At 37.7% G+C, this 56315-nt stretch carries 61 protein-coding genes; 30 read left to right on the top strand and 31 right to left on the bottom strand.

Features of this window, described 5'->3' with window-relative positions:
- Positions 1-95 precede the first annotated feature (95 nt).
- Positions 96-971 (bottom strand): permease, encoded by an 876-nt coding sequence (locus tag GGG_RS0109895; protein ID WP_010114518.1) that lies wholly within the window; start codon positions 969-971, stop codon positions 96-98.
- 375 nt (positions 972-1346) lie between these two features.
- Between GGG_RS0109895 and GGG_RS0109890 the strand changes: the two genes are divergently transcribed.
- The 5 genes from GGG_RS0109890 to GGG_RS0109870 all read left to right on the top strand — a co-directional run bounded on the left by GGG_RS0109890 (position 1347) and on the right by GGG_RS0109870 (position 6593).
- Positions 1347-2492 (top strand): agmatine/peptidylarginine deiminase, encoded by a 1146-nt coding sequence (locus tag GGG_RS0109890; RefSeq protein ID WP_010114516.1) that lies wholly within the window; start codon positions 1347-1349, stop codon positions 2490-2492.
- Positions 2493-2587: 95 nt separating this feature from the next.
- Positions 2588-2812: a Sec-independent protein translocase subunit TatA gene (tatA, locus tag GGG_RS0109885; RefSeq protein ID WP_010114514.1), complete on the top strand. Its 225-nt coding sequence runs from the start codon at positions 2588-2590 to the stop codon at positions 2810-2812.
- Positions 2813-2829: 17 nt separating this feature from the next.
- Positions 2830-3303: a Sec-independent protein translocase protein TatB gene (tatB, locus tag GGG_RS0109880; protein ID WP_010114512.1), complete on the top strand. Its 474-nt coding sequence runs from the start codon at positions 2830-2832 to the stop codon at positions 3301-3303.
- A gap of 74 nt (positions 3304-3377) precedes the next feature.
- Positions 3378-4094 (top strand): twin-arginine translocase subunit TatC, encoded by a 717-nt coding sequence (gene tatC / locus GGG_RS0109875; protein ID WP_171057682.1) that lies wholly within the window; start codon positions 3378-3380, stop codon positions 4092-4094.
- A 330-nt stretch (positions 4095-4424) separates the two neighbouring features.
- A complete protein-coding gene (locus tag GGG_RS0109870; RefSeq protein ID WP_010114508.1) occupies positions 4425-6593 on the top strand; it encodes a PhoX family phosphatase in 2169 nt (722 codons plus the stop codon).
- 75 nt (positions 6594-6668) lie between these two features.
- Here the strand turns inward: GGG_RS0109870 and GGG_RS0109865 are convergent, their stop codons facing one another.
- A complete protein-coding gene (locus GGG_RS0109865) occupies positions 6669-7451 on the bottom strand; it encodes an NRDE family protein (RefSeq protein WP_010114506.1) in 783 nt (260 codons plus the stop codon).
- 93 nt (positions 7452-7544) lie between these two features.
- Here GGG_RS0109865 and lgt point away from each other — a divergent pair, with 93 nt between their 5' ends.
- The 3 genes from lgt to GGG_RS0109850 all read left to right on the top strand — a co-directional run bounded on the left by lgt (position 7545) and on the right by GGG_RS0109850 (position 9596).
- Positions 7545-8369, top strand: coding sequence for a prolipoprotein diacylglyceryl transferase (gene lgt / locus GGG_RS0109860; RefSeq protein WP_010114504.1), 825 nt, complete (start codon positions 7545-7547; stop codon positions 8367-8369).
- Between the two features lie 83 nt (positions 8370-8452).
- Complete coding sequence (locus GGG_RS0109855; protein WP_010114502.1) at positions 8453-8827, top strand: AzlD domain-containing protein; 375 nt, start codon at positions 8453-8455, stop codon at positions 8825-8827.
- A 397-nt stretch (positions 8828-9224) separates the two neighbouring features.
- A complete protein-coding gene (locus tag GGG_RS0109850) occupies positions 9225-9596 on the top strand; it encodes a hypothetical protein (RefSeq protein ID WP_010114500.1) in 372 nt (123 codons plus the stop codon).
- A 118-nt stretch (positions 9597-9714) separates the two neighbouring features.
- Here the strand turns inward: GGG_RS0109850 and GGG_RS0109845 are convergent, their stop codons facing one another.
- Positions 9715-10242, bottom strand: coding sequence for a CHAP domain-containing protein (locus GGG_RS0109845; protein WP_010114498.1), 528 nt, complete (start codon positions 10240-10242; stop codon positions 9715-9717).
- Between the two features lie 710 nt (positions 10243-10952).
- On the opposite strand from GGG_RS0109845, the gene thyA reads away from it, so the two are divergent.
- From thyA to msrA, 5 genes are all read left to right on the top strand, one after another.
- The gene (gene thyA, locus GGG_RS0109840; RefSeq protein ID WP_010114497.1) at positions 10953-11795 is read left to right on the top strand and encodes a thymidylate synthase; all 843 of its coding nucleotides are present in this window, start codon (positions 10953-10955) and stop codon (positions 11793-11795) included.
- Between the two features lie 267 nt (positions 11796-12062).
- Positions 12063-12575 carry a dihydrofolate reductase gene (locus GGG_RS0109835; RefSeq protein ID WP_010114495.1) on the top strand — a complete coding sequence of 171 codons (513 nt, stop codon included), beginning with the start codon at positions 12063-12065 and terminating at the stop codon, positions 12573-12575.
- A 37-nt stretch (positions 12576-12612) separates the two neighbouring features.
- Positions 12613-13674, top strand: coding sequence for a DUF4105 domain-containing protein (locus GGG_RS0109830; protein ID WP_010114493.1), 1062 nt, complete (start codon positions 12613-12615; stop codon positions 13672-13674).
- A 100-nt stretch (positions 13675-13774) separates the two neighbouring features.
- Entirely contained in the window at positions 13775-14218 is a 444-nt protein-coding gene (locus tag GGG_RS0109825) for an META domain-containing protein (RefSeq protein WP_010114491.1), read from the top strand.
- Positions 14219-14363: 145 nt separating this feature from the next.
- The gene (gene msrA, locus GGG_RS0109820) at positions 14364-14882 is read left to right on the top strand and encodes a peptide-methionine (S)-S-oxide reductase MsrA (RefSeq protein ID WP_010114489.1); all 519 of its coding nucleotides are present in this window, start codon (positions 14364-14366) and stop codon (positions 14880-14882) included.
- 104 nt (positions 14883-14986) lie between these two features.
- Here msrA and GGG_RS0109815 read toward each other — a convergent pair whose 3' ends face one another.
- From GGG_RS0109815 to GGG_RS0109795, 5 genes are all read right to left on the bottom strand, one after another.
- Positions 14987-15391 carry a biopolymer transporter ExbD gene (locus GGG_RS0109815; protein ID WP_010114488.1) on the bottom strand — a complete coding sequence of 135 codons (405 nt, stop codon included), beginning with the start codon at positions 15389-15391 and terminating at the stop codon, positions 14987-14989.
- Entirely contained in the window at positions 15391-16014 is a 624-nt protein-coding gene (locus GGG_RS0109810; RefSeq protein WP_010114487.1) for a MotA/TolQ/ExbB proton channel family protein, read from the bottom strand. Before GGG_RS0109810 ends, GGG_RS0109815 begins: the two co-directional genes overlap by 1 nt.
- A gap of 12 nt (positions 16015-16026) precedes the next feature.
- Positions 16027-16776, bottom strand: a complete 750-nt coding sequence (locus GGG_RS0109805; protein WP_010114486.1) for an energy transducer TonB — start codon at positions 16774-16776, stop codon at positions 16027-16029.
- 232 nt (positions 16777-17008) lie between these two features.
- Positions 17009-17875 carry a formyltetrahydrofolate deformylase gene (purU, locus tag GGG_RS0109800; RefSeq protein ID WP_010114485.1) on the bottom strand — a complete coding sequence of 289 codons (867 nt, stop codon included), beginning with the start codon at positions 17873-17875 and terminating at the stop codon, positions 17009-17011.
- Between the two features lie 85 nt (positions 17876-17960).
- Positions 17961-18653, bottom strand: coding sequence for a TetR/AcrR family transcriptional regulator (locus GGG_RS0109795; protein WP_010114484.1), 693 nt, complete (start codon positions 18651-18653; stop codon positions 17961-17963).
- 112 nt (positions 18654-18765) lie between these two features.
- Here GGG_RS0109795 and GGG_RS0109790 point away from each other — a divergent pair, with 112 nt between their 5' ends.
- The 4 genes from GGG_RS0109790 (at position 18766) to GGG_RS0109775 (ending at position 22652) form a co-directional block, all read left to right on the top strand.
- Positions 18766-20214 carry a coniferyl aldehyde dehydrogenase gene (locus GGG_RS0109790; protein WP_010114482.1) on the top strand — a complete coding sequence of 483 codons (1449 nt, stop codon included), beginning with the start codon at positions 18766-18768 and terminating at the stop codon, positions 20212-20214.
- A gap of 165 nt (positions 20215-20379) precedes the next feature.
- On the top strand, positions 20380-20616 hold the full coding sequence (gene rpmB / locus GGG_RS0109785; RefSeq protein WP_000048256.1) for a 50S ribosomal protein L28: 237 nt from the start codon (positions 20380-20382) through the stop codon (positions 20614-20616).
- A 12-nt stretch (positions 20617-20628) separates the two neighbouring features.
- Entirely contained in the window at positions 20629-20784 is a 156-nt protein-coding gene (rpmG, locus tag GGG_RS0109780; protein ID WP_003654787.1) for a 50S ribosomal protein L33, read from the top strand.
- Positions 20785-20933: 149 nt separating this feature from the next.
- Positions 20934-22652, top strand: a complete 1719-nt coding sequence (locus tag GGG_RS0109775) for a cation:proton antiporter (RefSeq protein ID WP_010114410.1) — start codon at positions 20934-20936, stop codon at positions 22650-22652.
- Positions 22653-22720: 68 nt separating this feature from the next.
- Here GGG_RS0109775 and GGG_RS0109770 read toward each other — a convergent pair whose 3' ends face one another.
- From GGG_RS0109770 to GGG_RS0109750, 5 genes are all read right to left on the bottom strand, one after another.
- A complete protein-coding gene (locus GGG_RS0109770) occupies positions 22721-22999 on the bottom strand; it encodes a hypothetical protein (RefSeq protein WP_010114409.1) in 279 nt (92 codons plus the stop codon).
- A gap of 108 nt (positions 23000-23107) precedes the next feature.
- The gene (locus tag GGG_RS0109765) at positions 23108-23611 is read right to left on the bottom strand and encodes a DUF6586 family protein (RefSeq protein WP_010114408.1); all 504 of its coding nucleotides are present in this window, start codon (positions 23609-23611) and stop codon (positions 23108-23110) included.
- A 73-nt stretch (positions 23612-23684) separates the two neighbouring features.
- Positions 23685-24047: an ASCH domain-containing protein gene (locus GGG_RS0109760; protein ID WP_010114407.1), complete on the bottom strand. Its 363-nt coding sequence runs from the start codon at positions 24045-24047 to the stop codon at positions 23685-23687.
- Positions 24048-24108: 61 nt separating this feature from the next.
- Positions 24109-24360: an RNA-binding protein gene (locus tag GGG_RS0109755; RefSeq protein ID WP_010114406.1), complete on the bottom strand. Its 252-nt coding sequence runs from the start codon at positions 24358-24360 to the stop codon at positions 24109-24111.
- Between the two features lie 88 nt (positions 24361-24448).
- Complete coding sequence (locus tag GGG_RS0109750; protein ID WP_010114404.1) at positions 24449-26440, bottom strand: ATP-dependent helicase; 1992 nt, start codon at positions 26438-26440, stop codon at positions 24449-24451.
- A gap of 311 nt (positions 26441-26751) precedes the next feature.
- On the opposite strand from GGG_RS0109750, the gene GGG_RS0109745 reads away from it, so the two are divergent.
- Positions 26752-27864 (top strand): S41 family peptidase, encoded by a 1113-nt coding sequence (locus tag GGG_RS0109745; RefSeq protein ID WP_010114402.1) that lies wholly within the window; start codon positions 26752-26754, stop codon positions 27862-27864.
- A gap of 82 nt (positions 27865-27946) precedes the next feature.
- Here the strand turns inward: GGG_RS0109745 and GGG_RS0109740 are convergent, their stop codons facing one another.
- Genes GGG_RS0109740 through GGG_RS21015 form a run of 3 tightly spaced genes read right to left on the bottom strand, consistent with a single transcriptional unit; the run spans position 27947 to position 29685 of the window.
- Positions 27947-28276, bottom strand: a complete 330-nt coding sequence (locus tag GGG_RS0109740) for a hypothetical protein (RefSeq protein ID WP_010114400.1) — start codon at positions 28274-28276, stop codon at positions 27947-27949.
- Between the two features lie 17 nt (positions 28277-28293).
- Positions 28294-29424: a glycerate kinase gene (locus GGG_RS0109735; protein ID WP_010114398.1), complete on the bottom strand. Its 1131-nt coding sequence runs from the start codon at positions 29422-29424 to the stop codon at positions 28294-28296.
- 45 nt (positions 29425-29469) lie between these two features.
- Positions 29470-29685 (bottom strand): hypothetical protein, encoded by a 216-nt coding sequence (locus GGG_RS21015; RefSeq protein WP_010114396.1) that lies wholly within the window; start codon positions 29683-29685, stop codon positions 29470-29472.
- 92 nt (positions 29686-29777) lie between these two features.
- On the opposite strand from GGG_RS21015, the gene GGG_RS0109725 reads away from it, so the two are divergent.
- Positions 29778-30227 (top strand): carboxymuconolactone decarboxylase family protein, encoded by a 450-nt coding sequence (locus GGG_RS0109725; protein ID WP_010114394.1) that lies wholly within the window; start codon positions 29778-29780, stop codon positions 30225-30227.
- A gap of 128 nt (positions 30228-30355) precedes the next feature.
- On the opposite strand, the gene GGG_RS0109720 is transcribed toward GGG_RS0109725, so the two are convergent.
- The 7 genes from GGG_RS0109720 to GGG_RS0109690 form a co-directional block, all read right to left on the bottom strand.
- Positions 30356-30922, bottom strand: a complete 567-nt coding sequence (locus GGG_RS0109720; protein WP_010114393.1) for an HdeD family acid-resistance protein — start codon at positions 30920-30922, stop codon at positions 30356-30358.
- Positions 30923-31052: 130 nt separating this feature from the next.
- The gene (locus tag GGG_RS0109715) at positions 31053-31811 is read right to left on the bottom strand and encodes a hypothetical protein (RefSeq protein WP_029574528.1); all 759 of its coding nucleotides are present in this window, start codon (positions 31809-31811) and stop codon (positions 31053-31055) included.
- A 55-nt stretch (positions 31812-31866) separates the two neighbouring features.
- Complete coding sequence (locus GGG_RS0109710) at positions 31867-32310, bottom strand: NUDIX pyrophosphatase (protein WP_010114391.1); 444 nt, start codon at positions 32308-32310, stop codon at positions 31867-31869.
- Between the two features lie 89 nt (positions 32311-32399).
- A complete protein-coding gene (gene topA, locus GGG_RS0109705; RefSeq protein WP_010114390.1) occupies positions 32400-35045 on the bottom strand; it encodes a type I DNA topoisomerase in 2646 nt (881 codons plus the stop codon).
- A gap of 29 nt (positions 35046-35074) precedes the next feature.
- Positions 35075-35524: an ammonium transporter gene (locus GGG_RS0109700; RefSeq protein WP_010114389.1), complete on the bottom strand. Its 450-nt coding sequence runs from the start codon at positions 35522-35524 to the stop codon at positions 35075-35077.
- 325 nt (positions 35525-35849) lie between these two features.
- Positions 35850-36887, bottom strand: a complete 1038-nt coding sequence (locus GGG_RS0109695) for a hypothetical protein (RefSeq protein ID WP_010114388.1) — start codon at positions 36885-36887, stop codon at positions 35850-35852.
- A gap of 168 nt (positions 36888-37055) precedes the next feature.
- Positions 37056-37301 carry a SlyX family protein gene (locus tag GGG_RS0109690; protein ID WP_010114386.1) on the bottom strand — a complete coding sequence of 82 codons (246 nt, stop codon included), beginning with the start codon at positions 37299-37301 and terminating at the stop codon, positions 37056-37058.
- 34 nt (positions 37302-37335) lie between these two features.
- Here GGG_RS0109690 and GGG_RS0109685 point away from each other — a divergent pair, with 34 nt between their 5' ends.
- A complete protein-coding gene (locus GGG_RS0109685) occupies positions 37336-39246 on the top strand; it encodes an ATP-binding cassette domain-containing protein (RefSeq protein WP_010114384.1) in 1911 nt (636 codons plus the stop codon).
- 338 nt (positions 39247-39584) lie between these two features.
- A complete protein-coding gene (locus tag GGG_RS0109680; protein WP_010114382.1) occupies positions 39585-39806 on the top strand; it encodes a hypothetical protein in 222 nt (73 codons plus the stop codon).
- A gap of 109 nt (positions 39807-39915) precedes the next feature.
- Here GGG_RS0109680 and GGG_RS0109675 read toward each other — a convergent pair whose 3' ends face one another.
- From GGG_RS0109675 to GGG_RS0109665, 3 genes are read right to left on the bottom strand one after another with little or no spacing between them, the layout of a single operon-like run.
- On the bottom strand, positions 39916-40389 hold the full coding sequence (locus GGG_RS0109675) for a GNAT family N-acetyltransferase (protein ID WP_010114380.1): 474 nt from the start codon (positions 40387-40389) through the stop codon (positions 39916-39918).
- A 53-nt stretch (positions 40390-40442) separates the two neighbouring features.
- Entirely contained in the window at positions 40443-41420 is a 978-nt protein-coding gene (locus GGG_RS0109670) for an acyltransferase family protein (protein ID WP_010114378.1), read from the bottom strand.
- 30 nt (positions 41421-41450) lie between these two features.
- The gene (locus tag GGG_RS0109665; protein ID WP_010114376.1) at positions 41451-42002 is read right to left on the bottom strand and encodes an O-acetyl-ADP-ribose deacetylase; all 552 of its coding nucleotides are present in this window, start codon (positions 42000-42002) and stop codon (positions 41451-41453) included.
- 182 nt (positions 42003-42184) lie between these two features.
- On the opposite strand from GGG_RS0109665, the gene GGG_RS0109660 reads away from it, so the two are divergent.
- The gene (locus GGG_RS0109660; protein WP_010114374.1) at positions 42185-43120 is read left to right on the top strand and encodes a lauroyl acyltransferase; all 936 of its coding nucleotides are present in this window, start codon (positions 42185-42187) and stop codon (positions 43118-43120) included.
- A gap of 429 nt (positions 43121-43549) precedes the next feature.
- Here the strand turns inward: GGG_RS0109660 and GGG_RS0109650 are convergent, their stop codons facing one another.
- Positions 43550-44665, bottom strand: coding sequence for an endonuclease/exonuclease/phosphatase family protein (locus GGG_RS0109650; protein WP_010114372.1), 1116 nt, complete (start codon positions 44663-44665; stop codon positions 43550-43552).
- 184 nt (positions 44666-44849) lie between these two features.
- On the opposite strand from GGG_RS0109650, the gene asd reads away from it, so the two are divergent.
- From asd to truA, 5 genes are all read left to right on the top strand, one after another.
- Positions 44850-45968 carry an aspartate-semialdehyde dehydrogenase gene (gene asd / locus GGG_RS0109645; RefSeq protein ID WP_010114370.1) on the top strand — a complete coding sequence of 373 codons (1119 nt, stop codon included), beginning with the start codon at positions 44850-44852 and terminating at the stop codon, positions 45966-45968.
- Between the two features lie 162 nt (positions 45969-46130).
- Positions 46131-47684 (top strand): hypothetical protein, encoded by a 1554-nt coding sequence (locus GGG_RS0109640; RefSeq protein ID WP_010114369.1) that lies wholly within the window; start codon positions 46131-46133, stop codon positions 47682-47684.
- A gap of 48 nt (positions 47685-47732) precedes the next feature.
- Positions 47733-49034 carry a hypothetical protein gene (locus GGG_RS0109635; protein WP_010114368.1) on the top strand — a complete coding sequence of 434 codons (1302 nt, stop codon included), beginning with the start codon at positions 47733-47735 and terminating at the stop codon, positions 49032-49034.
- 48 nt (positions 49035-49082) lie between these two features.
- Positions 49083-50057 (top strand): asparaginase domain-containing protein, encoded by a 975-nt coding sequence (locus GGG_RS0109630; RefSeq protein WP_010114367.1) that lies wholly within the window; start codon positions 49083-49085, stop codon positions 50055-50057.
- Positions 50058-50065: 8 nt separating this feature from the next.
- Complete coding sequence (gene truA / locus GGG_RS0109625) at positions 50066-50863, top strand: tRNA pseudouridine(38-40) synthase TruA (protein ID WP_010114366.1); 798 nt, start codon at positions 50066-50068, stop codon at positions 50861-50863.
- Between the two features lie 83 nt (positions 50864-50946).
- Here truA and GGG_RS0109620 read toward each other — a convergent pair whose 3' ends face one another.
- Positions 50947-51957, bottom strand: a complete 1011-nt coding sequence (locus tag GGG_RS0109620; protein WP_010114365.1) for an AraC family transcriptional regulator — start codon at positions 51955-51957, stop codon at positions 50947-50949.
- A 228-nt stretch (positions 51958-52185) separates the two neighbouring features.
- Here GGG_RS0109620 and infA point away from each other — a divergent pair, with 228 nt between their 5' ends.
- The 3 genes from infA (at position 52186) to GGG_RS0109605 (ending at position 53761) form a co-directional block, all read left to right on the top strand.
- Entirely contained in the window at positions 52186-52407 is a 222-nt protein-coding gene (gene infA / locus GGG_RS0109615; protein ID WP_001284370.1) for a translation initiation factor IF-1, read from the top strand.
- A gap of 462 nt (positions 52408-52869) precedes the next feature.
- On the top strand, positions 52870-53277 hold the full coding sequence (locus GGG_RS0109610) for a hypothetical protein (RefSeq protein ID WP_010114228.1): 408 nt from the start codon (positions 52870-52872) through the stop codon (positions 53275-53277).
- Positions 53278-53356: 79 nt separating this feature from the next.
- Positions 53357-53761, top strand: coding sequence for a hypothetical protein (locus GGG_RS0109605; protein ID WP_010114227.1), 405 nt, complete (start codon positions 53357-53359; stop codon positions 53759-53761).
- A gap of 59 nt (positions 53762-53820) precedes the next feature.
- On the opposite strand, the gene leuB is transcribed toward GGG_RS0109605, so the two are convergent.
- The 3 genes from leuB to leuD all read right to left on the bottom strand — a co-directional run bounded on the left by leuB (position 53821) and on the right by leuD (position 56268).
- Positions 53821-54900, bottom strand: a complete 1080-nt coding sequence (leuB, locus tag GGG_RS0109600) for a 3-isopropylmalate dehydrogenase (RefSeq protein WP_010114225.1) — start codon at positions 54898-54900, stop codon at positions 53821-53823.
- Between the two features lie 43 nt (positions 54901-54943).
- Positions 54944-55513 (bottom strand): hypothetical protein, encoded by a 570-nt coding sequence (locus tag GGG_RS0109595; RefSeq protein ID WP_010114223.1) that lies wholly within the window; start codon positions 55511-55513, stop codon positions 54944-54946.
- 104 nt (positions 55514-55617) lie between these two features.
- Positions 55618-56268, bottom strand: a complete 651-nt coding sequence (gene leuD / locus GGG_RS0109590) for a 3-isopropylmalate dehydratase small subunit (RefSeq protein WP_010114222.1) — start codon at positions 56266-56268, stop codon at positions 55618-55620.
- Positions 56269-56315 lie beyond the last annotated feature (47 nt).

The following is a 56315-nucleotide window of genomic DNA, read 5'->3' as shown; positions in this document are numbered from 1 at the left end:
CCTTGTAGGAGAGGGTTAGGGTGAGGTCTATACTATATCCTCCCTCAATCCCTCCCAAAGGGAAGAAGGCTTTTCCTTATTGTTATTATAATTCTCTACAACACATGCACCGCCAGCCCATAAATCACACAGACTACACAACTCACAATGGTTCCTGAAGCAATGTATTTTGCTGAAACACCTGTGCCATGATAATGCGTTTCCAGTGCCACAATATTGGCTGCTGGAGGTAGACAAAACATCAGGAACATCACCCCGATATAATCATCAATATGCGGGATCGCTAAGAAATAATAAGTCAGAGCACAAAGCACCGCACCACAAAACAATTTTAACAAGGCAACACGAGCACTCCACCATAAATCTTCAAGATGAACTTTGGTTTTACGCAACCACATTCCCAAGACACACATCCCTGCAAAGCTCATACACCATTTTGCAAGGGTATAAATCCAGTCGATGGCGATATAGTTTTGAAATTGTTGTACATCAAAACAACGAATTACACCCGCCATGATCAATGCGACAACAGGTGGCGATTGCAACATTTTTTTGAAAATTGTAAGAATGGATTGAGGTTCTGAACTGACCGAAGTCACTGCCCACGAATTACCGAAAATAGAAACACCAATATAAAGCGGAATCATGGCAATGCTATTTTCCGCCCCAAACAATGCCATTGCAATTGGAAAACCCAACCAAGCCATATTGGTATAACTAAAACACAATGAACTTAAGCGGTCTTTGGAGAATGCGAAGAAAATAAAGAATAAAATGATGCAAGCAAAGAAACTGAATAAAATTAAACCTATACTGCCTGCTTTATAAAAAACCATATTGTAAATAATCACAATCGGAATAAATAAGCGTGCCAACAAGGTGGATAATAACGATTTTAATTTTATATTGGAGGCGGTATTGGCCAGTAATAACCCACAAATAAAAGACAACAGTGGAAATAACAAAGCCACAGTATGCATCTCAAGAGATTAGAGTGTCGATAGTAACATATCGCATTGAACTACAAACCAAACTCGCGATTAAACGTTTTTATAAAAATAAAAATTATTAAATATATTATTATAAATTAAATATTTAATAATAGTTACCATTACAAAAAGCAACGCTTTTAAGTGAATATTTGAGTACATATTCAAGTATTATTTATTGACAATGTTTTCGTTTGAATTAGTATGGAAAATATCTGGTATTTGGAAAATCCAGTAATTACCCGCTGATACGAATAAAAATTCTACACGTTGGGCAACGATGAATAATCACTCAGAATTTAAATAAAAGAGTCATTATGATTGAGCACAAATTATAAAATGGTAAAGGATTCTATAATGATCAATGTAACACGTAGAAAATTTCTAGGTTTATCTGCTGCAGTAAGTGCTTTAATCCTTACAGGTTGTGGTGGTAGCGATGGTGATGACAACTCCTCTTCTGAAGGCTCTACAGGGGGAAATGGTACAGACACAAAAAATATCGGCACAATGCCCGATGAAGCTGAGCTACATACACGTACATGGATGGTCTTTGGTGCGTCTGACAAAATTCATGAGCCTAAAAATATCAATGGCTTACGTGATGACTTAGCGAGAATTGCGCTCAGCATTGCGGCTTTTGAGCCTGTTTCAATCTTGGTTCGTGCAGAGGAAATGGATATTGCACGAGCAAAAATGAATCATTCAAATATTACTTTAGTTACAGGGACTATGGATGACTTTTGGGCACGTGACACTGGCCCAGTCTTTGTAAAAAATGCTCAGAATAAATTAACAGGTATTGATTTTAATTTTAATGGTTGGGGCAAAAAACAAAGCCACAATAACGATAAAACCGTTGCAGCACAAATACTCAATAATGTGAATATTGATCGAGTTAGCTCTACATTAACACTTGAAGGTGGTGGTATAGAAGTCGATGGCCTAGGTACAGCTATTATTACCGAAAGCTGTGTATTGAATGACAATCGGAACCCTGGTGTTACAAAAGCTGCTTGCGAAGCTGAATTGAAACGTTGCCTTGGAATTAGCAAAGTGATTTGGCTGCCGGGGATTAAAGACAAAGATATCACGGATGGACATACCGACTTTTATGCGCGTTTTGTTAGCGAAGGTGTTGTTGTTGCCGCGTATGATAGCGATCCTCAATCTTATGATCACGCTGTCACCAAACAACATCTTGAAATCTTAAAAACAGCGACAGATGTGAAAGGCAATAAATTAAAAGTGATTGAATTACAAGCACCGACTACCCTTCGTGCAGAAAATCCTAGCGAAGACTTTGCTGCTGGTTATATCAATTATTATGTCTGCAACAAGGCAGTGATTATGCCTGAATTTGGTGATCCAGTTGCAGATGCTGAAGCTAAACAAAAGCTTCAAGCCTTATTCCCAAATAGAAACATCGTACAAATTAATATTGATTATATTGCTGCTGGTGGCGGTGGTATTCATTGTACGACGCAACAACAACCTGTGTAATTGAATCAACTTAATCATAGACGACATATTTTTGTCATTTTAGCTTGTTATAGTGAAAACAATTAATATTTTTAATTTAAAAAAGGAAATGAATCATGGCAGGATTATCAATTTGGCATGTACTGATTTTTGCTATTGTAGTGATCTTATTGTTCGGTACATCTAAGCTTAAAAATCTAGGTAAAGATGTTGGTGGTGCAGTAAAAGACTTTAAAAAGTCCATCAAAGATGAAGAAACCACTGCAAGCTCAACGGCTGAACCACGTACTTTAGAACATCAAAATACCAATACTGATGTGAACTCTACTGTAAAACATTAATCGTAGAGGCGTAGATCATGTTAGATGTCGGTTTTTCTGAATTACTCGTTTTCGGGATCATTGCACTGCTCGTGCTCGGTCCTGAAAAACTTCCTGAGGCTGCGCGTTTTGCTGCTAAATGGTATAGCAAATTTAAGCGAGCCATTACGAGTGTTCAAAATGATATTGACCGTGAATTACGTCTTTCCGAATTCCGTGAGCAAATGCAGCAAGAAATGAAACGAATCCAAGAGCTTGAACAAAAAATGCAAGCTCAAATGAATGAGTTACAACAACAATCCATACTTGCTGCAGAGCAACAAAAACAGGCAGCGCCCTCGGATAATAAAAATTTCTCCTATACTTTTACTGATTTCACTCAGTTAAGCACGACGGTTCCTCCAAGTTATATGGCTAAAGTTTGGCTCGACCAACAACACTGTACACAACATACCATTCAAACTATGAATGTCCAAACAATGAATACAGCAGAACTTAAGGTGGCTGTATGACAGACTCATTAATCCCACAAATTCAAACATCTGCAGAAAAACAGCAAGATTCTGAGCAACCACAACTTGAAGCTATGCCAATTACCCAACATCTTGTTGTGTTACGTAAGCATTTATTCAAAATCGTGGGCGCATTACTACTGATCTTTTTTTGTTTATTACCCTTTGCCAATAAAACTTATATTGCTTTATCTGAACCTCTGAGAAAACAGCTTCCTGCCAATTCCACCATGATTGCAACAGACGTTACTGCAACATTTATGGCACCATTTAAACTGAACTTTTTTATTGCACTGATGTTGGCAATGCCTTTTATTATTTATCAATTGTGGGCATTTATTCGTCCCGCTTTGTATGAAAAAGAAAAGAATCTGGCTTTCCCATTATTGTTTGGCAGTATTGTGCTTTTCTATTCAGGGATCGCTTTCGCCTACTTTATTGCTTTGCCATCAATCTTGCATTTCTTCATGAGTGTTTCTCCTGAAACGGTTGCACCGATGACAGATATCAATAGTTATCTTAACTTTTGTCTAAAATTATTCTTGGTCTTTGGTGTGACTTTTGAGATTCCCATTATCACATTGGTACTGATTTTAGTCGGTTTGGTTTCAACCAAAACCCTTGCCGAAAAACGTCGTTTTATCATTGTTGGCTGTTTCTTTATCTCGATGTTTATTACCCCGCCTGATGCAATTTCCATGATCATGCTGGCAATCCCAATGTGGATGCTGTTTGAGCTTGGGTTGTTATTTGGGAAATTGATCGAAAAGCGCCATCAAGCAGAGGCTTAAATTTGAATTTAATATTCTAAAGCTTTCTCAATATTCAGCGTTATCAATAAGCGACTTTAACGAGTCGCTTTTTATGCTTAATCATTTCATGTTTAACTTTTAAATATTTAGCTTTTTAATACCTTACTTTTTCTACATAAGTAATTGATCTTAAGAAGATAAAATACTATCTAAGACTTTTACTCTCAAAAAAATCACAAAATCTTAAATAAAACTTAAATTTAACCAATATTAAATATAAGAGTAAGAAAGCTTACACATTGCTCCAGTATGGTCTATGGCTTATTCAATATTTTATTTATCAATTACTTTAAGCCAAAGGGAAGCATCATGACAGACCTCACGCCATATCATGAAGAGCAAGAGTTAGACAATAACACTTCAAATAATATTCATTTTCGTGACATTTTAGAACAACGTATTTCACGCCGTAGTCTAGTTACAAAAACAGCAAGTGGCGCAGCAGCACTGGCTTTGGCATCAAGTTTAACAGGCTGTAATAATGATGACGATTCAACCTCAACGACACCACCAACAACCATAAAAAAACCTGAAAAATTAAGTTTTACACCTGTTGCTAAAAACCTAAATGACATCGTAACTGTCCCTGAAGGTTATGAAGCAAATGTACTCTATGCCATGGGGGATTCAATTAATCCTGCTTATGCAGAATGGGATGACAACAATGTTCCTACAGGTTTAAGTTTTCAATTCCGTTCAGGCGATTGCCATGATGGTATGAGTTATTTTGGTATGAATGGTTCAACACCAAAATATGATGCAAAAGCTTCAGATCGTGGTTTATTGGTGATGAATCATGAATACATCAATCCAACGTTCTTACATCCGAAAGGTGCAACCAAGGTCGATGGTCGTCGTCCTGAAGATGAAGTCATTCGTGAAGTGAATGCGCACGGCGTTTCAATTATCGAATTAAAAAAAGACAGTAAAACTCAGAAAGTTGAAATTGTTAAAAATTCTGTTTTGAATCGCCGTATTACCGCTGCAACGCCAATGGACTTTGGCGGTATTGTCGCAGGTAATGAATTGGTGACCACCAAATACTCTGCTGCTGGTAAACAAACCCGTGGTACACATAATAACTGTGGAAATGGTTATACGCCGTGGGGAACTTATTTAACCACTGAAGAAAACTATATTGGTTATTTTGTTCGCAATAAAGGTGATGATGCAAAACGTAGTCCTGCTGAAATTGTGGCACTGAATCGTTATGGCTTAAAAGATGGTGCAAGCTCTCGCTACAGTTGGGAAACTGTAATCGGTTCATTACAAGAACAAGATTTATATGACCGCTGGAATTCCTCTGTCACAGCAAACTCAGCGACTCAAGACTATCGTAATGGTGCCAATACCTTTGGCTGGATCGTTGAAATTGATCCATTTGACCGTAGTCAAAACCCAGTAAAACGTACCAGTTTAGGTCGTTTTGCACATGAGGATTGCCGTGCGAGTCGCTTGATTGAAGGTGAAAATCTTGCTTTCTATATGGGTGATGACTCTCGTGGTGAATACATCTACAAGTTTGTATCTGATGCAAAATGGGATGCAAAAGATGTAAACGGTGGCTACCGTGCTGGTGATAAATATATGAACTCAGGCAAACTTTATGTTGCTAAGTTTAATAATGATGGTACTGGACAGTGGATTGAGCTTGCTTATGGTAAAAATGGTTTGATCAATACCAACCCTGTTTATCCATTTAAATCACAAGCTGAAATCACCACTTTCGCTCGTTTAGCGGGTGATGCTGTAGGTGCAACCAAAATGGATCGTCCAGAATGGGTTGCCGTTAACCCTGAAAATGGTGAAGTCTATGTCACACTGACCAACAACTCTAACCGTGGTACTACACATGCCTTAGACGCTGCAAATCCACGTAATTATGTTGATCCTGAAGGCGGTAAAGGCAATGTGAATGGTCACATTATTCGTTTCCACGAAAAAGACAATAAGACCACAGCTGAAAGTTTTACTTGGGATATTTACTTATTCGGTGCTGAAGCAAAAATGGCGAGTAATATCAACCTGTCAGGTTTGAATGATCATAATGATTTATCTTCTCCAGATGGTATGTGGTTTGACCCTCGTGGTGTCTTATGGATTCAAACAGACGATGGTGCATATACCGATACCACAAACTGTATGATGCTGGCTGCCCTACCAGGTAAAGTGGGTGATGGCACGAAGGCAACAACTTCGGCTGGGCAAGAAACCATTGTTGGTGCAAAAGTCACAGATGAAAATCTACGTCGTTTCTTAACTGGGCCTAAAGACTGTGAAATCACAGGTGTGACAATGACTCCAGATTTCAAAGCTATTTTTATTAATGTGCAACATCCAGGTGAAGATTCAAAGTCTTATGACGCACCGACCAGTCATTGGCCTGCAACACAGAAAGATCCAAACAATAAAACCGCTCGCCCACGTTCTGCAACAGTGGTTATTACCCGTAAAGATGGTGGCTTAATTGCAGGTTAAGCCATTTAATTTGTCTTAAATCTTGTAACAGCAGCTTTCATTTTCAATACGTGTTGATTCAATATCAGCACGTATTTATTCCACAAGTGCCAATTCAATGCGTACTAGCTCACCTTGATGTTCACCCTGCTGTGTCTTTTCAATCCAATCAATACCCGACTTACCCATTCTTAAAAAATTAGAACAGCGTGTCCCATAAATGGGGCTTTGGATAAAGGTAGAAGACAATAATTCTTCCATATCCACATTGATTCCAGTATTGGGCAATAAGTCTGGAATAATTTTCCGTTCATCTTCCAAAATGTCCCACACCGCATATTTTAAATCAGCTTCTGGCGTTGTAGACAATTGCATCATTGGTAAAAATTCTTGAGTAAACCGTTTGCGTAAATGCTGTGTTTTTTCCCAATCATCAGACATTAAGCCATTGGAAACCACAAACACACCTTTGGATAAGACTTGTGGTGCTTCACCACGATTACTCATATAAGCAGCTTGGTGTTGATCACCTACAAATAAATTAAAACCTGCATAATCCATTTGTGATTGCTCTAATTGCTGTGCAAAACGAATCGGCGTTTGTTCAGATTCTAAAAAAGTTTGAATCAAATGACCACGAGAAGTCGGATAACCTCGTTGATCCAATCCATCACGATAATTGGTCACAATCGCCCAACGCCCTTGCTGAGTCACGCCCATCCATGTGCCACCCGATTGTAAGTCCTGTCCTGCAATAATATGACTTTTTGACCATTGATGTAGTTGTGCGCTTGGACGCTGATAGAACTCATCACGATTTGAAATGAGGCAAACAGGTAAATCATCCAAAACTTGCCAAGCCAGTGCCACAATACACATAAATACACTCCATGAACTTTACACATTGAATGTACAACATTTTTCACATCTTTCAGCTAAAATCTCTGCAAAATACATAATCAAGGAATAGGAATGCTCACCTACCCGAACATTGACCCCATTGCAATTGCTCTGGGACCTGTAAAAGTCCATTGGTATGGGCTGATGTACCTATTGGCATTTTTATGTGCTTGGGGACTTGCAACTTATCGTGCGAAACAACGTGATAGCTGGAACTCGGAAATGGTTTCAGACCTTGTGTTTTATGGTGCACTTGGTGTAGTACTCGGTGGCCGTATTGGCTACGTACTTTTCTACGAATTCGATAAGTTTCTTGCAGATCCAATCTGGCTGTTTAAAGTCTGGACTGGTGGCATGAGCTTCCACGGCGGTTTTCTTGGCGTGATGATCGCCATGTTATTGTGGTGTCATAAATATAAAAAGACTTGGTTTGAAACGCTTGATTTCATTGCCCCATGTGTACCTACAGGCTTAATGTTTGGTCGTATTGGTAACTTCATTGGTGGTGAATTATATGGTCGCCAAGTGGCTGATCCAAACTTTGCTTTAGGTATGATCTTCCCTACTGATCCATTACATTTGGTTCGACATCCTTCACAGATTTACCAAGCGCTTTGTGAAGGTTTATTACTATTTATTATCCTATGGTTCTATAGTGCAAAACCACGCCCTCGCTATGCAGTTTCTGCTGTATTTTTAATGGGTTATGGCTGTGCTCGATTCTTTATGGAATTCTTCCGTGAACCTGATGCAGATCAAGGTTATATTCTATTTGGATGGATGACCAAGGGACAAATGTTGTCTTTACCAATGATTCTGGTTGGTCTATGGCTGATTTGGTATGCTTATCAAAAGAAAATCTTTGATTGGGGTCCTCAAAAGACCACTTTGAACTAAATTGATGTGGAGGGAATAATGAGCAAGTGCCTCATTATTCCCGCTATGCTAAAGTACTGAGAATACTGACACGTTGATTGATTATGCTTGAATTTTGGTTTGATCCTAAAGTTTCGATTGGCAAGAAATTGTTATTTCTTATTTTTATTGCAGCTGCATCCATAGCACTGTATTGGTACCAACCTTTAACACTGGACAATATCTTGTTGTTTGCAGGCTCAGGGATCATCTTTTTAATCTGTCGTTATTGCAAAGTACATTTTGCAGCAAAAAATCCAACAGGATTGCTTTATCGTCTGCTCACTTGGATTCCAATTGCGATTCTTTTAGCGCTTATTTTTAAAAATATGAATAATGGCGAAATTCTATTGCCAGGTGCACAAGGTATTGCCTTTATGGCTTTAGCGGTCTGTATTTTCTCACCACTATCGTTAATGAATCGGAATACGTCAGAATAAGTTAAGACTTTCCAACCCATTTTAATACACTAACGTCAGTTCGGGATAAACTTTGATATAAGTTATTGAAAAGATAGATCAGGCAAAGCGGAGTATTACCGTTTAAAAGTCAAATGTAAGGATTAACCTTCGGTTCGACCTACTTTTCTTTCGGGAAAAGTAGGCAAAACCATTTGTCAGTCGCCAACTCGACAGATACTATCAAGTACCTAATATATCGCAAAAACAGTATATTACAGATGTAGTCCTGCCTCGAACAATGCGACTGACGTTTCCGCGTATCAGATAGTTGGAAACATATCTTATATCGAACTCAGGTTACACTAAAATTTTATTTTTATGCACTTATTCATAAATATAGAATAAGCTTTACTCAAGCTCATGATGACAACTCCATATGTTAGATTTTTGGTATTCAGAACGTTGCACACGACAAACTAAATTGATCGTTTCAATCATCACCTGTGCCATCATTTATTATTGTTCTAGCTTTGAGAAACTCAGTCCAATCTTTACCTTATTCAGCTTGATGATTGGAGTGAGCATTCATGTGCTTAGAAAAATAAGCATTAAACTTGCAACAACATCTTCTTCTTTAAGTCGATTTAAACTTTTATTTTTCGTATTTCCAATCTTCGCTTTCTTATGTTTAGTCTTCTTCTTACCAAACACACATAAGCTATTTACTGCGATTCAAGCTTTGGGATTTGTGGCTTTAGGTTTATTCGTGCTTTCTATTTACGAAAGCCGCCAAAAACGCTTTGAATAAAAAAGGAAGCGGTTTTCTTAAATCGCTTCCTTTTTTATCTATATCAATCTATTTCACAGATTCAATTACAGTAGAAATCCATTTGCGCTGTAAGCTGTGTAACGCTTAGATTAATAGATTAAGCATTTAAACGATAATATTCATAAGTCACATTTGGATCTTTATATACATCATAACTACGCTGTCTAAAGTCTGAAACCCATTGTGAACCCGTAAACCCAGCAATATGTCCATAACGATGACGGCTGGTTCGGTTGATAATATAAATATCGCCTTCTTGAGGATTATCAAAATCAGGACGGATTTTCTTATAACCGATTTCTGTCAATGTGCTCCCCCAATCAGAAGCAGCTACGGGATGATCAGAAAAACGTGCGCCTGCTGATTGCAATGCGATACGTACATATCTTGCACAACGATGTGCTGTGGTGCTACGTGACATACTGACAAGCTTTTGAGTGAATTTTTCAATATCGATCAAGCTTTCTTGTTTAAAATCTTCAGTTTTATTTTTAAAGTTTTCTAATGCTTTGTTTTTTAAGTATTGTTCTGGTTGGAATGTATTATTTTGATTTTCCGATCGTATTTGAATATGAACCGTGGGGCTCACGTATTCATTCATATTAACATTATGGTCGTAAATCATGCCTAATCCTCAAACTTCGCATCATGAATTGGTTAAAACACCCTTGTCTAAACCAATAACAACATTTCATAAGCAAAGCATACTAATAAGCGAAACTTAAAAAGTAGATTAAAAACATGTAAAAAAATATGTAAGTGTTAATAAATCTCATTTGTTATTTTTTAACTGACTGAAACCACTAGAATTGTCAGCATTCGCCATAAAGTTTAATTGGTTAAAAAATAACCACCCATCAAATGTAATCTAAGCCGTATCAGTCAAAAAATAAATCAATTGAATCAATAGCTTTTAATGTCAATTCAGTCACATTTTTAATTTTTAAAACAGGAAATTAATTCACTAACTCTGTCATTTTAAAATAAAAAAAACTTATCTCTACTACTTAAAATTTTCACTATTGAATGAAACTCAAGATCAGCAATCATCTCCGTTATAAAACTCTTTAGAAAAATCACACTTTCTTAAAATGTATGAAGTTGATTTCAATTCATGCTCATAACAGAAATTTCCAATATTTGAATACAATGTATTGATACAACATGATGACAATAAAAATAGGATGAAATGAGCCAGACTAAAATCAATCAGGCTTAATAAATTTGTCAGATTAGTATAAACTCGGATGTCATTTAGAAGCAGTGTGCATCCTTGTTAGAGAGATCAAATCTATCTCTCTTATTGCAACGACTCACCCTCAGATTGGAAAATTTATGAAAGCGTATTTAGACCTCTTACAACATATCCTAGACAATGGCGGTGACAAAGGTGATCGTACAGGTACGGGTACACGTTCTGTATTTGGTCATCAGATGCGTTTCGACCTTTCTAAAGGCTTTCCATTATTAACCACAAAAAAAGTGCATTTCCGTTCAATCGTGATCGAGCTACTGTGGTTTTTAAAAGGCGACACCAACGTTCAATATTTAAAAGACAACAAAGTTTCTATTTGGGATGAATGGTCGACTGCTGAACAAACTGCTCGTTTTGGACGTCCTGAAGGTGAATTAGGACCAGTCTATGGTCATCAATGGCGTAACTTTGGCGCAACCAAATTAGACAATGGTTTGTATGAAAATGATGGCTTTGATCAGATTCAATGGTTAATTAATGAAATCAAAACCAATCCAAACTCACGTCGTTTAATCGTTTCAGGATGGAATCCGAATGAAGCAGGTAATGTCGCATTACCGCCATGTCATACACTATTCCAATTCTTTGTTCAGGATGGAAAACTCTCTTGCCAACTGTACCAACGTAGCGCTGATGTTTTCTTAGGTGTACCGTTTAACATTGCCAGTTATGCCCTACTCACACACATGATTGCTCAGGTTTGTGGCTTAGGTGTAGGTGACTTTGTTTGGACAGGCGGTGATACGCATTTATATGTCAATCATTTTGAGCAAGCTCAACTCCAATTGACTCGTGACCCATTGCCATTGTGTCAATTAAAATTAAATCCTGAAATTACAGATATTTTTGATTTCAAATTTGAAGATATTGAAATTGTAGGTTATGAATCACATCCTGCGATTAAAGCTCCTGTAGCGGTTTAATACTGATTAATTACTCATTTAAGAATCTCCCCTAACCCCTCTTTAAAAAGAGGGGGAACTATTGAGAATCTAAAATAATTTTAGATTATTGATACTCCCTCCTTTGAAAAAGGTGAGGAGCATACTCCGCAAGGGGGAGGATTTAAAAATGCTTAACTGATCAGCATTACCTGTAGTAGTGTGACTTTATACAGAATAATTTTATAAAAACACCTACACAGCTCCCTTGAGTAACGGGAGTTTATGTAGGATGAGAAAGAGTACGTTATGGCATTTAAAAATTTTGAAATTGTGCATGTGGTTGCCATGGATCAACAACACTGCATTGGCAAAGGCAATGACCTACCTTGGCATATTTCAGCTGACCTCAAGCACTTTAAAGAAATCACTCAAGGTGGTGTCGTGGTCATGGGTCGTAAAACGCTCGAATCTATGGGTCGTGCGCTACCAAAACGTGTGAATTGGGTCATTACTCGTGATACCAACTGGTCATGTGACGGTGTAAAAACAGCGCATAGTATTGAAGATGCTTTAGAACTCGCAATCCCAGATGTGCAAGCTTCGGAAAAACCTGACAGCATTTTTATTATTGGTGGTGGTGAAATTTTTAAACAAACCATGACAATTGCAGACCGTTTAGAGCTCACCCATGTCGAACTCGATGTACAAGGTGATGCACACTACCCTGAAATTCCAAAAGAATTTAAAAAAGTTGCCAGCGAATCACATATCGATGACAAAACAGGCATTGCATTTGAGTTCGCAACTTATCAAAAATAAGGGTAATCTTGTTCCATCTCAATAAAAATGACTCACTATGCAGAGCCTTGGCAAAAAACCTTTCTTTCCAACTTTAGGAATGTTTTTCGTACATTCCTTCTTTAGTCTTTTTGTCATTTTCAGCTCTGTTTGGTTCTGCTTTGCCATTTGGATTCAACAACCTTTGGGGCAAATTTTTAGCTCTATTTTGATCATCATTTGGATTGGCTTTGCACTGAGTGTTTTAGGGTTCTACTTCACACAAAAAATTCTTAATCGTAAAACTGACTGCTTAATTTATCTCTTGGCTTTTATTGTCAGTTTATTGTGGTATTTCAATATTCCAGCACAACAAAATCGACAATGGAGCCCTGATGTTTCTAGGATTTTCAGCCATCAACAGCAAGGCAATTTAGTCACCATTCACAATGTTCGAAACTTCAATTGGCATTCAGAAAATCAATATGATGAACACTGGGATACTCGTACTTATAATTTAGATCACATCACTGGGGTAAACATCATTACCTCGTATTGGATGGGGCCTGAAATCGCTCACACCTTAGTCAGTTTCAACTTCTCAGATCAAAAACCACTGGTATTTTCAATTGAAACTCGCAAAGAAAAAACTGAAAGTTTCTCTGCAATTGGTGGTTTTTTTAGAAAATATGAACTCAGTTTGATTGCTGCTGATGAAAAGGATATTGTCTATACACGCAGCAATATTCGTGGTGAACAGGTTTATTTTTTCCCAGTCAAAATGCCAAAATCTGAAATGAAAGCGCTTTTTGAAGAATACTTAATGAAATCAGACCAATTGGCGAAAACACCAAAATGGTATAACACTTTAACCAGTAACTGTACGACCTTGGTTTTTGACATGGTTCAGGCCATTTCACCTCAAAAGCTTCCAATAGACTACCGTTTATTTGCTTCAGGTTATTTGCCCAATTACCTTTACGATCTTGGTGCTTTAAACCAACAATGGACAATGAAGCAATGGTATGACAAAGCGCACATTAACCCACGAACCGCAGAGTTTGCTCATTTTAAATACCAAAACAGCACTAACTTTTCAAAAGTGGTTCGCTTTGGTTTGCCTCAAGAGCAAGCGCAATAAAATGATTTTGTAATTTAGTTTGTGTATAAATTAAGATTCGGATATTTTTTATTTATATAAAACCATACGTTTAAAACAATTGAAATTAAAGAGAATACTTATGTTGAAATCTGCAATTGCGACCGCTTTAATCACCTCAACCTTACTGGTAGCAGGATGTACATCTATGCCAAGTCAGGACCAGCAAGCGAAGAATATCAGTTTATTGCAGAATAAAAATTGGGTCCTTACTTATATTGGTGCGACTGAGTATAAGGCGAATGCAGCTTCACGTACTGTACCCAATATTCAATTCGGATCAGATTTACGTGTCAGTGGTACAGATGGTTGTAATCGTTTAATGGGACTTTATGCAATCAAAGGAGAGCATATAAGTTTAGGTCAATTCGCATCAAGCAAAATGCTGTGCAAAGACATGCAACTTAGCAACAACTATAACGAAGCCCTCAATAAAGTGACCGCTTACCAAGTGTATGACAAAACGCTTAAGTTACTCGATAAACATGGCAATCGCCTATTGCAATACACAACCACGACACCATAAAGAACATAACACTCCATAGAGATTTGATTGAACAGGATTTTGAAACTCAGAATCTTGTTACGCTTTATGATCAATTTTATATGAGTAATTCACATAAATTTTCTATATTCTCAATAGTCAGTATTTATAAATAAAGGATGGCACAATGCAACAAGCACTTTTGGGTGGTGGATGTTTTTGGTGTACTGAATCTGTTTTTCTACAATTAAAAGGCGTAGAAAAAGTAGTAAGTGGTTATGCAGGCGGTGTCACCCAAGATCCAAGTTATGAAGACATTTGTACAGGTAATACTGGACATGCTGAAGTGATTTTGGTTGATTTTGATGAGACCCAAATTACTTTCAAACAATTACTTGATGTGTTTTTTGCAATCCATGATCCAACCACATTAAACCGTCAGGGCAATGATATTGGCACACAGTACCGCTCTGTTATTTATTATTTTAATGAACAACAAAAAGCTGAAGCTGAGCAATATATTGAGCAATTAAAAGCAGATGGCTTGCCAATCGTGACTGAACTTAGCCCAAGTCCAACATTCTATGCAGCCGAAGAATATCATCAAAATTTCTTCGCTAAAAATCCATCTCAAGGCTATTGCAACTTCTCGATTCCACCAAAACTTTTAAAGTTGCGAACGAAATTTCAAGATTTACTGAAATAACTTAACTCAAAAAATAAAATCATTGAGTAAAAAAAAAAGCGATCTTTGATAGATCGCTTTTTAATATCAAAATTTCATTCTATCTAAATAGAATGATGATTGAATTAATTATCACTCATAAAAGCCAAATCATTTAAACCTGCATCACTTGCACGAGACATCACTTGTGCAACTGTATCATAACGAGATTCTTTATCCGCTCTCAGCTGTACAGCTGGTTTTACTGGCTTTTGACCCGCTTCATCAAAGCGTTTTGACAGCTCATCAAGCGTAATAATTTGATCATTCCAAGCCACTTCACCTTGTTGATTAATACTAATCGTAATCGCTTCAGGTGGCGGTGCAAGCACTTCAGCCGTGGTCTTCGGTAAGGTTAATGGTATCGATGGGTTAGCAACGGTTGCTGTCACCAAAAAGATGATCATCAATACCAACATAATGTCGATCAGCGGAATGAGGTTCATCTCATTCATGCCAGAATCGTTGTCTTCTCCCAATTGAAAGCCCATTAAGCTTGACCTCCAACTAAACCATTTTGCGTAGATGCCGATTCAATTTTTTGAGTTGAAGAATCTTGTTGTAGCATCGTGTCAATCAACAAACCATGTGCATGGTCTTGTAGGTCATTTGACAATGTACGGTTAAAACGCACACAGATGTTATAAGCCAATACCGCAGGAATCGCTACCGCAAGACCTAAACCCGTCATGATCAGTGCTTCACCCACTGGGGTAGCCACTTGTGCTAAACCAGCTTGACCACTCTTACCTACAGCAACCAATGCATGGAAAATCCCCCACACTGTACCGAATAACCCGACAAACGGCGCAAGTGAAGCAATTGTTCCTAAAACAGAAACACCTTTTTCAGCATTGGCTTTTTCTACAGAAATTTGACGTAATAAAGCTTGTTCTGCAACTGCTTTACGCTGTTCAAAACCTAATGGCGCAAGCTTAGCTTTTAACGCACTCATTGCCTGAGTCAATTGAGCCTGAGCAATTTGCTTGAGTTGGCGAGTACCTAAAATACGCAAAATGAACACAGTCCACGTTGCGATAGACATTGCCAATAACACGAAATACAGTGTTTTACTGACTGCATCAGCATGTTGCCAATAAACTGAAAAGTTCATATAGAACTCCTATTATCTTGTAATCGGTGTTAAATCAAATGGTTGCTCTGCACTAATTGGGTAAGCGATACCATTTTCTTTATAAGGTTTAAATTTTGCATTACGAACTGAAGTTGAAACTTTACTGGTCAATTCAGGACTACAGCTTGAATTCTTTACACTGGCACTGGTTACACTACCCTTTTCATTGGCTTTAATTGAAATAACAACACGACAGCTACTTGTTAATTCACTTGATTTAAAACTCAATTTTGGAGATCGGCTCCATTGCACGCCACTTCCACCAATAGAAACACTTTTTGGAGAAGATTGTACTGGCTCAGCTACAGGTTCAGGTTTTGGATCTTGTACAGGTTCAGGCTTTGGTTTTGCTGTGATCTTTGTTGTCACTGTCGTTGAAACCACAGGTGCAGGTTCAGCTTTTACAGTTTTCTCTACAACTTTTTTAGTTTCAGCTTTTTTAACTTCAACCACTTTTTCCACTTTCTTAGGTGGAGGTAATTCTTTTTCAACAATCTTAACTTGTTTAGGTTTTGGTGGTTCTTTCGGCTTAGGAAGCTCTTTAGGCGGTGGTGGTTCTTTAATCTTAACAAATTTAACTTTTAACGGTTCTTTTTTGATTTGAGGTAATTCTGGTGCTTTCATTTGACTAACAGCCCAGAGAACACCGACATGACCAACGATTACAGCTAAAATAGCCGCAATAACTTTTTTCTTCATCGGTGGAGGCGTATGAAGTGGTGCTGTGGAAGAGTGACTCATAAGAATCTAAATACCTAAAACTGACTCAAACTACAAAACAAAGTATTTTCTAGATCAAGCGCATCGAATAGAACAACTAAAGTGCGTCAATGATAAATGAGAAGTGTTTTCATTTGCAACTACTTTTTCGTTGCTAATGATCGATTTTCCTAATCAAAAAAACAAAAAGGATGCTTTTAGCATCCTTTTCTTCCAATATTTTATACAATAATTTTCACGTATTATTCACATATTATTGAAATACAACAGTCTTATTTCCATCGACAATAATACGGTCTTCAAGATGCCATTTTACCGCTCTTGCCAAAACATTTCGCTCTACGTCTTGACCTAGTTCACGTAATTGTTCAACTGTAAAATCATGATTTACACGTTCTACATCTTGCTCAATAATCGGGCCTTGGTCTAAATCGGCAGTCACATAATGCGCTGTTGCACCAATCAACTTCACACCCTTTTCATACGCTTGCTTATACGGATTTGCGCCGACAAATGCAGGTAAGAATGAATGATGAATATTGATGATCTTCATTTCCCATTTTTGAACAAATTCTTCATCCAAAATTTGCATATAACGTGCAAGAACCAATAAATCATTGCCTTGCATCAATTCATCAATCTGCGCATATGCTTCACGTTTGTTCTCTTTATTCACAGGAACAACATAGAATGGAATACCGAAGTTCTCAACTGACTCACGTAAATCTTCGTGATTAGAAACCACCTGAGTAATTTCACACGGCAATCCACCACGAGAATGACGCCATAACAACTCAAGCAAAGCATGGTCAACTTTAGAAACTAAAATACCGACTTTTTTAGTATCGCTTACAAGCGCCAAACGCCACTGCATTGCATAACGCTCGGCAACATTCGTTGCAAAAGTTTGAAGCAAACTATCACGACGTGTTTGTAAATGATCCAATTCGAACTCAACACGCATAAAGTAACGTCCACCCTGAGCTTCTGTCGCATATTGATCAAGCGCAGTAATATTTGCGCCTTGATGATACAAAAAGCTCGATACAGCTTGCACGATACCGGGCTTGTCTTCACAAGTAATCAGTAAACGTGCTGTGTTGGCAGTAGTCATGTTCATGTTGATGGATATCACTTATAAGTTAACTTTAAAAACAGCCGAATATTCTAACGCTTTTTTAGCAGCTTTCAATCATCGTTGTAGATCAATCTTGCTGAATAGACGATAAACTGGCAAATAATTCAGAAGAACCAAAACTTTCTAATAAGCGTTCATAGGTTTCACGGCTTTCACCACGCAAATATGGGCCTTCTAAAAACACCATTTGTCGCAAAGCTTGCCAAATCCACTTTTCATCCAAATGATTTGAATCGCTCAAATGCCCAGACATATATAAGAAATTAGTCCAGTTGGTCAGTACGATCCAAATATTGATAATCAAAGCTTCGATTTCTGAAGGCGTCATTTGCATTAAGCCTGCTTCAACAAAGGCATGGTAAATTTTTTGCCCTTGTTGCATTACCTTGCCTGCAAAGCGTGGATAAATTTTCCTAAAATCTTCGTTATTTTCCACCAAATGATAAACATCACGATGTAAAAAGCGGAATTCCCATAATTGACTGCTTAAAACTTGGAAATAACGAATCTTATCGTTTGCATTGACTGCACGGTCATCGGGTAATGAGAGCATGTCTAAAGTTTCTTTTTGGTACTGCTCCATCAACTCTTTGATGATCTCTTGCTTGTTGCGAAAATGGTAATACAAATTCCCAGGACTAATCCCAAGCTCAGCAGCTATATGGTTTGTCGTGACAGAACGCTCACCACGTTCATTAAAAAGTTGCAGACTAATCTGCAAAATTCGGTCTTTCGTTTTTAAAGTTTTGGAGCTCGACATCCTATTACCATTTTTAACCGTTAGCGCAAGCTAAACATAAAGTGACTTGACTATTTAGAGTATTTACTCTAAAAAATATATTATATTAACCTATTCGTAAATGGTGCTTGTCATGAACAGTCATACAAAAACAAATTCAATGACTCCCTTTTCCCCTGAAATTCAACATATGCATGATGTTCTGCAACAACAGAAAGCTGCATATCAACGTTATCCTATGCCGACTGCAAAGGAACGTATTGAACGTCTAGCACGCTTGAAGAAAGTTCTCGTTAAATATCAAGATCAAATGGCAGAAGCAATTAATCAAGATTACGGTAACCGCTCATTCAGCGAGTCGAAAATCGGTGAGTTACTTACATGTTTAGAGCAAATTAAATATTATAGCAAGCATTTAACCGCTTGGATGAAACCATCTAAGCGTCACGTTTCTATGTTACACCAACCTGCTAAAGCATGGGTACAATATCAACCTTTGGGTGTGATTGGGATAATTGCACCATGGAATTACCCATTATTGCTTTCAGTAGGTCCTTTAATTTGCGCATTAGCTGCGGGTAACCACGCCATGATCAAAATTTCAAGCGCATCTGCAAATTTTGGTATTGTTCTAGAAAATGCGTTATCTGAAGCTTTCCCTCAAGAACTTGTAACAGTCATTAATGGCGGTGGGCAAGTTTCCGACGAATTTAGCCATTTGGCGTTTGATAAAATCATTTTCACTGGTTCAAGCAATGTCGGTAAAACCGTAATGGCTGCTGCATCTGAAAACCTTGTTCCTGTGATTTTAGAATTGGGTGGCAAATCACCTGTTATAGTGCATCCATCTAGTGATATGAAACTCGTTGCTGAACGTATTTCTTTTGGTAAATTATGGAATGCAGGTCAAACCTGTGTTGCACCTGACTATATTTTCTTACCTAAAGGTAAAACTGCAGAATTTATTGCAAGCTTTAAAGAAGCGGCAACAGCCATGTACCCAAGCTTACGTGATAATCAAGATTACACATCGATTATTAATGACAAACAATACAACCGTATTCAAGGCTATTTAGAAGATGCACGCCAACAAGGTGCACAACTGACTGAGCTTAATCCTAAAAATGAAGATTTAGCACCTGTTCGTAAAATTGCACCTACATTCGTTACAGGCGTGCTACCGACCATGGATCTCATGAAGAATGAAATCTTCGGCCCAGTTCTTCCGATCATGGAATATGATCAAATAGACGATGTTATTGACTTTATTAATAGCAGACCACGTCCACTTGCATTATACTACTTCGACTTTGACGATGCTCGCGCAGAGTATGTTGCTCAACGTACACATTCTGGGCACTTTGGTCAAAATGCAGTAGTTACCCATGTTGCACAAGACGACCTACCATTTGGAGGCGTTGGTGCATCAGGAATGGGGAAATATCACGGTCCGGAAGGTTTCTTTAGTTTATCGCATGAGCGTTCAATGATGTCTATTCCTAAGCTATTCAGCTTGAAATTCATCTTGCCACCGTACGATAAACCTTTAAATAAAATTTTAGAGAAAGCCTTTCTCCGCTAACTGATCAAGGCATGAGCTATCGATATAGTTCATGCTACGTTTTTGTCGATTCCGCTTGTCTTTTAAGCGGAATTTTGATATAAAACGCCCCTTGAATGAATTCAATCCGTTTTATTTTGACTGGCCATACAGATTTGCTGTTGGCTAAATCAATGGAGTTACACCATGTCTAAGGTTTGCCAAGTTACCGGCAAGCGTCCAGTCGTTGGTAACAACGTCTCACACGCCAACAACAAAACTAAACGCCGGTTCGAGCCGAACCTGCATCACCACCGTTTCTGGTTAGAAAGCGAAAAGCGTTTTGTACGTCTTCGCTTAACCACTAAAGGTATGCGTATTATCGACAAATTGGGCATTGAAAAGGTTGTTGCTGACCTACGTGCTCAAGGTCAAAAGATCTAAGGAGTCTGAACCATGCGTGATAAAATTCGCCTAGTTTCTACTGCTGGTACAGGTTATTTCTATACCACGACTAAGAACAAACGTACTATGCCGGAAAAAATGGAAATCAAAAAATTTGATCCAAAAATCCGTCAGCACGTAATTTTCAAAGAAGCTAAAATTAAATAATTTTAGTTTTCTTAAAAAATACGACCCATTTGGGTCGTTTTTTTTGCCTTTTTTTTATTCAAGTTGTTAAAATTCTCAGAGTTTTCTTTTGGCACTGTTTGTGCTTTTAGTTGTTTTTATTAATTCCTCCAATTTTTAAGGAGTGTTTAGTGCCTCATGATGTAGATTTGATCATTTTACTTGCAGTTGGTTTTGGTATAGCACTTGTTTTTGGCTATATCGCTGCACGGCTACGTCTTCCACCTTTAATTGGGTACTTAATCGCAGGAATTATCATCAGTCCCAACACCCCAGGGGTTGTTGCAGATATAACACTGGCAAATCAGCTTGCTGAGTTGGGAGTCATGTTCCTGATGTTCGGCGTAGGAATGCATTTTTCATTAAATGATCTGATGCAAGTCCGACGAATTGCTTTACCCGGTGCAATTCTACAAATTGCAGTCGCAACACTCTTGGGTATGGCTGTATCTCTATTTTGGGGATGGAGTTTCGGATCAGCCCTCGTATTCGGTCTGAGTTTATCGTGTGCCAGTACCGTTGTCTTACTTAAAGCACTCGGAGATAAAGGTTTACTCAACTCTGTGAATGGCAAAATTGCAGTGGGTTGGCTTTTAGTCGAAGACTTGGTCATGGTCTTAGTTCTCGTACTATTACCTGCAACGGCTGTATTGCTAGGTGGACATACAATTGTTGGACACGAATCTGATCAAAACATTTGGTTAACACTGGGCATCACACTCTTAAAAGTGACAGGCTTTATTGCCTTCATGCTGATTATTGGCAAACGTTTAGTGCCTATGATCATGCAATACGTCGCTCGTTTAGGTTCTAGAGAGCTTTTCACTTTAACCGTCGTTGCAGCAGCAGTATCGATTGCCTATGGCTCATACGCGATCTTTGGCGTTTCTATGGCATTGGGTGCATTCTTTGCTGGGATGGTGGTGAAAGAATCCGACTTCAGTCATCGTGCTGAAGAAGAAACTTTACCTTTGAGAGAAGTGTTTTCAATTCTGTTCTTTATTTCAGTGGGAATGTTATTTGACCCAAGAATCATTGTTGAACAACCTTTACATATTCTTGCTGTCATCGCCATTATCATGATTGGTAAAACTATTGCTGCGATGGCTTTGGTTCTATTCTTTCGTTATCCGATTAATACTGCACTTACCGTTGGTGCGAGTTTGGCGCAAATTGGTGAATTCTCATTTATTTTAGCGACACTAGGGCTGTCACTCGGCTTATTGACCCCAGAAGCACAGAACTTAATTTTAGCAGGCGCATTATTCTCGATTACGCTCAATTCATTTCTATTCTCAGCCATTGAACCTGTTCAAAATTGGATTCGTGAGCGTTCGCATTTGGCTCGCTTACTTGAACGTAGTGGTGACCCATTGGCCATGCTTCCAGATGAAGTCGACCAAGATTACTTACGTGATCAAGTAGTGATTGTTGGGTATGGGGAAGTTGGACGGCGTATCACCAAAGCCTTGATGCAGAATGATATTAAAGTCGTTATTGCTGAAGAAAATCGTGAAATCGTTGAAAAACTGCGTGAAAAAGATGTTGCTGCTGTTTCTGGTCGTGCAACTGAACCAAGTGTATTGATTCAAGCGCACATTCAACATGCACGTTTGCTGATCATTTCACCAATGGATATTTTAGATATTCATAAAATTGTGGATACAGCAAAATTACTCAACCCACAAATTCAGGTCTTGGTGTGTGCTGAAAATAAAGAAGAAGCTGAGATCATTCGTGCGGATGCAATCGGTGATGTCTATTATGCAAAAGAAGAAATGGCGAAAAATATGACCAATCATATTTTAAATCAAATCCAACTTGCACATCAGCATGAACCAACGCATTGATTTAAGCTAAGAAACAAAAAACGCACTCTTAAGTGCGTTTTGTTTTATTTATTTTATCAAACTTTAAATTAGCTCAGATACTGCGGTTGTTCATCTACAACTTCCGCATGCCACTCATTGGATTGCTTTTCAAGCAAGCCAAATAAAGCAGCTTGAATCATCTGTTGAGCAATCATTGGTGTCTGATCACCAAGCAACGCTTTCACTTCTTCATTAAACTGAATAGTGACTAAAGGCTCATTTTCAGAACCTGCATTGCGTAGAGCCAACTCCCCGCCTTCGAGTTGAACCAACTCTAAAATTGCTTCTTGATTCCCAAATAACTCTTTTAACTGTTCAATAGACATAAACCCTCCATGCTCAACATGGGGCAAAATGCCGAATGCATTTTGCATCTTGTAGATATTTTATATAGTCATTTAAAACAAAATTTCAAGTAAAACCAATCAAAAAGATCAGAATTCAACCATTTCGTTACGAAAACCATCTATAAGTTGGGTTAAATCACGATGCCATTCTCTTAAAATTTTAGTATCAGGCAACCACGCTTGTGGTGTTTGAGTGACTTTGATAATTAGATTTGAAGAGGTTTCATCTTCAGGCTCGGGTGCACTTGGTTCTGGGGCATACTGACAAAGACGATACGCTCTTTTAAGTTCTGCAATAAATCCGTCTTGAGCTAATTTTTGCATCACCAATACTTCGGGTGAAACTTGCCCTTTTGCCGCCATGTTTTCTTCAATTGATTTCAGTGTTGGAGCAAAATCATTTAAACGGTAATAACGTACCAATTCTTGCAAAAATGCCAAAATCCCACCATGTAAGTGGAATACAGCAGCTTCACGGTGTGCCTGAGCTTGTTGAACATTTTCAGATTGCTCTGCTTGCACACATGCAAGGCGTGCAAAATAAAGTTTTTGATTGGTACGGTCTGCATGAAAGCGAGCTACACGTGACATGAAAGTTCCCTAAGGTTTTGGCATCTATTACAAGCTTAGCTTAATCTTTATTTCACTAAAATCACAATAAATTTTACTCAAGATCGACATCAATAGAATATATTTTTCGTTTTGCAGTGACTTCAACAAATTTTTCTATTGGACGAACATTGCTGATCACCCATGCCCAATAGCCTTCTTCCCAATATGAAGCTGCTGCTAACGCTAATTCATTTTCTGTCCAGAGATGAACAGATTCAATATCAACAATGGCGACAGCTCGTCCAATTTCCTCATCTTGATCTTGGATTAAATAATTTTTATTTTCTACGATGAGTAAATCTTTAAGCGGTAAAGACTCAGGTCGCCATGAGCGAATTTCTAATATCTTTTTACCTTCAGAAATCCATTGTCCAGCAGGAGCAACAATGGACAAAGCTTGGTATGTTCTTTTCATTTTTCATCCAATAAAAAGGAGCAATTTCTGCTCCTTTTACATCAACACATTCACACAGCAGTTAAGCTTCTGGCTTCTCATCCGCAGCTTTAACTCGAATACCATGTCCATGCAAACGTAAAGTATTCAAAGCTTTAATCGCTTTTACTGCTTCACGACCATGTGGCATTTCAACAAAAGCAAAACCTTTCGATTTTCCCGTTGCAGCATCTAATACCAAAGTACATGAATCCACAGTACCGTATTGCTTAAACAATTCAAGTAATTCTGCTTCTGTCACTGTACGTTCTAAACTACGAACTAAAATTTTCATCTCACAACCTTAAACATAAAATAGGCAAAAAACATCAAAAAGCACTCGCCTACTCTACTTTTTGAATGAAAAACATAATAATGCTAGTTTAATCTAGATCTATACCAAAATCTAAATTAATCGCCTGACGTTCGATGAGCGCACTTTTTACAGTTTGCTGACGTTGTTTATAATGCGTTTCAGTCGTGCATAAGTTTCGTGTTAAATCATTCAGAAAATAACTTTCAATATGACGACCTTGATCATCTGTCTGACTATGCGCCCAAAAACTTAAATTTTGTTTGGTCAGAATTAATTCATTCTGTGCACGTGTTAACGCCACATAAAGCACACGGCGCTCTTCCTCAACTTCATCAAAATCACCTTGCGCACGTGCATGAGGATATTGCCCTGCTGACACATTCGCCACATAACACACTTTTTGCTCTGTACCTTTGGCAGAATGAATGGTGATTAAAGTGACGACATCATCTTGCGATTGACGTTCAATTTCACTAATCGATACTGGATCAAGCACGTATTCCTCTAAAAATTCACTCAATTGTGAATGTTTAGATGCCAGTTGCTTAACTAGGTCAAAATCCCCGACCCGTTTATGCCAATCTTTCTTGGCATAATTTTCTTCAAGTTGATTGAGAATGGCTTCCACACCCAATTTTACACACGCTTCAACTTCGGTTTTTAATACACTCATTTGCTTCATGATCAGCAAAGTATTTTCGGGAATACGACCAAACTTTTCGAGTTTTTCTGTGATTTTTTCTATATCAGGTTCATGTAATAATTGCAGTGCAAGTTTACTCGCACCGACATCACCCACACCATTCCATAACGTTAAAAAACGCATCCACGCAATATCATCCAATGGATTGGCAATAACACGCAATAAACTCAGTAAATCTTTGACATGCGCTGTTTCTAACAGTTTCATTCCACCAATAAAACGATAAGGTACATTGCCTTGAATAAACGCTGCCTCAATATGACGTGCAGCAAATGCTGAACGAACCAATACCATATGTTCATTCCATGCAGAACCTTCGAGTAAATGACGCTCTTTTATATCAATCGCAATCCACTTCGCTTCATCAAATTCATTTGGAAACACATGCATACGAGGCTTAATACCGTCTCCACGATAAGCTTCTAATTTTTTATCGTAATGAATCGGGCTTTGGTCAAGCAACCAATTGGATAAATCTAAAATTTCTTGAGTTGAACGATAATTTTTTTCTAATTTGAAAATCTGCGCATCAGGCACACGCTCTTTAAAGTGATGAATATTTTCGAAATCTGCACCACGAAAACCGTAAATCGATTGTGCATCATCTCCCACACAGAAGAGCGAAGTTTGATCTTTTAATGGTTCAAGGATCGCCCATTGTAATGGGTTGGTATCTTGCATTTCATCAACAAGCATGTGCTGACACAGTGAAGCAACATAATCCACTAAGCCTGTTGATTGCGCCAAAGCGGAAGCGACCACTGCTAAAATATCATCATAATCTAGGAATGAACGGGCACGTTTTCGAGCTTCGTACTCTTTCATGATTTCAGCAATCTGATCTTTATATTCCAAAAATTCAGGATGTTGCTTTTCTAAAGCAAGTCTGAGTTTTTGACGCGTATTTCGAGCAAAAGAATATAAATCACATAGCTCTTTAGGTTTCGGTAATGCATTTGGATTCTTTTTATCATCTTTACCACGAAGAAGACGAAACATCATCAATTGATCATCACGATCAATAATTGAAAATTGCTCCAAACCAAATGCTTTAGGCGCACGGCGTAGTAAATACATACAAAAGGTATGGAATGTTGAAGCGCGTAAGCCTTTGGCTTGATCACCTAAAGCCAATTCTACACGTGCCACAATTTCACTTGCAGAACGACGAGTAAAAGTTAAGATTTGAATTTTGTTGGCAGGCACACCTTGATCGATCAAGTATGCAGCTCTAGCCACGATGGTTTTGGTTTTACCACAACCTGCCCCTGCAAGTACCAAGCTATGTTTTGATTCTGTTGTTGCAGCTTGTTTTTGTTGCGGGTTTAATTCATTGATCAGGTTGGCTAAACTCATTTTCACTCATCATTTTGTGGATGGCGCTAGTTTAACAGAGCTTGCCGACGATATCAGAATTTCATCGTTTCTTCGTATATGGTTTCACAATCAATCTGGCATGCTTAATTAAAGCTCTTTTACGATAGCATTGTTATTTCAAAGTTATTTCAAAATAAGAAATTCTATATTCCAAACAATAAAATCTTGTACTAAACGATAAAAATAAGTACATTAATTGAACACTTAAATATTTAAAATCAATTTATTACTTCAATAAAATGATGGCAATTAAATAGAAAATTAAAGCAAACAATAGAAGGTTCTGATCAATGTCGTATCGTTTCACACATACTGCTTTTTTACTACTCGCGAGTTCAATTGTGCTGACTCAAAACGTTCAAGCAACTGAAGATGCTGTACCCATGACCAGTACTGAATGCTTACAAGACATCGACTTTACTGCTCAATTTTTATTGGAAAATGATGCAGGTATTCGTGCACAAAAATGGACTGCCTACCCTGAAAATATTCAACACATTCTGAATACTCAAAAAGAAAAAGCAGCCCAAGTTCAAACGGTAAAACAATGCCAAGATATTGCTAAACCTTTTCTCCAAGCCATTCGTAAAGGACATCTTTGGTTAAGTAATCAATCAATTTCAGAATCTATTCATGAAAGCTCCACACCACAACAAGATGATTTAGTCACAACAAAAAAACTATCAGACTCGACCACTTATATTTTCATTCCTTCTTTTGGGCTCTCAATAAAAGATCAACTTGAAAAAATTATAAAAAACAATCAAGACAATCTACTCAATGCACAATATATAGTTTTAGATTTACGCAAAAATACTGGCGGATTCGATACGTCTGCAGAACCACTTTATTCAATTTTGGGAGAAGCAGAATATTGGAGTGAAGTCCCTCAGATTTATACATCAACGGTAACGATACAAGCTTGGAAAGAATTAGAAGCAGGAATTCCTGACCCCGATTCAAAGAAAATGCTCAATCAAATGATTAAGAAGATGGAGTCCAATAAAAATGGCTGGATTGGTTTAATGGATAATAAAGAAGTAAGCCAAAAAATATCAGGCAAAGATGTTTTATCAACACCACAAAAAGTTGTTGTATTAATTGATGAGGACTGTGGTAGTTCATGTGAAGAATTGGTCAAAACCATTCGACAAAATCCTCGAGTGGTAACGATGGGCAGAAATACTTTTGGTGCATTAGATGCGTCTAATGTCAGAGATGTGCCTATGCCATCTAAGAAGCTCTCTATAAACTACGCCACCACTTATGTACATCGTCGTTTGGGACAAGAAATTGATAATATTGGTATTCCGCCCAATATCAAATTACCGATGCCTAAAGATCTGCAAGCTTATGATGATGAAGTGAAGTTTGCACAAAAATATTTAGAGAAAAATTTGTAATTTTTATTTTTCAAAAGATTTGAGCATTTTTCAATTATTTGATTTTTGAAAATGCTCAAATTGATGAATAACGACTTAATCATTACTTATAAATACGAATCGTTTTTGAATCAACAACTTGGTATTTTAACCCCAGTTTTTGAGTCGTCATTTCAAGATAAGCGAGAAAATTTTGATCTCTTAAATTGATAGCAAAACTTTGTTTAGTATCAATATTCTTATCAATGATCACTTTGATTCCTTTTTCACCTTCAATTAAATATGCCATGGTTTGAATGGTATTATCTGCAAAACGAAAAGAAGTTTTATTGCCTTGATTTAAATAGTTTTGCACATCTTGTGTCACATCTGCCCATACCAAACTAAAGCTCTGAATACCAAGCAATAAGGCTCCTAAAATTATTCTTTTCATATATTCCTCTCAGTTCATTATTTTAAAAGTCGCGCCACATTCTCACAGGTTCTTTCCAAATTTTTCTCACCATTTTTTAAAGCGGTCTGCAAATCACATGCACCATCAACAATACCAAAAATAGCGGTAAATCCTTCGGTATAGAGTTCTTCAATTCCCTGACCAATATAACCTGCACAGGCAATCACAGGTTTATTCAAACGTTTTGCCACTTGAGCGACACCAAAAGGCGTTTTACCAAATTTGGTTTGAAAATCAATACCACCTTCACCAGTAAATACATAATCTGCTTGAGCAATCTTTTCAGCGAGTTGCGTTTCTTCAATCATTATTTCAACACCTGAACGGATTTTCGCAGTTGCAAAAACCATCAGACCAAACCCTAAACCACCTGCGGCTCCCGCTCCTGCAATATTTTTGACATCGATATTGAGTTGTCGTTTTACAAGATCGGCAAAATAATTCAGATTGCGATCTAAAATTTCCACCATTTCAGGATGAGCACCTTTCTGTGGTGCAAACACATGCGATGCACCATTTTCACCACATAAAGGATTATTCACATCACTGGCTATAATGATTTCAGTTTGAGCCAAACGGGGATCTAATTTAGAAAGATCAATCGTGCAAATTTGATCAAGATGACCACCACCTTGTTCAACCATTTGACCATTTCGATCTAAAAATTTCACCCCCAATGCCTGTGCCATGCCTGCACCTGCATCATTGGTGACACTACCACCTAAACCAATAATAATTTTTAAGGCACCGTGATCCAATGCAGCCTTGATCATTTCTCCCGTACCAAATGTACTGGTCAATAAAGGGTTACGTTGTGATTTTTCAATGAGATGAATACCATTTGCCATCGCCATTTCAATGACAGCGGTTTTATCAGTATCAATAAATCCAAAATAGGAATCTATTTTTTGATGAATGAATGGGCCTGAAACTTGAATCTGAATTTTCCTGCCTTGCCTTGCGGTAATTAAGGCATCGACTGTACCCTCACCACCATCTGCCATTGGAACATGGATAAATTGAGCATTCGGAATCGCTTTTTGAATACCTCGCTGCATTGCACTACATGCTTGCTCTGCGGTCATGCTTTCTTTAAAAGAATCAGGTGCTAAAATAAAGGTTTTCATCGTCCAGCATTTTTATCAAACTTATTTTATTAATAACATGATTTCTTAGTCACGACGTTGTTCTTTTTTACTCAAATATCGTTTTTCTTCACTTCGTAGATATAAATAGCATGCGATTATCATCAGCAGTGCAAAGAACCCAAGAATCATACCTATCCCAAAATCAATACGAATACCATCCTGCTTTAATTCTTCAGCCATGAAAAATACGATGCTCGCCATAGCAGAGAGAATGAAAGAAATTTTATAGCTTTTATTCATGATTATTTTTATGCGTAAACTAAACAAAGTGAGATTCATTTTACAGATAAAATCATTCTGAACAATAATTCTCACTTCAAAATAGGTTGTATATGGAACGTGTAAATTTAGGTAAAACTGCTCCTGAACTTTATAAAGCGGTATTAGAACTCGAAAATCTATCTATGCAAAAGGTTAAGCAAGCTGGGCTCGATATTGGCTTCTCTCACTTACTCAAACTCAGAGCTTCACAAATTAACCAATGTGCCTTCTGTGTACGCATGCATACGCAAGACGCAATTAAAGCAGGCGAATCAATGGAACGTATTGCCTTGATCAGTGCTTGGCATGAAAGTGGCTATTTTTCAGAAAAAGAACGTGCTTCATTGATTTTAATTGAAGAAATTACTTTAATTGCCAATCAACATTTCCCAGACTCAGCTTATCAAGACGCTGCAAAAGTATTATCCGAAGCTGAAATTACTGCAATTGAATGGGTTGCGATTGTGATTAACGCATGGAATCGTATTGCCATTTCAAGCCAATATGCTGTTCATCCATAAGCAACGATTAAGTACATCATCTGAAAAATACAAGAAATCCAACCTTAAAAATAAGCTCGTTAAATTAACAAAGGAGTCTGAATTAGACTCCTTTCGTTTTACTACTTTTCTATACTCATCATTGTGTATTAGGAATGGCTTGCAGGTGGAATTTGTTTGATTGCTGCTGCAAAAGTGAGATAATTCACCCCCTGGAATAGGATATCGATACCTAAGAACATACCTAATACCCAAAATGGTGAGTCAGGTGATGCAAGTATGATTGCACCTGTTGCTAAAGTGAGTAGACCTGAAAATAATGTCCACCCCCAGCCTGACATTGGCTTTAAAATAAATGCATTAAAGATTCGAATAAAGCCGCCGATCAATAAAGCAATCGCCAATAAATTTGTTAATACCACAGCAGTAGTAATCGGTGATTTAAACGCATAATAGCCTGCGATAAAATACAACACAGCAAACAATGCCCAAAGCCAGCGAAAACCACCATCAAAAATTTTAAATGCCGCAATCAGGTGCAATACACCACCCACCATCATCAATACACCAAAGAGAACCACAACGGTCAATGTCGCCATTCCCAACGAGGCAAGTAAAACCAATCCAAAGATCACCAATAATGCCCCGAGTAGCAGATACCATTTGCGATTTTCATGTAACTGGTGACGAACCAAATCATTTCCAACTGTACGCATCTTCTTCTCTTGGTTGTTATTCATTAATTTATTGTTGATCTAATTCACTTTTTTGTCTGTATAGAATCTGCATCTAAACCAAAATAAAGCATTGCTTTACTCTGGTGATCAGATACGCATAAAACAATGTTTATTTCGCCCATCCCATTTCTTGCGCAGTCACACGGCTAATCATAGTGTCGTGCAAATTGTTCGGTATTTTGCTCTTAGTTTGAGAAAGTGGAATATACCCTCCCATAATTTCAGCACGTTTTTGTGGATATAAAGGTTTTTGCTCAGGATTGGCATAACCGAGTGGATAAATTGGCTGTCCTGTTGCACGATCATATTTATCTTTTGCACCAAAAGTATGTAGCAACTCATGTACCAAAACCACTTGATTGGTTTCAATTTGCTTATGAGATGCAAATAAGTTCACCATGCCAATACGACCACGTTCTAGCGCAGTAGAATGTTTTAAGGTTTTGTGAATTTGAGGATCATAATAATTCAGATACAAAGTTACTGATGGCGATCCATCCATACCTTCATGTTGATTCCACGCATAAAATCTGAATTTTAAACTCCACAGAATATTATCCAAAGCACTTGGTTGCTCAGGAACTTTCGGGGGAAGTGCTTTGAGTTCTCTGCCGAGTCGAAAGTGGAATGCAACAGGTTGTCCTCGAAACTCTTTAGACTGGGTTTGTAAATAGTTTTGGATTTCATCTAAATCATGACTAGAAATTTGCTGAATATAGCGTGATGTACTTGCTTGACCATCTGCATTAATCGGATGAAGCAACACCAGAATTGGCTTAGACCAATCTTGATTCATCTCTCGCCAAGCATTCACACCGACAATCAATAAAATTGCCAATAAAATAATAACTCTAATCGTTTTCCACATTTCAACCTCAATCATAATGAGATAATGTTGCGCCAATAATAAAAATTAATATTTATTAAATTTTCAATAGAGCTTCTGGTTGTTTTAATACAAAATTTTCCCAAACATAATCATAAAGCTTTTTCTGATTTAAATATGCAGCCAATGCTTTTGCCTCAGATAAGTTACACCATTTATAATCAGTATGTTCATCATTTAGAACCACAGTTTGATTTTTCTCACAAAATCCTACAAATGCAGGAATCATTTCAATCACATTCTGACTCGCTTCATAAAATTGTTCTAAATAATCTGCACTAAATAATTGTTGAACTTGAATACTTGTTTCTTCACGAATTTCACGCAGAATAGCCTGACTTGCGGTTTCATCTGCTTCGACTTTGCCAGCAACATGACACCAAAAACCACCTTTTACACGCTTCATCAATAAGATTTTTAATTCACCATCTATTTCAGATAATAAAACTGCGGATACCGCAATCGAACGAATTGGAATCATTTTCAAACTAAACTTATTTTTATGAAATGACCTTTATCATATAAAAAATGCCCACCAATGTGAGCATTTTTTAGCAATTATTTTAAAGCTTAGGCTTCAACCCATTTACCGTCTTGATAAACCAATGACCATTTGGTCTGTTTACCTTCAGGCGTTTCCGAACCAATATATTGTGCTTGGTTTTTACGACTGAATTTCACCAATGTAGGATTGCCTTCTGGATCTTCATCAGGTGCATTCAAAATAAACTGATACTTCGGATCAAGTTGATCTGCAACTGAACGTAATTCAGCAACTTTTGGTGCACGAGTTTCACGAACTTTCGGGAACTTACTTGCTGCCAAGAACAGACCTGCTGCACCATCACGCAGTACAAAGAAGTCATCATGCTTGGTTGAACGTAAGTGTTCCATTTTGATCGGGTCTACACGTGGCGGCGCAGGCTGACCATTTTTCAAGACTTTACGAGTATTGTCACAGCTCATACATGCGAAATATGGACCAAAACGACCTGTTTTCAACTGCATTTCGCCATCACATTTGTCACATGGAATGGTTGGGCCATCATAACCCTTGATTTTGAACTCACCTTCTTCAAGCTCATAACCATCACAGTCAGGGTTATTACCACAAATATGTAGCTTACGACCGCCATCGATCACATAACTATCCATTGCAGTACCACACACTGGACAACGTTTTTTCGACATTAGATCAGCGGTTTCAGCACCATCATCATCTGAAAGTACAGCCAATGATTCAACTGGTGTCAGGTTCAACGTACCTTTACAGCGTTCTTTAGGTGGTAAGTTATAACCAGAACATCCAAGGAACACACCTGTTGTTCCAGTACGAATCTGCATTGGACGCTCACATTCTTTACAATGTACAGCGGACACTTCGACAGGTAAATTACGGCGCATGCCATCTTCACCCTGAGCAGTCGTTAGACGTTTTTTGAAGTCACCATAGAAACTGTCTAAAAGTTCTTTCCAATTGCGCTGACCATCTGCAACTTTATCCAATTGTCCTTCTAAATCTGCGGTAAACGCATAATTCATCAGATTATTGAAGTTTTCATCTAGACGGTCTGTGACGATTTCACCCATCTTTTCAGCAAAAAGACGACGATTATCCAGCTTCACATAACCACGATCTTGAATAGTAGAAATAATTGCAGCATAAGTCGATGGGCGACCAATACCACGTTTTTCCAATTCTTTGACCAAAGATGCTTCAGTAAAACGTGCAGGCGGTTTGGTAAAGTGTTGTGATGGATCAAGTTTTTCAAGTTTCAGTACTTCACCAACTTTTACAGCAGGTAAAAGCACATCATCATCAGATTTGTTCTGACCACGAACTTTAGTAAAACCATCAAATACAAGCGTACGACCTTTGGCTTTCAGCTCTACACCATTCGCATCGACCAAAATCGTTGATGATAGATATTCCGCAGGTGTCATTTGACATGCAACAAACTGACGCCAAATTAAATCATAAAGACGTTGAGCATCACGTTCGACACCCACCAAACTGTCGCCTTTTAATGCCACATTGGATGGACGAATCGCTTCATGGGCTTCTTGAGCATTGGCTTTATTACCATAATGATTTGGCTTGGCAGGTAAGTATTTTGCACCAAACTCAGTTTCGATATGGGTGCGTACCATATTGACAGCATCATTACTTAAAAATGTTGAGTCAGTACGCATATAGGTAATAAAACCCGCTTCATACAAACGTTGTGCAAGCATCATGGTTTTCTTAACGGAATAACCTAAACGCGTACTTGCCGCTTGTTGAAGTGTTGATGTGATATAAGGTGCACTTGGATTAACCTTGGTTGGTTTGTCCTCACGTGTTGCAACTTTATATTCAGCATCATTCAAAATATTTAATAAAGCATCTGTTTGCGCTTTATTCTGTAATTTTAAAGTCTTACCATTTTGTTTAACGGCTTCTAAGCGAATATCATCTTTCTTAGACTTGGTATCTGCAAAAACCTGCCAATATTCTTCAGGAATAAAAGCACGGATTTCACGTTCACGCTCTACCACCAGTTTCACTGCAACGGATTGCACACGACCAGCAGATAGACCACGTGCAATTTTTTCCCACAATAATGGCGAGATCATAAAGCCAACAACACGATCTAAGAAACGACGTGCTTGTTGTGCATTGACTTTATCAATATCTAAACGAGCTGGATGTTTAAATGCATCTTGAATGGCGTTTTTGGTGATTTCGTTAAACACGACACGTTGATAACGTGAATCATCTCCACCAATGACTTCTTTTAAATGCCAAGCAATGGCTTCCCCTTCACGGTCCAAGTCCGTTGCGAGATAGACCTCGTCAACTTGCGAAGCAAGCTTTTTCAGTTCAGCAACGACATGTTCTTTGCCTGGTAGCACTTCATAGTGTGCTTTCCAGTTATGTTCAGGGTCTACGCCCATACGATTGACCAAAGCTGTTTGTGCTTTTTCAGCCTTCTGTTCTTCGGTCAATTTAGTACGGGTAACAGGCTTTTTTTCTGCCGATTTACTTGAACCACCTGTAGGTAAATCACGAACATGACCTACCGATGACTTCACAATATAATCTGAGCCTAAATATTTATTGATGGTTTTCGCTTTTGCAGGCGACTCCACAATCACTAAGGCACGTTTTTTCCCAGCATTAGGAGAGTCTGCTGTAGTGCTTTTGGATGTTGTGGACCGAGGAGCTTTCGCCATAATGAACCAATTATCCTTTGTTTATGAAATTAAAATTCAGCCAAATTAAGTAAAAGTGCTTTCATATCATCAAGTTGTGTCGCTCTTAGGTCTACTTCTTCATCCCAATACATGCCGACACAGTTTGCTTGCATATCAATAGCATAAATACCTTTTAATGCAATGGGAAAATCATTAAATTTCTCATCACCTTGGATGATCTTTAACTTTGAATCTTCAACCCTTGCACGCATCAAAGGCAAGCGAGCTTCTGGAATAAGTACACTGTAATATGCCACCATACTCGCTCTCTTTTCTGTTGCCATCGGAACTTTTGTCCACTCTGGCGCAGCCACTAAACGAGGGTGTAAACCCATTTTACGAGCTTTCTCTCGCATTAAACCTAATGCTTTTTCTCTAGGGCTTACGCGTAAGCCAAAAATTGAGCCCAATACGAAAATAATAATAATGAGCGCAACCCAAAGACCCGTGTGTTCCATTCGTTCACCTTTTATTGCCTATATTAGAGTTGCATAAGCTGAATATAAAACGCAAGTTTGTCAGATAAATTAATTTGCACATACAATTCAGCGCTATGAAACAAAACTTATAATAACCAACTGAAATAATTGATTATTCATAAGTAAAAATAATGCTAATTTAACTCAATTTTCAATTCAATATTTTTAAGAATAAAGACTAAACGATTTAAAAAATGCAGTTTAATCGATTCCCCAAACAAAAATATAGCGTTAATTTCACTAAATAATGATGACAAATTCAGTTTTATTACTGCATAGTTCTGATCAAAAATACAAAATAAAATCAGTTCAAATACATTTCATGACTATATACAACTTCATGACCATTCCAGTAAATATAGCCTTTTTCAATCAGCTCTTTGAGCAATAAACGAATATCAGACTTCGGAAATAACTGTTCCAATACGTCTCTTAATTCATAAATATCTTTGGGTTTATTATTTTTCAGTTCATTCAATTTACGAATGACTTCCATCTGCATTGGGTCAATTTTTTCAAAATTTTTAAACAGTGCATTTTGCGCATGTTCAACAGTATGCTGTTGAGCGACGTCATTTAGATCCTGTTGAGCATTTTGCTTTAAACTTTCTAAGATTTGATCAATCTTTTCGACCTTCATTTTAGGTCGAGCTTTGACATCTATATCCGTTTCACTTGATGATTCTGCTTGTTCAAGCTGTAAAGTGATCCATTGTTTTAATACTTTTTTTCGAAATGAAACTTGCTGATCAAAACGTTTTACAATTTTTAAGTTAATTAACATTCCAACCAAATGTTGTGCTTTTTCTGGCATGACATGTAAAACATTGCCAATAGAATTTCTTAACTTTTCAACAGTATTTGGCTTACCTGACATATTACCTAAAGCATCGCAATACTTTTTCACCAATTGTAAATAGGGTTTTTCTTGAATTGTGGCAGGACTTGGAATATTCAATGTATGGTGTTGTGCGTCTGTGTCAGACTGGGTTTGAATCAAACTACAACTTAAATCTGAACCACATAAAAGATCGATGAGCATTTCACTATCAGGCATTGCAGAAATCACTTCGATATGTGTTTCCGATGCCAAAAGTGCCATCAACTGCCCAACGACAACAGCATATTCAAATTCTTTTTGTGTGGCTTTTGCCGTTTCTAAAATTACGATTTGTCCACTACTCACCCAACTGGAAAATTCTGTTAAATCTTCTAGTGAATATTGAAAATGACCATCGCAATTAAACAGATATAAAGTTGGATAATGCTCAACAATATCTCTCAGCATTTTTGCTGATGGCATATTATTTTCAAGATCAAGTAAAACGACTTTATTCTGCATGGTTAAAGAATTTGCTATTTATCGAAAGTGAAGCATTACAACGAGCTTTCAGTAAAAGGTCAAATAGAAATATAAAATAAACCGACAAATTACATCCTATTTCCACAGATTCAACCCATATTTAGCCTGTATTCAGCCCTTCAAATGCACATAAAAATTCAGAATGTATTAATAATGTGGCGGACGATTGGTCATTGGGTCAAATGCTGCAATACCTTCTGACAAATCTGAAGATTCCACACGTTGATATAATAATTGCATTTGTTTTTTTAAATCAGCAAGTTCTAGGCTTTGTTGAACCACTTGATCATTTAATTGTTCGACTAAATCATCTAAAAATGCAATTCGGACTTGCAAATCTTCTATGGGTGCGGAAAATGACGCCTGATCATCAAGATTTTTATGTTTAGTCATTTTAAGTCCTCATTTGGGATGTTTAGGAAACAGTATGGCCTATATTACGTTAAGGGATGTCCAACTCGCGTTTGGTGGACCTGCCCTGCTCGACGGCGCAAACTTCAATTTAGAACGTGGCGAGCGAGTCTGTTTGATTGGTCGTAACGGTGAAGGTAAGTCTACTTTACTCAAGCTTATTGAGGGAAGTTTATTGCCCGATCGTGGTGAAATTGCGTTACAAAACGGAATCACCATTTCCATGCTTGCTCAGGATGTCCCAATGGACTCGGGTAAAGTTGCAGACATCGTTGCTGAAGGTGCGGGTGAAGCAGCTCAGGTGCTTAAAGAATACCACGAAGCAAGTGATGCATGTGTGTTGGGCGATATGGACGCTTGTGACCGTATGGGAAATCTACAACATAAGTTAGATCTCCTCGATGGTTGGGCTTTAGAAACCAAAGTCAATTCAATTTTAAGCAAAATGGGTTTAGACCCTGAAGCTGATCTTGCAGATTTATCGGGTGGTCGTAAACGTCGTGTACTTTTAGCACGTGCATTACTGACTCAACCTGATGTGTTATTACTGGATGAGCCAACCAACCATTTGGACGTTGAAAGTATTGAGTGGTTAGAAAAATTCTTGCTCGATCAAAATAATTTAACATTACTTTTTATTTCGCATGACCGTTCATTTGTAGACAGTATTGCGACCCGAATTGTTGAACTTGATCGTGGTACTTTGCGCAGCTATGAAGGTAACTATTCACGTTATCTTGAATTAAAAGCAATGCAAATGGAAGCCGAAGAAAAGCAAAATGCTTTATTTGATAAACGCTTAGCTGAGGAAGAGGTTTGGATTCGTCAGGGTATTAAAGCACGTCGTACACGTAATGAAGGTCGTGTTCGCGCACTCAAAGACTTACGTGAAGAATCGAAAGCCCGTCGTTCACAGCAAGGCAAAGTGAGCATGGCAACACAAGATGCGAATCGCTCTGGTAAATTGGTCTTTGATATTGAACACTTAAGTGTCGCTTTTGGCGATAATGCACCTATTATCAATGATTTCTCAGCTTTAGTTTTACGTGGCGATCGTATTGGTTTAGTGGGTGATAACGGTGTTGGTAAGACAACATTAGTCAAAGCAATTTTAGGCGAGCTTGAGCATGGTGGCTCTGTGAAAACAGGTACACAGCTTGAAGTGGCTTATTTTGACCAATTACGTAATGCTTTAGACCTTGAAAAATCAGTCATGGCAAACGTTTCGGAAGGTTCTGACTTTGTGGATGTGAATGGTGGCCGCCGTCATATTTACAGCTATTTACAAGACTTTTTGTTCTCTCCTGAACGTGCTCGTACACCTGTAAAAGCACTTTCTGGTGGTGAGCGTAATCGTATTCTTTTAGCAAAATTATTGCTTAAACCATCCAATTTAATTGTGATGGACGAACCAACCAACGACTTGGATATGGTGACTTTAGAATTACTTGAAGAAATGTTGAGTGGTTATAAGGGAACATTATTATTGATTTCACATGACCGTGCCTTTATGGACAACGTTGTGACATCTACTTGGGTCTTTGATGGCAAAGGTAATATTGATGAATACATTGGTGGTTATCAAGATTATTTAGAACAACGCCCTGATCAGAAAGTTGTTGATCAAAAGAGTGATGTAAAAAAAGCCATTGCTAAAGCAGAAGCCGCGGCTGCACCTGTAGAAGTTGCAAGCAAAAAAGTTAAATTAAGCTATAAAGATCAACGTGCTTTAGAGCAACTTCCTGCGGAAATGGAAGCACTTGAAAAAGAGCAAGCTCAAATTAATGAATTACTTGCGGACGGTTCTTTATTCGTTTCAGATGCAGACAAAGCAATGAAGCTATCTGCGCGCTTAACTGAGATTGATGATTCGCTCATGGAAAAACTTGAGCGCTGGGAAGAGTTAGAAAACCTCAGCAAAGGTTAATTGATACTTCTTTAAAAACTCCGCCATCGTGCGGAGTTTTTTTACAACGATGAATAGTGAAAATAAGGAATCTTTCTAGCGAATACATTCTCACACTTAAATATTTTCAGAAATAATTAAGTTTAAACTCAGTAACAAAACCGAGCTGTATTATTCAAACAAACCTTAAACGAATTTTAAAATTTCTCAAGATTTACCATACAATTCAAATCTTACAAAAATTCATTTCATTCCAAATATTTAACTCTACATTTGCTCCATGATCTTTCCACACAAATCATTGAATATAAGACGATCGAATCTAGTTCAGATCTCGAACTTTTTAAAAGAGAAGCACCATGAAAAAAGTAACATCACTTCTTATCGCAGCATTCACTACAGCAGTTTTTGCGGGTTCAGCAATGGCAGCAACACCTGCACAACACACAGATAAAGTCGCATCACAGAAAATGGCAACACATAAAAGCCAAAAACAACATCAAGTAAAACATGCTAAAAAGCATAATATGACCAAAACAGCATCGAAAAAAACAGAGGATCAAGCGCCAGCAGCGAAATAATAAACCGAATGCATCACATCTCTCAAATTAGAAGCTACATCTGCGATGTGGCTTTTAATTCTATATGATTCAAAAATTTAGTCTTTTCAGATTTTAGAGTGTAAGCATCTTATTCAAACCTGAAATCAAAGCGCATAGGAACATAGCGAAGGCCTCGATTGATAATGACGTCGCTTATTGCTTTAAACCCAAACTTTTCATATACCACTTGAGCATTGCAACTAGAATTCACTGTACATTCTAAACTTTGATTTTCTAAACTCGGATGTTCTGAACCATGCTTTTGAATAAGTTGGTTTAAAACAAATTCCCACATTGCTCGACCTATACCCTTTCCTTGAAAAGATTGATTCACAAAGAAATGAATCAAATGTGCAGGCTGCTTATATGCAATAACACCTATTATTTTGTGATTATTCTCATAAACAAAATAGTCAACCTCACTATTTTCAATAAAGCGTTGAATCATATGAGTTGTAAATAGCTGCCGACCATTTTGATCAACTGCAAATTCATCAATAAACGGGGCGATTAAAGCTGTAATTTGATCTATATCACTTGATGTTGCTGTTCTAATCTTCATTTTTATTCACACTTTAAACTGTTATATTTTCTATAGAACCTACAAAACGAATGCTATTTCAAACCTAATTTCGCAATAGGTTTCATCAACCACAACGACATTTTTCTTAATAACATATCAAAAAATTGCTGTTGTAAAATCCAACAGGTCATCATAGACAACCCAATACACACGATGATTTCAATCAAAATATGACTATCTAATTTCCAATATTTTGAAATAAAAATAACCACAAAACCATGGAGTAAATAAACAGGTAAAGTATTTGTACCAAGTTTAAGAAAACGAGATTGGAACAATTTGATGACAGCGAAAATAGTCACGATCCCCAAGCTTGAAATTGCCATACAACCCAAGCGCATCAGAGTACCGTCAAATGCACTGACTTTAAGTTGTTGATAACTTAAACTTCCATACAACCAGAATTGATTGATTTGGCTCAAATAAACAAAACTAACAATGCCGAATAAAATCAATAATCCAAAGCATTCTGCATAACGAATTGATCGAATATTTTGAATGATTGCTTTGCCATAAACAGCACCAATCACGAAAAACGATAAGAACGTAAAGATTCGCCCAATAGAATATTGATAATTATTCCAAGGGCTTAAACCAATACACAATGCCAAAATCAAAGCAATCCATACTGCAAATTTAGTTTTGATCAGAAAATGCGTCAGCGCTGTCCAAACCATCATGCCAAGCAAATACCACAAAATCCAATAGGGTCTTTCAAATAGGTTCCAATTGATTTGAAATGTACCTGTCCAAATTGCATCAAAAGCAGGAAATAAAATCTGAAATGGAATATATAGTGAGATAAAAAATAAAATATTTTTCATCCAGTTTTTATCTTTAAACAGCATGCCTGAAATAAAAATAAATGCAGGCATATGCACAAAGTAAATTGTCCCCAATACTGTATGCGCAACAGGATCGCTCCAGCCGACCATTCTTTCTAAAAAATGCCCCAATACCACAAGAAAGATCAGAACAGCCTTACTGGTATCTAAATAAGTATCTCTCATGGTTATATTTTTCTATTTAAACAAATTCAATTATATACCTAAAACTTGGAATTGATTTTGATCGACTTCAGCGAGTTGCTGACGATAGATTTTAAAATTTTCCAAATCAAAGCAGACAAAATTAATTTCAGCCAAGCTTTCCGCATCTTGCATATATTCGATCACAGCTTTAATCGCAATTTTAGCGGCTTGATGTTTTGGAAAATGATAAACCCCTGTTGAAATATTCGGGAATGCAACAGTAGCCAATTGATGTTTTTCTGCAAGTTTCAAGCTGTTTAAATATGCACTTTCCAACAATTCATTTTCATCGTCTTGCCCATCATGCCAAGTAGGGCCTACCGTATGAATCACAAAACGACTGGGTAATGTTCCTGCGGAAGTAATGACAGCTTGTCCGACAGCACAACCTCCTTGCCTTGCTCTTATTTTTTGACAATCTTCTAATATTTGGGAGCCCCCTTTACGATGAATCGCTCCATCAACTCCACCACCGCCTAATAAAGAAGTATTGGCAGCATTTACAATCGCATCTACTTTTTGAATCGTAATATCACCTTGAATCAAACGTAGCGTTTTCATTTTCAATATCCTTGTTATTTGTTATCTATTTCAATGCATCGCATTGATTTCATCATACGTTTCAAATACAAACAAGCTCACCATCTATCGAATTGCACTCATCCATAATGCAATTTTCTACTTTAATCAGGTTCATGCTACACTTCTTTCAGTCTTAACTTAGCCAAATTTACAAAATTGCTATGAGCAAAAAGCATCAATACGAACCTGGAGAATTTTATTGGGCATTCTTACAGCCCAAATACTGGGGAATCTGGATTGCCATCGTATTTTTAATGATACTTGCCATCTTGCCATGGGCGATTCAACATCGTTTGGCAACAGTGTTAGGCAATATTGCGTTTAATCGCCTTAAATCACGGCGCAAAACTACGATACGCAACCTAGAAGTCTGTTTTCCAGAATGGTCTACTGAACAAGTCATTGAAAATTCACGCCAAGTTTTTATTGATCAGATGATTGGTGTTTTTGAAACGCTCAATGCATGGTATTCACCAAAATGGTTTAAAAATCGTGTCAGCATTGAAGGTTTAGAACATATCACCCATGCTCAACAACAAGGCAAAGGTGTTCTATTGCTTGGAACACATAGCACCATGCTCGATGCAGGTGGTTATTTATGTGCGCAATTCTTTGAACCTGATGTGGTTTATCGTCCACAAAATAATCCGCTTTTAGATATGTTGATCTATCGTTGTCGTGCAACCATTTATAAAGCGCAAATTGATCATGATGATATGCGTGGGTTGATTCGCCACTTAAAAGAAGGTGATGCGATTTGGTACAGCCCAGATCAAGATTTTGGTTTAAAACAAGGGGTGATGGCGCCATTTTTTGGTACGCCTGCGGCAACTGTTACAGCACATCGTCGTTTATTGAAAATATCGAAAGCTGTCGCTATTCCACTTTATTTTTATCGTGATGGTGATATTAAAAATCCTAAATATCATGTCTTGATTGAACCAGCCGTTGATCCTTTACCGAGTGAAGATGAATTAGATGATGCTATTCGTGTGAATAAAATCATTGAAAATCAGCTTCGTATCGCACCAACGCAATATATGTGGTTTCATCGTCGTTTTAAGACACGTCCTCAAGGTTACGAAAAGATTTATTAAATTGAATTGGTTTAATTTGCTCGAACTGAGCTAGGTGTACAAAAATCGAATGCATAGCTTTCTGTTTTTATCACTGTAACTTGTTTTTATCACTGTAAGTTTTGTGATCGTCATATTAGAGATCTTTTGAATTTTCAATACTTCATAAAAACACAACCCGAGTTCTGCATCCTGCAAAACTCGGGCCTATGAGGTTGTGCTTTCGTGTCTTATTCTTATTTTATTTGGTGATCCATTCCAACATCAAATCCATGATGATTATTCCATCAGCTTCGTCTTCCTTAGCGGGACTCTTCCTTTCCCAATCCGTTTGCCGATGAGTAAAGATTAAGCCCAAATGCATTGTGATACTATCCGCTTAGAGACTAAATCCATGTAAGCTATTTCTTACAAATGTCAGAAATTACAAGTCATTATTGTCTAACAATTTCAGTCAGATCTATAAGGTTTTGTTATTTCATCCGTCACTCTTTTTTCTTCTTTCTCAGCTTTTTCAATTCCTTCTTGAATCGCTTGTTGCGCTTCTTCTTCATCCTCATCTGACTGCTCTAATTCTTCTTGAATCTGTTCAAAAACTCTACCTGTCTGCAAAACCACATAAATTGGAAAATGATCAGATCCAATATGCGGTAGACGTTCCATATGTACTAGAGCAAAATCTGTACTATGAAATAAATGATCTAAAGACCATCTCAAGAATCGATAATCTGCATGAAAAGTATTGATATATCGGCGTCCAACACGAGGATCAAGCAGACCACTAATTCGTTGAAATAATCGAGTAGTACGTGACCATGCAACATCATTCAAATCCCCCATCACGATAGAACTTTCATCTAAGTCTTTAATTTGATCTCCGATGATGAGTAATTCAGCATCACGTAATGTGGAATCTTTGGCTTCAGTTGGACTCGGTGGTTTAGGATGCAAGCAATAAAGTTGTACAGGCTGCCCAGAACGTAAAATAACAGTCGTATGAATAGAAGGAATTTCATCACTCAAAATAAATTTAACATCGGTATCCACCAGTTTTAACTTGCTGTAGAGGTGCATGCCATATAAATTGTCCAAAGGCACAGGTACACGATATGGATAGTGACGTTCAATTTTAGTAAGTTGATTTTGCCAAGTTTGGTCTGTCTCTAATGTCAGCACAATATCTGGTTGATGTTTTTCAATTTGCTCAATCAACAAATGATATTGCTGATTTGGAGTGAGTACATTTGAAACAATAACCGAAATTTGTTGATCGCTATTCAATTGATGTTTTTCAACTTGTTTAACTTGTTTTTTCCATAAGAAGGTATAAGGCAAAACCATTTTCAATTGAAATGCCAACGCTGCGATGAGAAAAAGTAAAATAATTTCTCGGCTTAAATCCCACGGCGTTTTCCAAAATAATAAAAAGGATAAAGCAATAATACCCAATGCCAAAATTTGTAATCTTGGAAAATCTGCACCACGAAACCACCATTCATCACGAGGAATCAGTGACCAAAAACTTAGCCAAATCACAATACCTGCCAACACTTCAATCCAAATCATATTTTGTCACTCTTATATTCTTAATTTTTTATTCATTCATAAATTAATATCAATTTTGCATGTATCATAAACAAGATATATTGCACAATATAGTTGTGTTTTCATTGTGTATGCTATTGCAGTTACACGCCCTTTTGATACACTCAAGCCCCTTTTATTTTTTAACGCACCGAGGCAAAGTGACATGAAAGTAGGTCTGGTCGGTTGGCGCGGGATGGTTGGTTCCGTCCTTATGCAACGTATGGTTGAAGAGAATGATTTTGCTCATTTTGAGCCGTTCTATTTCTCTACCAGTAATGCAGGTGGTGAAGCCCCTGCTTTTGGTGGTAAAACTGCTCCAGCACTTATGGAAGCGACGGACATTACCAGTCTGAAGCAAATGGATGTCATTATTACCTGCCAAGGTGGCGATTATACATCTGAAGTTTTCCCAAAGCTAAAAGCTGAAGGTTGGAATGGTTACTGGATCGATGCTGCATCTACATTACGTATGGATGATGAAGCGATTATCGTACTTGATCCTGTGAACTTAAATGTGATCAAAGATGGTTTAGTCAATGGCACTAAAACATTTGTTGGTGGTAACTGTACAGTTTCATTGATGTTGATGGGTATGGGTTCATTATTCCAACAAAACTTAGTGGAATGGATGACTGCGATGACTTACCAAGCGGCTTCTGGCGCTGGTGCGCAGAATATGCGTGAGTTAATCACAGGTATGGGTTATTTGTATAACAATACCAAAGACTTACTAGATGACCCTCGTTCAGCTATTTTAGATATTGATGGTAAAATTGCTGAGTTACAACGTGGCGAAGGCTTCCCTTCTGCAAACTTTGGTGTGCCTTTAGCTGGTTCATTGATTCCTTATATCGACAAGCAGCTTGAAAATGGTCAATCGAAGGAAGAATGGAAAGGTCAAGTTGAAACCAACAAGATTTTAAGCAATTCTCAAATCGTTCCTATTGATGGTCACTGTGTCCGTATTGGTGCAATGCGTTGCCATTCTCAAGCTTTAACATTGAAATTGAAGAAAGATGTACCGCTTGATGAAATTGAAGACATGATTCGTCAGTCTAATCAATGGGCAAAAGTGGTTCCAAATACTCGTGAAGCATCAATGACTGATCTTACTCCAGTCGCGGTAACAGGAACTTTATCTGTACCTGTAGGTCGTTTACGTAAGCTCAATATGGGTAAAGAGTATTTAGGCGCTTTCACTGTAGGTGACCAACTTCTTTGGGGTGCAGCTGAACCTTTACGTCGTATGTTGCGTATTTTAATTGACTATAAAAATAGTTAAAATCGCAAAAATAAGTGAAACATTAAATGAGCCGGTCTATCTTGATCGGCTTTTTTATGTAACTATATTTATGTAACTAGAGTGTTAATATTTTACATTTAGAATACAGCTAGGTATTGTATCATTCCAATGCCTTATACTTCGTCAGAGCAATGGATAGAGATGACTGTATATAACAAATTAAAAATCGCCATTTTAACCATCATGACTTCGCAAGCAGCGAGTGCAATCACGCTCACCCCTATTCAAATTCAATCTGGGTCTGGTGATTTATTGTATGCAGAAATGAAGTTTAGTAATGCAAATCCTAACGAAAAGATCGAAGTAGGTTTGGCGGATACAGAAGACATGATGAGTGTCGGATTTGCCAATCAACCGCCTGGGCATTTAAACTTCTATACACGACGTTCTAATGACGGTACTGGGGTAATTGTCATTACCTCATCTCGTCCAATGGTTGACGCTGAACTGAATATTTTATTAAAAGTAAAAGAAGGAAGTGCGACACATCTTCAACAAATAAAAACAGCTTTGACTCGTGGTCGCCCAAACCCTCCAACAGCTCAGCTCAATGCGACAAGGAATGAAAAGTTACTGACCCCTCAAATGATTGTCAGTGAGAAAGATATTGCACTCAATTTACCAAGCAGTACTTCATATCAGACGAATAGTGCTATCACTACATCTACGCCAAGCACTGTAAAATCGATATCATCTACAAACACTCAACGACCATTGGTCATTAGTGTTGCTACACCACCGACATTACAAAGTCTACAAAAAGCAGCAACTCAAGTCACAACGTCAAATCCAGTGACAACATCGAATAACAATAAGAGCAATACTCAAACAATTACCCAACAAGCAGTTGTAACGCCAGTAAATGCAACTCAGCCCATTCAAAACGTACAAAAAATGGAACAGAAACCAGAAGTAGCAACCATCAAACCTAAAGTTGAGACGGCTAAAACTGAAACTACAAAAGCCAAACCTGAAGTAACAAAGAGCGAATCAGAAAAACCTCAAACTGAGACAACTAAAACAGAAACTGCAAAAGCAGAACCAGCTAAAGTTAAAACTGAGACCGCCAAAACAGAACCTGCAAAAGCGAAACCTAAAACTGAAAATGCAAAAGCAGCACCATCAGCTAAACAACAAATCAAAAACAACAATAATGATCCAGGACATGTTGTACAAGCCAATGAATCATTATGGACAATTGCGTCAAGAATTGCCGCTGAAACACATCAAAGTATTCCAGAAGTCATGAAGCAGATTAAAGAAAATAATGCCAATGCCTTTATTCAGGGTGATATCAATCGTATTCGTCGTGGTGCTGCGTTAAATTTAGCAGCAAGCTATAAACAGACACCTCAAGTTAAATATAAGACACCGACTGCACCAATTACGACCCGAAAACAGTCAGGCTCTGCAAAGTATCGTTTAGATCAGGCTGAAATGAGTTTAATTGCTGATAATGAGCAAAATTCATCACAAGGTTCTGCAAAGAAAAATATACAGGCGAATCAGACAAATACTGAATTATCTACAAAAGTTATGACATCCCGTGAAAAAACGGTTAAATTACAGAATAAGGTGACTCAACTTGCTTCAGCTTTACAAGAAAAGAACCGACGAATTCAACTATTAAATGCTCGGCTTGCTCAGTTGCAACAGCAATTACAGCAACAAAATGTAAAACAGCCAAAGAGTTAGATTGTATTTAGGATATTGATTCATTGTACTCAATGAAGGGGAAATAAAATGTTGTTGTATGTGATTCCATTTATTTTACTATTGGTTGTTGCCATCGTTTTAAAAAAACGTGAAGACGCCAATAAAGAAAATACCAGTTCTAACGCAAGCAACAAAAAGAATAACAATAAAAAGACTGCGAAGAAAAATGTAGCACGTACTGCGCGCAGCACTACTTCTCAACGACAAACTGCTGTTGTTAAAGAAGATGTTATTATTCAACAAATAGCAAAACCTTTAAACCCTGAATTAAAAGCCAATATTGAAAAATTAATTGCGGCTAAAAATTATTTTTCTGCTGAAGCAAAAATCAACCAAGCATTAAATCAAGACAATGCACAACATGAACTTTATCTTTATTTAGTTGATATACATTTAGCGCAAAAAGATGAGTTTGCCGTTAATCAATTGATTAATCATATTCGCTCATTGGGTTTAGATGAAATCGTTGCACAAGCTGAAGATAAACAGAAAGCAGCTCAGGCAGAAAACCCAATTGAATCCATTGCATTTGAGCCAGCTACCTCGAATACAACCGAAACAAATAAGAATCATGCTGCTTTTGATGCTTTAATTGATCAACCAGCAACAACAGAACAACCAGCGCAAGATTCTCTTGAGTTTGTTACAACAGATGTTGATAACACCTCAAATGACTCACTAAAAGAACAAGTTCAACCTTTAGACTTTAACCTTGAATCAATCACTCAAAAAGAAACGAAGCCAACTGCTGATTTTTCTTTTGAAGCACCTGCACCTGTTGAAGAAACAAAAACCGCAACAATTGCACCTTTAGAATTTAGCTTTAGTCCAAACGAAACTGCCACGCCTATTGTAGATGACAAACCAGCAGTAGAAATTGCAACCGAATTCAAACTCGACTTTGCTGAACCAATCGTTACACCGCCAGTTGAAGAAAAAACTAGCGAAAGCGAAACAACTGTTACACATGCAAATGAATTAGAATTTACATTTACCCCGAACGAAGAAGTTGCAACGCAGCCAGCCTTTAGCTTTGATTTAGATCAGAAAACAGAGCAAGTAGAAACAACATCTCCAGTATTAAATTTTGAAACAGCACCCACTGCAACTGAAATCAGTGCAACTACTGATTCAAATGATCCGCTGATTCAAGCATTCCCTGAATTGGCTGAAGTGAATGAAATTCAATTAGATTTAGATCTTGCTCAGCAATACATTGATTTAGGTGCATATGCATCTGCACGTGAACTTCTTTCACAAAATGAATCAAAATATACGACCGAGCAACGTCAATTGTCTCAAACATTACTCAATCGAATAGCTTCTTAAATTTATTCGTTTTAAGATAAAGCAGTCATTCATGGCTGCTTTTTTATTATGAACAAAAAAATTGCTTTAATTTATATGGGGGGAACTTTTGGCTGTGTAGGTGAGCCTTTAGCACCGATGCCAGAAGCAGAATTTCTACCTCGACTACAACGCATACTTCCAACGCATCTTAAAATCGAGTGCTTTAAAGCTCCGAGTATCAAAGACAGTAGCGCATGTACTGCTTTAGATTGGCTTAAACTCATCCAGCAAATCCAAAGCCTGCAACTCCAAAACTTTCAACACTTTGTTGTGATTCACGGGACGGACACACTCAGTTATGCGGCAGCAACGCTTTCACGATTCCTTGCTGAATCTTGTCACGTGGTACTCACAGGGAGTCAATATCCTCTATTGAATCTTTCAGGTGAAAATACGCGTGAATTCACAGATGCTATTGATAATTTAAATACAGCATTAGAAGCAGTCATCAATCTCCCTGTAGGTGTCTATCTTGCCTTTTTCCACCAAGTGATGCATGCGCGAACTGTATTAAAAACCCATAGCACAGCACTTGATGCGTTTAAAGGACAGAAAGCGGATCAAGAAATGAATATTGATTCTCAGGTCATCAATGTACAACTTTCACATTTTGAAAAAGCCAAAACACTGAATATCATCAATTGGATGATGTTACCGATCGAACAAGAACAGCTCGCCAGTAATTTAGATTTAATTCTATCCAAGCCACCTCATTTTTTGATTATTCAAGCTTATGGTGTTGGTAATCTTGCTGTAAATGATCAAATTATCGAAAAAATTAAAGCATTACAACTCAACAATTGCCAAGTAATTTTAGCTACACAAGTCCCATTAGGTGGCATAGATCAACGCTATGCAGTGAGTCAGTGGATTAAAGATTCAAAGATTTTGGTCAGTGATGCACTGAGTCAAGCAGATCTTTATGCCAAAATCCTCAAAATTTATTTACAATACCCAACTTCGGAACAATGGCATGACCATTGGTATGATCGTCCTGAATAGAGGTTTTTATGCAACGCTTTGCAATTGGTATTGAGTTTTGTGGCATTCGTTATAAGGGTTGGCAAACTCAACAAGCAGGTGTGCGAAGCATTCAGGAAACGATGGAAAAGGTGCTGAGTAAAATTGCGGATGAACCGATTATTTTACACGGTGCAGGTCGCACGGATGCAGGTGTACATGCGACCAATATGGTGGCGCATTTTGATACCAATGCAATCCGCCCAATGCGTGGTTGGCTCATGGGTTCAAATAGCCAATTACCGAAAGACATTTCCATCCAATGGATTAAGGAAATGGATCACGATTTCCATGCTCGTTTTAAAGCGCAAGCACGGCGTTATCGTTATGTGGTGTACCAATCTGCAAATCGCCCTGCTTTACTCCATAAACAGGTGACACATGCATTCTATCCACTCGATGTAGATAAGATGATTAAAGCTGCTCAGAAATTTGAAGGTACACATAATTTTGAAAGCTTCCGTGCTGCGGCATGCCAATCGAATCAACCTGTTCGCCATGTTAAGCACTGCCGCTTAATTCGCCATGGTAATTATTTGGTTTTAGATATTCAAGCTGATGGTTTCTTACATCACATGGTGCGCAACATCATGGGTTGCTTATTGGAAATCGGTCAAGGGATGTATGAGGTGGATCATATCGATCAAATCTTTGCGGCTGAAGACCGTAAGGCTGCGGGAATCACTGCACCACCAGATGGCTTGTATTTCATCCATGCTGATTATCCTGAGCAATTTGAATTGCCGAAAACGCCTTTAGGGCCACATTGGCTGAATATGCCTGAGTAATTTATTTTAGAATTCTTGCCTCACCCTTCCATTTCAAAAAGTGGAATTCCTCCCTTTTACATAGGGAGGTTAGAGGAGATTTCTCAACGTTGCTTACGCTTTCTATATTCCACTGGCGTTTCATTGGTCCAACGTTTAAATGCACGATAGAAGGTACTTGGCTCAGAAAAACCTGTTAAATAAACAATACGTTCTACGCTTTCATTGGTATTTGCCAATAATTTCTTAGCCAAACGACAACGATAGTCAGAAAGAATTTGCTGGAAACTGGTATTTGCTTCAGAAAGCTGAGTACGTAAACGACGTGGTGTAATGCTGAGTTGTGCTGCAACCGTTTCAAGTGTGGTTTCACCACTTTCTAAAGTTGAACCTATAGCACGGCGTACTTCACCTACAAGGTCATAACGAGCAAGTTCTTGTAACTTTTCCAAAGCCAACTGCTCATGTAGCTGTAATAGCTCAGGTTCAGCTTGCCACAATGGATAATCTAAAATCGATGGATCAAAATACAAACGTGTTTCTTTCTGCCCTAAACTAACAGGACATTCGTAAACACGGAAATATTCTGCATCGGAAGCACCTTGGCTGAAATTGAAGTCGATATAAATCGGTTCAAAACGCCCTTCAGTAATAAATTTAAAAAACCGTAAAATGCCTGAAAGTGCGCATTCTGAGAAATGACGATTAACAATATTATCTCCCCAAGGCTGTTCACCATTGGTTAAATAACAACGCCCATTATCATCAATCACGAGGCTCGCATGAAAAGCATCACTAATTAAACGTTGATAGGCCAAAGCTCGCTTGAGCCCTTCACCAAAGTTTTCACTTGAAATAAACAAGTGTTCAATCACTTGGCCTCGATAAAGAGGTAAATGCTCACCGAGATGTAACCCGATGTCAGGATCATGGCTCACTTCCTCAGCCGCTGTCCAAAAAGCATATTGTGCATTAAGCGGAGTACGTGCATTTTGATCAACTTGATTTAATGTCACTCCCGCCTTGGATAATATTTCTTCTGTCGGCAATCCTGCACGACGGATCGCTTGATAGCCTAATCGTAAAACAACCGAAGCATCAGTTAGCTGACTCACGCAGTGCCCTTCCTTGTATGTTATTCATTTATACTTAAATCATCAGATTTAGATTACAGTCGATTGGCTAAACTGACAATATTTATCCGCTTTTTTTTGTAGAAATTGTTTAACAATATGTTCGCCTATTTTCAAGTCATCTGCGGCCTTGTAAAGTCGAATAATCTTGTCTTTCTATAAAAAATTGCCTATAATTTGCGCCTTTCCAATTTGATCATCAGGTAGGCTATGGCCAATAAAGAGGAACTTATCGAGTTCGAAGGCGTTGTCACCGAAACGCTTCCTAATACTATGTTCCGTGTACGTCTAGAAAACGGTCACGAAGTGATTGCTCACATTTCTGGTAAAATGCGTAAACACTATATTCGTATTTTAACTGGCGACAGTGTTAAAGTCGAAATGACACCATATGACTTAACAAAAGGTCGTATTACTTATCGTGCACGCTAAGTTTTAGCGGAAGCAAAAGCCACTTTGAGGTGGCTTTTTCATTCTCACGATCATTCTTATTCTGCTCATCGATCGATTGCTATCGTTTAGCAAGCCATTTTTTCACACTCTAAAACTTGAATACTTCATCATTGATGATGTTTTTCAATTCTTTAGGTGACATTTTAAATTGATTAAAGTTAAAGCAATGATTGATTCTAAAGCATAAACTTTATCTATCTCCTTTCTTCCTTATGTCTGAAAATATTGAAGTCAATTTTATTGATGAATGATTCAATTCATTTTCAGTGCAGATCATTCAATATTTTCATATTCTGCTAAAGACTTGAAGTCAAAATATCCAACTCTATAGACTACGCCCGTTTGTCTATTCTTCAGCATTCACATTAACTGTAATTTGTTTATTTATTGCACTCAGACTACACTATTTAGCAATAGAGTGATATGCCTTGGAGTGCGACGATGAAGTTAACTCAACAGCTTTTAGTGGCAATGTCTTTTTCAGTCCTTTTAGCAGGATGCCAAACAAGTACAACTCGGCAAGTCAATTTAGATGAATATTTACAACAATTTATTGGCTCTAGCAGTTCAGACATTCAAAAGAACTTAGATTTTAAAGCATTGGGTTACCAAACCACCAAAGATGTACAAAGTAGCGACTCAATGCTCAGCTATACCATTCTCAGACCGCTGAGCATACCAATGGCTGGTAGCAATGCAACCGTAGGTACAAATGCGATGGGCGCGCCTGTGATTCGTTATGACACGACAGCAATCCCGACTTATGATATTAATTTTAATTGTAAAGTGACCTTTATACTTAAAGATGGTATTGCACAATCTATTCAGTATTTAGGTAAGGCTTGTTAACCCTGCAGTGAATCGCTTTACTTGAAATATTTAAACTAAAAGTAAATACTAAGATCAGCTTCATTTTCAGAAAAAGGCAATGAATAAAATATTTACTCATCTAAGCGTTCTATTCTGTTGCATATATTTAGTATCATGTACTTCGCTATCCCAACAAAGAAATGCGCCTATTCACCAATATGTACAACCATTCATTGGTAAAACAGTCACAGATATTCAGCAACAATTTGATTTAAAAGAGATCGGTATTCAGCCCAAAAAAGCCGCTGTACAAAAAGAAAACCAATTGATCTATGTCTTTGAAAGAGATGTTCCAACGTCAATGCCTTCAGGAGTATCAGTTCTCGACCAACACGGTAAATTGCTTCCGACCCAAATGGGGAGTACTGCAAATTCTTATCAAAACCGAATGTCATGTAATATTATTTTTAATATCGAAAATGGCATGGCCAAATCCTATCAACTCAAAGGTAGAGCCTGTTAATAACGCAATAAAAAACACAGCCGAAGCTGTGTTTTTTATTTAAAATTCAAACTGAAAGCTTAAGCAATTGCAGTAACAACCGCATCGCCCATTTCAGAAGTACCAACTTTATTCATACCTTCAGACATAATGTCGCCAGTACGTAAACCTTGATCTAAAACTTGACCTACAGCATCTTCAATTGCTTTAGCTGCCACTTCTTCACGGAAGGTATAACGAAGCATCATCGCAACAGAAAGAATGGTTGCTAATGGATTTGCAACATTTTGACCTGCAATATCAGGTGCTGAACCATGACATGGCTCATACATACCTTTGCCATTTTCATCCAATGATGCAGATGGCAACATACCAATCGAACCTGTTAGCATTGCTGCTTCATCAGACAAGATGTCACCAAACAAATTGCCTGTCACAATCACATCAAACTGTTTTGGCGCACGTACCAACTGCATTGCGGCATTATCAACATACATATGCGATAAGTTAATTTCAGGATACTGCTCTTCTTTCATTGCAGTCACTGTTTGTTTCCAAAGCTCAGTCACTTCAAGTACATTGGCTTTATCTACAGAACACACTTTACCGCCACGTAAATTTGCCATTTCAAAAGCAACTTTGGCAATACGCTTAATTTCAGACTCAGAATAAACGTCAGTATTAAAACCTTGTTTTTCACCATTTTCGAGTTCACGAATACCACGTGGTTGACCGAAATAGATTCCACCTGTTAATTCACGAACAATGAGTATGTCTAAACCAGAAACAATCTCAGGTTTTAAACTTGATGCATCTGCCAATTGCGGATAAAGAATTGCTGGGCGTAAGTTTGCGAATAAATTCAATTCACTACGAATTTTTAATAAACCACGTTCAGGGCGAATTGAGCGTTCAATATTGTCCCACTTAGGGCCACCCACCGCACCAAGTAAGATTGCATCTGCTTTTTGAGCTTGTTCTGCTGTTACTGCGGGGTAAGGTTCACCATGTGCATCAATGGCTGAACCGCCCAATAAACCGTGTTCCCACGTTAACCCTAAATTAAATTTTTCATTGACACGTGTAAGTACTTTTTCAGCAGCAGCAACGATCTCTGGACCAATACCATCACCTGCCAAGATCAAAATTTGTTTAGACATTTGTCGTTCCGATTATATGTAACAGCTTAACTGTTGTTTGAGATTAAATTTTTTGTTCTACAAATTCGCTGACACCTGTTACCGCATTATGCGGACGGCAAAAACGGCGAATTGTACGATTTTCTTGAATCATATCTACACAAAGTGGTGTAGGAGCAGAAACATTGAGCAAACTGCCTGAATTTGATGATCTTTGACGATACATTTTAAATGTATAGGTCTGATTGCCTTCAAATTGATGAATCACGTGAAATACTTCAGCATGTTCTTTAGTAATTGGGTAAAACCGAATCACCATTTCATATTGCTGAGGCGGAATCGTTAAATACACACCATTTTGATCCAAAGGTTCACCTGTTAATTTGAGATAACCTTTATCAATGGCTTTACGATTTGCCCGTGCTACATTTTCATCAACGATGACTAAATCATTTAATCGTGCAAATTCACAGTGTTCTGCGCCTGAACAATAAACAGCAACAGTATTTTGACTATGATGCTGTTTTTCAGCTTTTTTAATTCTCATCAAATCAACCATTTGGGTTGATTGGCAAGCACTCAAGACTAAGCTCGATAAACCAATTATAACGCTGTAGCCTAAAACCTTAGTCATTGTTCAAACCCAACCTTGCTTCACTGAGTAAACATTCATTTTTTATGTTCAATATGTTAACAAGACTTGGGCTTTCACGCTATGTGTAAAGTGTGAGTGGCACATTAAGCCTTAATTTCAGCAAACACCCAAGGACGTGATTGCTTGGTTTTTTCTTCATAAGCACGGATATCATCGGCTGCTTGTAAAGTTAAACCAATATCATCCAAACCATTCAATAAACAATGTTTACGGAATGGATCAACCTCAAATTTGAATGCCTCACCAGAAGGTGTACGCACTTCTTGCGCTTCCAAATCGATGGTCAGTTGATAACCTTCATTGGCAGCACACTCTTTGAATAATTGATCAACAATCGCTTCAGACAAAATGACAGGTAACATGCCATTTTTAAAGCTGTTATTAAAGAAAATATCGGCATAACTCGGTGCAATCACAGTACGGAAACCGTACTCTTCCAATGCCCACGGCGCATGCTCACGACTTGAACCACAACCGAAGTTTGCACGTGAAATAAGCACTGTTGCACCTTGATAACGTGGTTGATTCAAAGCAAAATCTGGATTTTTAGGACGTTTAGAAATATCTTGCCCTAAATAGCCTTCATCTAAATAACGTAATTCATCAAATAAGTTGTCACCAAATCCAGTACGTTTGATTGATTTCAAGAACTGTTTTGGAATGATTAAATCTGTATCTACATTGGCACGGTCTAATGGTGCAACGATACCTTGTTCAACGGTATAAGCTTTCATGTCTTTTCCTAAAGAATTTCATTACTTTAAATCTCCCCTAACCCCTC

Source organism: Acinetobacter sp. P8-3-8 (assembly GCF_000214135.1).
Taxonomy (GTDB): domain Bacteria; phylum Pseudomonadota; class Gammaproteobacteria; order Pseudomonadales; family Moraxellaceae; genus Acinetobacter.
Note: the sequence above shows the minus strand (reverse complement) of the source record. Positions and strands in the feature narration are given on the sequence as shown.

Coding starts and splice junctions, on each gene's coding strand:
- GGG_RS0109890 (WP_010114516.1), top strand. CDS start 1,347: ATGATCAATGTAACACGTAGAAAATTTCTAGGTTTATCTGCTGCAGTA.
- tatA (WP_010114514.1), top strand. CDS start 2,588: ATGGCAGGATTATCAATTTGGCATGTACTGATTTTTGCTATTGTAGTG.
- tatB (WP_010114512.1), top strand. CDS start 2,830: ATGTTAGATGTCGGTTTTTCTGAATTACTCGTTTTCGGGATCATTGCA.
- tatC (WP_171057682.1), top strand. CDS start 3,378: ATGCCAATTACCCAACATCTTGTTGTGTTACGTAAGCATTTATTCAAA.
- GGG_RS0109870 (WP_010114508.1), top strand. CDS start 4,425: ATGACAGACCTCACGCCATATCATGAAGAGCAAGAGTTAGACAATAAC.
- GGG_RS0109865 (WP_010114506.1), bottom strand. CDS start 7,451: ATGTGTATTGTGGCACTGGCTTGGCAAGTTTTGGATGATTTACCTGTT.
- lgt (WP_010114504.1), top strand. CDS start 7,545: ATGCTCACCTACCCGAACATTGACCCCATTGCAATTGCTCTGGGACCT.
- GGG_RS0109855 (WP_010114502.1), top strand. CDS start 8,453: ATGCTTGAATTTTGGTTTGATCCTAAAGTTTCGATTGGCAAGAAATTG.
- GGG_RS0109850 (WP_010114500.1), top strand. CDS start 9,225: ATGTTAGATTTTTGGTATTCAGAACGTTGCACACGACAAACTAAATTG.
- GGG_RS0109845 (WP_010114498.1), bottom strand. CDS start 10,242: ATGATTTACGACCATAATGTTAATATGAATGAATACGTGAGCCCCACG.
- thyA (WP_010114497.1), top strand. CDS start 10,953: ATGAAAGCGTATTTAGACCTCTTACAACATATCCTAGACAATGGCGGT.
- GGG_RS0109835 (WP_010114495.1), top strand. CDS start 12,063: ATGGCATTTAAAAATTTTGAAATTGTGCATGTGGTTGCCATGGATCAA.
- GGG_RS0109830 (WP_010114493.1), top strand. CDS start 12,613: ATGCAGAGCCTTGGCAAAAAACCTTTCTTTCCAACTTTAGGAATGTTT.
- GGG_RS0109825 (WP_010114491.1), top strand. CDS start 13,775: ATGTTGAAATCTGCAATTGCGACCGCTTTAATCACCTCAACCTTACTG.
- msrA (WP_010114489.1), top strand. CDS start 14,364: ATGCAACAAGCACTTTTGGGTGGTGGATGTTTTTGGTGTACTGAATCT.
- GGG_RS0109815 (WP_010114488.1), bottom strand. CDS start 15,391: ATGGGCTTTCAATTGGGAGAAGACAACGATTCTGGCATGAATGAGATG.
- GGG_RS0109810 (WP_010114487.1), bottom strand. CDS start 16,014: ATGAACTTTTCAGTTTATTGGCAACATGCTGATGCAGTCAGTAAAACA.
- GGG_RS0109805 (WP_010114486.1), bottom strand. CDS start 16,776: ATGAGTCACTCTTCCACAGCACCACTTCATACGCCTCCACCGATGAAG.
- purU (WP_010114485.1), bottom strand. CDS start 17,875: ATGAACATGACTACTGCCAACACAGCACGTTTACTGATTACTTGTGAA.
- GGG_RS0109795 (WP_010114484.1), bottom strand. CDS start 18,653: ATGTCGAGCTCCAAAACTTTAAAAACGAAAGACCGAATTTTGCAGATT.
- GGG_RS0109790 (WP_010114482.1), top strand. CDS start 18,766: ATGAACAGTCATACAAAAACAAATTCAATGACTCCCTTTTCCCCTGAA.
- rpmB (WP_000048256.1), top strand. CDS start 20,380: ATGTCTAAGGTTTGCCAAGTTACCGGCAAGCGTCCAGTCGTTGGTAAC.
- rpmG (WP_003654787.1), top strand. CDS start 20,629: ATGCGTGATAAAATTCGCCTAGTTTCTACTGCTGGTACAGGTTATTTC.
- GGG_RS0109770 (WP_010114409.1), bottom strand. CDS start 22,999: ATGTCTATTGAACAGTTAAAAGAGTTATTTGGGAATCAAGAAGCAATT.
- GGG_RS0109765 (WP_010114408.1), bottom strand. CDS start 23,611: ATGTCACGTGTAGCTCGCTTTCATGCAGACCGTACCAATCAAAAACTT.
- GGG_RS0109760 (WP_010114407.1), bottom strand. CDS start 24,047: ATGAAAAGAACATACCAAGCTTTGTCCATTGTTGCTCCTGCTGGACAA.
- GGG_RS0109755 (WP_010114406.1), bottom strand. CDS start 24,360: ATGAAAATTTTAGTTCGTAGTTTAGAACGTACAGTGACAGAAGCAGAA.
- GGG_RS0109750 (WP_010114404.1), bottom strand. CDS start 26,440: ATGAGTTTAGCCAACCTGATCAATGAATTAAACCCGCAACAAAAACAA.
- GGG_RS0109745 (WP_010114402.1), top strand. CDS start 26,752: ATGTCGTATCGTTTCACACATACTGCTTTTTTACTACTCGCGAGTTCA.
- GGG_RS0109740 (WP_010114400.1), bottom strand. CDS start 28,276: ATGAAAAGAATAATTTTAGGAGCCTTATTGCTTGGTATTCAGAGCTTT.
- GGG_RS0109735 (WP_010114398.1), bottom strand. CDS start 29,424: ATGAAAACCTTTATTTTAGCACCTGATTCTTTTAAAGAAAGCATGACC.
- GGG_RS21015 (WP_010114396.1), bottom strand. CDS start 29,685: ATGAATAAAAGCTATAAAATTTCTTTCATTCTCTCTGCTATGGCGAGC.
- GGG_RS0109725 (WP_010114394.1), top strand. CDS start 29,778: ATGGAACGTGTAAATTTAGGTAAAACTGCTCCTGAACTTTATAAAGCG.
- GGG_RS0109720 (WP_010114393.1), bottom strand. CDS start 30,922: ATGCGTACAGTTGGAAATGATTTGGTTCGTCACCAGTTACATGAAAAT.
- GGG_RS0109715 (WP_029574528.1), bottom strand. CDS start 31,811: ATGTGGAAAACGATTAGAGTTATTATTTTATTGGCAATTTTATTGATT.
- GGG_RS0109710 (WP_010114391.1), bottom strand. CDS start 32,310: ATGATTCCAATTCGTTCGATTGCGGTATCCGCAGTTTTATTATCTGAA.
- topA (WP_010114390.1), bottom strand. CDS start 35,045: ATGGCGAAAGCTCCTCGGTCCACAACATCCAAAAGCACTACAGCAGAC.
- GGG_RS0109700 (WP_010114389.1), bottom strand. CDS start 35,524: ATGGAACACACGGGTCTTTGGGTTGCGCTCATTATTATTATTTTCGTA.
- GGG_RS0109695 (WP_010114388.1), bottom strand. CDS start 36,887: ATGCAGAATAAAGTCGTTTTACTTGATCTTGAAAATAATATGCCATCA.
- GGG_RS0109690 (WP_010114386.1), bottom strand. CDS start 37,301: ATGACTAAACATAAAAATCTTGATGATCAGGCGTCATTTTCCGCACCC.
- GGG_RS0109685 (WP_010114384.1), top strand. CDS start 37,336: ATGGCCTATATTACGTTAAGGGATGTCCAACTCGCGTTTGGTGGACCT.
- GGG_RS0109680 (WP_010114382.1), top strand. CDS start 39,585: ATGAAAAAAGTAACATCACTTCTTATCGCAGCATTCACTACAGCAGTT.
- GGG_RS0109675 (WP_010114380.1), bottom strand. CDS start 40,389: ATGAAGATTAGAACAGCAACATCAAGTGATATAGATCAAATTACAGCT.
- GGG_RS0109670 (WP_010114378.1), bottom strand. CDS start 41,420: ATGAGAGATACTTATTTAGATACCAGTAAGGCTGTTCTGATCTTTCTT.
- GGG_RS0109665 (WP_010114376.1), bottom strand. CDS start 42,002: ATGAAAACGCTACGTTTGATTCAAGGTGATATTACGATTCAAAAAGTA.
- GGG_RS0109660 (WP_010114374.1), top strand. CDS start 42,185: ATGAGCAAAAAGCATCAATACGAACCTGGAGAATTTTATTGGGCATTC.
- GGG_RS0109650 (WP_010114372.1), bottom strand. CDS start 44,665: ATGATTTGGATTGAAGTGTTGGCAGGTATTGTGATTTGGCTAAGTTTT.
- asd (WP_010114370.1), top strand. CDS start 44,850: ATGAAAGTAGGTCTGGTCGGTTGGCGCGGGATGGTTGGTTCCGTCCTT.
- GGG_RS0109640 (WP_010114369.1), top strand. CDS start 46,131: ATGACTGTATATAACAAATTAAAAATCGCCATTTTAACCATCATGACT.
- GGG_RS0109635 (WP_010114368.1), top strand. CDS start 47,733: ATGTTGTTGTATGTGATTCCATTTATTTTACTATTGGTTGTTGCCATC.
- GGG_RS0109630 (WP_010114367.1), top strand. CDS start 49,083: ATGAACAAAAAAATTGCTTTAATTTATATGGGGGGAACTTTTGGCTGT.
- truA (WP_010114366.1), top strand. CDS start 50,066: ATGCAACGCTTTGCAATTGGTATTGAGTTTTGTGGCATTCGTTATAAG.
- infA (WP_001284370.1), top strand. CDS start 52,186: ATGGCCAATAAAGAGGAACTTATCGAGTTCGAAGGCGTTGTCACCGAA.
- GGG_RS0109610 (WP_010114228.1), top strand. CDS start 52,870: ATGAAGTTAACTCAACAGCTTTTAGTGGCAATGTCTTTTTCAGTCCTT.
- GGG_RS0109605 (WP_010114227.1), top strand. CDS start 53,357: ATGAATAAAATATTTACTCATCTAAGCGTTCTATTCTGTTGCATATAT.
- leuB (WP_010114225.1), bottom strand. CDS start 54,900: ATGTCTAAACAAATTTTGATCTTGGCAGGTGATGGTATTGGTCCAGAG.
- GGG_RS0109595 (WP_010114223.1), bottom strand. CDS start 55,513: ATGACTAAGGTTTTAGGCTACAGCGTTATAATTGGTTTATCGAGCTTA.
- leuD (WP_010114222.1), bottom strand. CDS start 56,268: ATGAAAGCTTATACCGTTGAACAAGGTATCGTTGCACCATTAGACCGT.